This is a genomic window from Edwardsiella piscicida (assembly GCF_001896205.1).
GTDB classification, from domain to species: domain Bacteria; phylum Pseudomonadota; class Gammaproteobacteria; order Enterobacterales; family Enterobacteriaceae; genus Edwardsiella; species Edwardsiella piscicida.
This window is the reverse complement of record NZ_MPNU01000001.1, coordinates 1232942-1274401: the sequence shown is the minus strand read 5'-3', so window position 1 is coordinate 1274401 and position 41460 is coordinate 1232942. Positions and strand designations below refer to the sequence as shown.

Below are 41460 nucleotides of genomic sequence, written 5' to 3'. Positions count from 1 at the left end.
TGGGATTTTTAGACGGCGGGTGCCGCCGTCGAGGTAAGGCGAAGAGGCTGAGGGCGGCGCGCCGCCCTCGCCCGTCAGACGATCAGCTCAGATACTTGCACAGGTAGGCGCTGGGCTCCGCGACCTGCAGGTTAAACTCGCTGTGCTCCGGCACAAAAAAGGTCTCTCCCGGGGTAAACACCTGCCAGTCCGGCGCGCCGGGGATCAGCACGCGCAGCGCGCCGGTCACCACCGTCATCTCCTCCGGCCGATCCGTGGTAAAGGTATACTCGCCCTTTTCCATCACTCCCACGCTGGCGCGGCCGATACTGCCGCTGTCATAGCCAATCGACTTCACTTTCCCTGCAAAATACTCATTAACATTCAGCATAGTGTGGCCTCTTTAACGTGAGTAGTCGTCTCATCTTGGTCAAAAAAACGGGGACTGTCACGCGCCGTTTCTTCAGGGTGCGATCGCCAGCGCGGGCGGACGCGACGATCGGCTAAAAAACGCCGGCGTGCGACGGTTTTCCATTGCGATGCGCACGATTTTCATATTTCCTCCATTTTGCCGCCGCAGCAAACGGCTACAATACACTTACGACCATCCGGGGCTGCGCTCGACGCTCCCGTTCGGCGTCTTTTCATCATGGATTCCGCCCATCGGGCGTCTGCAGGAGAATTACCGTCACATGAGCGTTATATCCGCACTCTCTTCCCGGCGCGCCAAGCTCTGCGGGCTGTTAATTCTGCTGCTCCTGCTGGGCGCGTTCGCCTGGCATCACGTCTCCTCTGCGTCGCCCGCCGACGCCGGCGGAAGCCCGGCGCGCCAGCGCGACGCTAGGCCGGGACGCGGCATGGCGCAGACGGTTCCCGTGCAGGCGGCGGTCGTGCACCGCGCCGCGCAGGACAGCTACCTCAGCGGGCTGGGCACCGTCACCGCCTCCAATACCGTGACCGTGCGCAGCCGGGTCGATGGCCAGCTGATGAAGCTGCACTTCACGGAGGGGCAGCAGGTGAAGGCCGGCGATCTGCTGGCTGAAATCGACCCACGCCCGTTCCAGATCCAGCTGCAGCAGGCCCAGGGAGCGCTGGCGCGCGATACGGCGCTGCTGGACAACGCCCGACGCGATCTGGTGCGCTACCAGCGCCTCGCCAAAGATAATTTGGTCTCGCGTCAGGAGCTGGATACCCAGGCTTCGCTGGTCGCCCAGACGCAGGCCAGCCTGGTCAGCGATCGGGCCAACGTGGATAGCGCCCAGCTGCAGCTGGACTACAGTCGTATCCGGGCGCCGGGCGATGGCCGCGCCGGTCTTCGTCAGGTCGATGAGGGCAACTATATCAGCAGCGCGGATACCAATGGCTTGGTGGTGCTGACCCAAACCCACCCCATCGACGTGCTGTTCACCCTACCTGAGGGGGATATTCCTCGCCTGCAGCAGGCGCTGCAGCGCCAGGGTACGCTGGTTGCCGAAGCCTGGGATCGCAGCGATCGCCAGCGCCTGGCGACCGGCCATCTGCTCAGCCTGGACAACCAGATAGACACCGCGACCGGAACCCTGAAGATCAAGGCCCGCTTCGATAATCAGGACGATCGCCTGTTCCCCAATCAGTTCGTCAACCTGCGCCTGCAGGTCGCCAGCCAGGCGCCGGTGCTGCTGGTTCCCGCGGCGGCGGTACAGACCGGCCGTGAAGGGCGCTTTGTCTGGGTGGTCGACGCCGAGAACAGGGTGCATAAGCGCGGCCTCAGCGTCGGCGCGCGCGACGGCGACGCGCTGGTGGTACAACAGGGGGTCAACGCGGGCGACAAGGTGGTAACCGACGGCATCGATCGGCTGACGGAGGGGGGGCAGGTCGACATCATCACCGCTCAGCGCCCTGACGCCGCCGCGGACCACGGGGATACCCCGCAGCCATGAGCCAGACGCCCTCCTCCCCGGTTCCGCGCGGCGGCGGCCCCTCGCGCCTGTTTATTCTGCGCCCGGTCGCCACCACCCTGCTGATGATCGCCATTCTGCTGGCCGGTCTGGTCGCCTACCGCGCCCTGCCGGTGTCGGCGCTGCCGCAGGTCGACTACCCGACCATTCAGGTGGTCACCCTCTATCCCGGTGCCAGCCCCGACGTGACCGCCTCGGCGATCACCGCCCCGCTGGAGCGCCAGTTCGGCCAGATGTCCGGCCTGCAGCAGATGTCGTCGCAGAGCAGCGGCGGTGCATCGGTGATCACGCTGCAGTTCCAGCTGTCGCTGGCGCTGGACGTCGCGGAGCAGGAGGTGCAGGCGGCGATCAACGCCGCGACCAATCTGCTGCCGAACGATCTCCCCTACCCGCCGATCTACAGCAAGGTCAACCCCGCCGATCCGCCGATCCTGACGCTGGCGGTGGTCTCCGATGCCCTCAGCCTGCCGCAGGTCGAAGATCTGGTGGAGACGCGAATATCCCAGAAGATCGCGCAGGTCGGCGGCGTCGGACTGGTTACCCTGGCCGGCGGCCAGCGCCCGGCCGTGCGCGTGCGCCTGAACGGCGCCGCCGCCGCGGCCTACGGCCTCAGCAGCGAGACGATCCGCAGCGCCATCGCCAACGCCAACGTGAATTCGCCCAAGGGGAGCCTGGACGGCCCTACCCGGGCCATCACCCTGAACGCCAACGATCAGCTGAGATCGGCGCAGGAGTACCAGAACCTGATCGTCGCCTACCGCAGCGGCGCACCGGTCTACCTGCGCGATATCGCCAGCGTCGAGCAAGGGGCAGAAAATACCCAGCTGGCCGCCTGGGCCAATAATCATCCGGCCATCGTCATCAATGTGCAGCGCCAGCCCGGCGCCAACGTTATCGCCACGGCCGATGCCGTGCTGGCCCAGCTGCCGCAGCTGCGCGAAAGCCTGCCCGCCTCGGTCAAAATCAGCGTCCTGAACGACCGCACCCAGACCATTCGCGCCTCCGTCAGCGACGTGCGCCACGAGCTGCTGCTGGCCGTCGCGCTGGTGGTGATGGTGATCTACCTGTTCCTGCGTAACCTGCCCGCGACCCTGATCCCCGGCGTCGCCGTTCCGCTGTCGCTGATCGGCACCTTCGCCGCGATGTATTTTCTGGGGTTTTCGATCAATAACCTGACGCTGATGGCGTTGACCATCGCCACCGGCTTCGTGGTGGACGACGCCATCGTGGTGATCGAAAACATCGAGCGTCATCTGGAGAACGGCGATCCCCCCCTGCGCGCCGCCCTAAAAGGCGCCGGTGAAATCGGCTTCACCATTATCTCGCTGACCTTCTCCCTGATCGCCGTGCTGATCCCGCTGCTGTTTATGGGCGATATTATCGGTCGGCTGTTCCGCGAATTCGCCGTCACGCTGGCGGTCGCCATTCTGATCTCCGCCGTCGTCTCCCTGACCCTGACGCCGATGATGTGCGCCCGTCTGCTGAGCCAGGAGAGCCTGCGGCGTCAAAACCGCTTCTCGCTGGCCTGCGAGCGACAGTTCCAGCGCCTGATCGCAGGCTATGGCCGCGCGCTGCGTCTGGCGCTGCGCCATCCGCGGATCACCCTGGGCGTCGCCGTCGCCACCCTGATGCTGACGGTGCTGCTCTACCTCATCATCCCCAAGGGGTTCTTCCCGCAGCAGGATAACAGCCTGATCCAGGGCACGGTGTACGCCCCGCAGTCGATCTCCTTCAGCGCTATGGCTGAGCGCCAGCGTCAGCTGAGCGAAGCATTGCTGCGCGATCCGGACGTGGCCAGCGTCAGCGCCTTCGTCGGCGTCGACGGCGTCAACCCGGCGCTCAACAGCGGGCGACTGCAGATCGTCTTAAAACCGCTGGCCGACCGCCGCGATCGCATCGATCGCATCATCCCCCGCCTGCAGGCGCTGGCGGCCCGGGTCGGTGGCATCTCGCTGTATCTACAGCCGGTGCAGGATATGACCATCGATACCCTGCCGGGCCGCGCGCGCTATCCCTTCACCCTGCAGGCCATGTCGCTGGATGAGCTACAGACCTGGGTGCCGCGCCTGCAGGCGCGTCTCGCCCAGTCGCCGATGCTGAAAGACGTGAACAGCGACTGGCAGGATCAGGGGCTGGTGGCGTACGTCAACGTCAACCGCGACAGCGCCAGCCGCCTTGGCATCGCGATGCAGGACGTGGACAACGCCCTGTATAACGCCTTTGGCCAGCGCCTGATCTCCACCATCTATACCCAGTCCAACCAGTACCGGGTCGTGCTGGAGCAGGAACGCGCCCATCAGGATGGTCTGACGGCGCTGCAGCGCATCTACCTGACCGCCGCCGACGGCAGCGCCATTCCGCTGGCCAGCATCGCCACCGTAGAGCAGCGCCACGGCGTGCTGGCGATAAACCACCTCGACCAGTTTCCCTCGGCGACCCTCTCCTTCAACGTCCCCGACGGCTACACGCTGGAGCAGGCCATCGCCGAAATCGACGCCGCCCGACGCGCGATCGGAATGCCGGCCGACATGACGCTGCACTTCCAGGGCGCGGCCCTGGCGTTCCAGAGCGCGCTGGACAGCACCCTGTGGCTGATTCTGGCGGCCATCGTGGCGATGTATATCGTGCTGGGGATTCTGTATGAAAGCTTTATTCACCCGATCACCATTCTCTCGACCCTGCCGTCGGCCGGGGTCGGCGCCCTGCTGGCGCTGATGATCAGCGGGCAGGCGTTGGATGTGATCGCCATCATCGGTATCATCCTGCTGATCGGCATCGTGAAGAAGAACGCCATCATGATGATCGACTTCGCCCTGGCGGCGGAGCGCACGCAGGGCATGGCGCCGCACGACGCCATCTATCAGGCCTGCCTGCTGCGCTTTCGCCCGATTCTGATGACCACCATGGCCGCCCTGCTGGGCGCCCTGCCGCTGATGTTCAGCCAGGGGGTCGGGGCGGAGCTGCGTCAGCCCCTGGGGATCTGTATGGTCGGCGGGCTGATCGTCAGCCAGATCCTGACCCTGTTCACCACCCCGGTCATCTACCTGGCCTTCGATCGTCTGGCGCGTAACACCCACCGCCCGACGCGGGGAGTCCCGGCGCGATGAGCGGCTTCTCCCTGTTTATCAACCGCCCGGTGGCCACCAGCCTGCTGGCGCTGGCGATCACCCTGGCGGGACTGCTCGGCCTGCGCCTGCTGCCGGTCGCCCCGCTGCCGCAGGTAGATTTCCCGGTGATCATGGTCAGTGCCTCCCTGCCGGGCGCCTCGGCAGAGACCATGGCCGCCTCGGTCGCTACCCCGCTGGAGCGGGCGCTGGGGCGCATCGCCGGGGTCAATGAGATGACCTCCAGCAGCAGCCTGGGCACGACCCGCATCATTTTACAGTTCAATCTCGACAGGAATATCGACGGCGCGGCGCGCGATGTCCAGGCCGCGCTGAATGCCGCCCAGAGCCTGCTGCCCTCCGGCATGCCGTCGCGCCCCAGCTATCGCAAGGCCAACCCGTCCGATGCGCCCATCGCGATCCTGACGCTGACCTCGACGCAGTATACCCAGGGGGATCTCTACGATCTGGCCTCCACCCGTCTGGCGCAGAAAATCGCCCAAATCGACGGCGTCGGCGATGTCTCGGTCGGCGGCAGCTCCCTGCCCGCGGTGCGCATCGATCTCAGTCCCGATGCCCTGTTCAATCAGGGAACCTCGCTGGATACGGTGCGCCAGGCCATCGCCAACGCCAACGTCCGCCGCCCGCTGGGCGCCGTCGCCGATGACGAGCACCGCTGGCAGGTGCAGAGCAACGATACGCTGATGAAGGCGCAAGACTACCGCCCGCTGATCATCCGCTACCGCGACGGCGCGCCGCTCAGGCTGCAGGACGTCGCCCAGATCAGCGACGGCGTCGAGGATGTCCGCAACGCCGGGATGAGCAACGGTCAGCCGGCGATCCTCATCATGATCCGCCGCAGCGCCGACGCCAACATCATCGAAACCGTCGACCGACTGCGCAGCGACCTTCCGGCGCTGCGGGCGCTGCTGCCCAGCGGGGTCTCCCTGGATATCGCCCAGGAGCGTACCCCGACCATCCGCGCCTCCCTGCGCGAGGTCGAGCAGTCGCTGGCTATCGCCATCGGCCTGGTGATCCTGGTGGTGTTCCTGTTTCTGCGCTCCGCCCGCGCCACGCTGATCCCGGCGGTCACGGTGCCGGTTTCGCTTATCGGCACCTGCGCCGCCATCTATCTGTGCGGCTTTAGTCTGAACAACCTGTCGCTGATGGCCCTGACCATCGCCAGCGGGTTTGTGGTGGACGACGCCATCGTGGTTCTGGAAAACATCGCCCGCCACATCGAGAACGGCCTGAGCCCCCGCCGCGCCGCGCTGGTCGGCGTGCGCGAGGTGGGCTTTACCGTCTTCTCCATCAGTCTGTCGCTGGTCGCCGTCTTTATTCCGCTGCTGTTTATGGGCGGCATTCCCGGGCGCCTGTTTCATGAGTTCGCCATCACGCTGTCGGTCTCCATCGCCATCTCGCTGCTGATCGCGCTGACCCTGACGCCGATGATGTGCGCCCGCCTGCTGCGGCCGCGCCGCAACGACGGCGGGGGACGCCCGACCGCCCTACGCCGCCTATCGGCGCTGCTACAGCAGGGCTATGCCCGCTCCCTGAGCTGGACGCTGGACCACGCCCGCTGGGTCTTGCTGATGCTGCTGGCGGTGATCGGATTAAACATCTGGCTGTATATCAGCATTCCAAAAACCTTTTTCCCCCAGCAGGATACCGGGCGGCTGATGGGCTTTATTCAGGCCGATCAGAGCATCTCGTTTCAGGCCATGCGCGGTAAGCTACAGGACTTTATGCGCATCGTACGCGCCGATCCCGACGTAGAAAACGTCACCGGCTTCACCGGCGGCGCCCGCGTCAACAGCGGAATGATGTTTATCGCCCTTAAGCCGCTGGGCGAGCGGAAACAGGATGCCCAACAGGTCATCGCCCGTCTGCGCGCTAAGCTGGCCCATGAACCGGGCGCGAACCTGTTTCTGATGGCGGTGCAGGATATTCGAGCGGGAGGTCGCCAGGGCAACGCCAGCTATCAGTACACCCTGCTGTCGGACGATCTCGCCGTCCTGCGCCACTGGGAGCCGCAGGTACGCAAGGTGCTCGCCGCCCTGCCCCAGCTGACCGATGTCAGCACCGATCAGCAGGACAAGGGGGCAGAGATGCTGCTGACCTACGATCGCCCGACCATGGCGCGGCTGGGGATCGAGGTCAGCGAGGTCAACTCGCTGCTGAGCAATGCCTTTGGCCAACGCCAAATCTCCACCATCTACCAGCCGCTTAACCAATACCACGTGGTGATGGAGGTCGATCCGCGCTACGCCCAGGATGAGCGGGCGCTGGATAAGATGTTTATCATCAACCAGGCCGGGCAGCCGATCCCGCTGTCCGGGTTCGCCAGTTGGCTGCCGGCCAACGCGCCGCTGTCGGTTAACCATCAGGGGCTGAGCGCCGCGGCCACCATCTCCTTCAACCTGCCGCCGGACGGCTCGCTCTCCGACGCCAGCGACGCCATCGAGCGTGCCATGACCGCCCTGGGCACCCCGCCCTCTCTGCGCGGCACCTTTGCCGGCACCGCCCTGCTGTTTCAGCAGGCGCAGAGCAGCCAGCTGCTCCTGATCCTGGCCGCCATCGCCACGGTCTATATCGTGCTGGGCATGCTGTATGAAAGCTATATTCATCCGCTGACCATCCTGTCGACCCTGCCGTCGGCCGGGGTCGGCGCCCTGCTGGCGCTGATGCTGTTCAACGCGCCCTTCAGCCTGATCGCGCTGATCGGCATCATGCTGCTGATAGGGCTGGTGAAGAAAAACGCCATTCTGCTGGTCGACTTTGCCCTGACGGCGGAGCGAGAGCAGCACCTGAGCGCCCGCGACGCCATCTATCAGGCCTGTCAGCTGCGCTTTCGCCCGATTCTGATGACCACCCTGGCCGCCCTGTTCGGCGCGCTGCCGCTGGCCTTCAGCTACGGCGACGGCGCCGAGCTGCGTCAGCCGCTGGGCATCACCATCGTCGGCGGCCTGCTGGTCAGCCAGATCCTGACGCTGTACACCACCCCGGTGGTCTACCTGTATATGGAGAAGCTGCGTGCCCGCGTCAGTCGACAGAAAGCCCTGCCGCCGCTGGCGCACTGAGCCCCGAGGAGAAATCATGAGACTGGGCATTTCCGCCAAACTCTTTCTGGCCATCCTGTCCACCTGCATTCTGGTGCTGATCATCATGCACTGGGGGGTGCGCGTCAGCTTTGAGCGCGGCTTTATCGACTATATCCGCCACGGCAATGAACAGCGGGTACAGCTGATGGCCAGCGAGCTGGAAACCCTGTACGCCCGCGAAGGCAACTGGGACTTCCTGCGCCACAATGAGCGGATGATCTTTAGGATCATGCGTGATATCGAACAGAGCAGCAATCTGCACGGCAGCCTGCCTCCCCACGGCTGGCGCACCCCATTTTGGGTCATCGATGCCAACGGGCAGCGCCTGGTCGGCCCGCAGGGGAGCCTGCCGAGCGACGGTATCCGCAGCGCGATACGCTATCAGGGGCGCGACGTCGGCTGGGTGCTGACGACCCCGCCCGAGCGCCTAACGCGCAATACCGATATTAACTTTGATCGCCAGCAGCGCCGCACCAGCTGGTTTATCGTCGCCCTGGCGACCCTGCTGGCGGCGGCGGTGACCCTGCTGCTATCGCGCGGCATGCTGGCGCCGGTCAAACGGCTGATCAACGCCATGCACCAGCTGGCCGCCGGTAATTTTGCCACCCGCGTCGACGTCAGCAGCCGCGACGAGCTGGGGCAGCTGGCGCAGGACTTCAATCAGTTGGCCACCACGCTGGAGCGCAACGAACAGATCCGCCGGGCGCTGATGGCCGACGTCTCCCATGAGCTGCGCACGCCGCTGGCGGTGCTGCGCGGAGAGCTAGAGGCGCTGCAGGATGGGGTGCGACGCCTCACCCCCGATTCACTGACCTCGCTGCAGGCGGAGGTCAGCATCCTGACCAAGCTGGTCAACGATCTGCACCAGCTGTCGCTCTCCGACGCCGGCGCCCTGGCCTACCGTAAAAGCCCCATCGAGGCGAGCGCCCTGGTGCAGGCCGCCGCCGGCGCGTTTCGCGATCGGCTGGCCGCCAAGGGGATCCGTCTGACCCTGCGGCTGCCGGACGAGGCCCGGGTGTTCGGCGATCCCGATCGCCTGCTGCAGCTGTTTAACAACCTCCTGGAAAATAGCCTACGCTACACCGATAGCGGCGGCGAGCTGCAGATCGTGGGCCAGAAGCGTAGCGATACGCTGACGCTGTGCTGGCAGGACAGCGCGCCGGGGGTCAGCGAAGAGCAGCTGCAGCATATCTTTGAGCGCTTTTACCGCGCGGAGGGCTCACGCAACCGCGCCAGCGGAGGATCGGGGCTCGGGCTCTCCATCTGCCAGAATATCGTCGCCGCCCACGGCGGCAGCCTGCGCGCCAGCCACTCGCCGCTGGGCGGCGTCGCGATGACCGTCACGCTGCCGCTGGAGGAGCAGACCTGAGCCGCCGTAAACGCCGGGCGCCCCCCGTCTGCGGCGCGATATCCCCGGCCGGTGCGCCAGCGCCGTTCGAGCCTTAACCTGATGATGCCTAACCGGGAGTAGACCGATGAATATGCTTGCCACCACCCCGCTGATGCCCGAACCGCAGGGGGCGCGCGTCCTGATCGTTGAAGATGAGCCCAAGCTGGGCCAACTGCTGATCGACTACCTGATCGCCGCCGGCTATCGTCCCCACTGGCTGAGCCGGGGCGACGAGGTGTTGCCCTATCTGCAGGAGCATCTCTGCGACTTGATTTTGCTGGATCTGATGCTGCCGGGCGTCGACGGCCTGACGCTGTGCCGCGAGATCCGCCGCACCTCCGAGGTGCCGATCGTGATGGTCACCGCCAAGATCGAGGAGATAGATCGCCTGCTGGGGCTGGAGATCGGCGCCGATGACTATATTTGCAAGCCCTATAGCCCGCGCGAGGTGGTCGCCCGAGTGAAGACGATTCTGCGCCGCTGCGGGCTGCAGGATACCCTCTCCGAGCCGGCGCCGCTGCTCATCGACGAAAGCCGTTTTCAGGCCAGCTACCGCCAGCAGCCGCTGGATCTGACCCAGGCGGAGTTCCGTCTGCTGAAGACCCTGGCGACCCAGCCGGGCAGCGTCCTCTCCCGCGAACAGCTGCTCAACCACCTGTATGACGACTACCGGGTGGTCACCGACCGCACCGTCGACAGCCACATCAAAAATCTGCGGCGCAAGCTTGAGCCTGTCGAGGGCGACGAGCCGCTCATCCGCTCGGTGTATGGCGTCGGCTACCGCTGGGAGGGAGCCCCCTGCCGCATCATCGCCTGAGACCTCTCCCGCCGTGGCGATACGTGCGGTTTCGGCGCCCGCGCCGCCGTCCGCGCCGATGAACGCTATACTACTATGGACAGTATCCCGCCATAATCCGCCATTCGCCACGCGGCGATGGCGGATTCGTTATCGTAACACAGGCAAGGAGATACCCATGACAATGGGCTATTACGAGATCAAACGCACCCTGAATGGGCGGTTTCATTTCAACCTCAAGGCCGGTAACGGCGAGGTGATCCTCAGCAGTGAAATGTACGCCTCCCACGCCTCGGTCGAAAACGGCATTCTCTCCGTGCAGACCAACGCCGTCGAGGACGCGCAGTATGAGCTGTGCTGTGAGGGGGAGCAACCCTACTTTTTACTCAAGGCCAAGAACCATCAGGTGATCGGCCACAGCGAGCACTACAGCTCCGAAAGCGCCGCCCGTAAAGGGATCCAGTCCGTTAAAAAGAATGCCCAGACCCGCGATATCCGCGATCTGAGCCGCGGGCAGTGACGGGATCCCACGCCGGCCCGTTTCTGCCGAGCACAGCGCAGCACCGACAAGGCTCCGGGCACCGCGGGGCCTTGATTGTACTGCCCGCGCCAACTCTCTATAATGCCCGCCTTTACTGCAAGCCCCTAGGGCCGCTCCCCTCTCCGCGCGTGGCGTCAGCGCGCACGGATGACGATGAGGCGCGCCCTACGCTGCAGCCTGACCTGTGATCAGAACGAGAGAGTCATCTATGTTTACTCCGGAATTACTGTCCCCGGCCGGTTCGCTGAAAAACATGCGTTACGCCTTTGCCTATGGCGCCGACGCGGTTTACGCTGGCCAGCCGCGCTATAGCCTGCGCGTGCGCAACAACGAGTTCAACCATGAAAACCTGGCGCTGGGTATTCAGGAAGCCCATGCGCTGGGCAAGAAGTTCTACGTGGTGGTCAATATTGCGCCGCACAACGCGAAGCTGAAAACCTTTCTGCGCGATCTCAAGCCGGTCATCGATATGGGGCCGGACGCCCTGATCATGTCCGATCCTGGCCTGATCTCGATGGTGCGTGAAGCGTTTCCGTCGATGGCGATTCATCTGTCGGTACAGGCTAACGCGGTCAACTGGGCAACGGTAAAATTCTGGCAGCAGATGGGGCTGACTCGCGTGATCCTGTCGCGAGAGCTGTCGCTGGAGGAGATTGCCGAAATCCGCGCACAGGTGCCGCAGATGGAGCTGGAGGTGTTTGTCCACGGCGCGCTGTGCATGGCCTATTCCGGGCGCTGCCTGCTGTCAGGCTATATCAATAAGCGCGATCCCAACCAGGGAACCTGTACCAACGCCTGCCGCTGGGAATACAAGGTGCAGGAAGGCAAAGAGGACGAGGTCGGCAATATTGTGCATCAGCACCAGCCGATCCCGGTGCAGCAGGTCGACCCCACCCTGGGCATCGGCGCGCCGACCGACCGGGTCTTCATGCTGGAAGAGAGCATGCGCCCGGGCGAGTATATGAGCGCCTTCGAAGACGAGCACGGCACCTACATTATGAATTCAAAGGATCTGCGCGCCATCCAGCACGTGGGGCGTCTGACGGAGCTGGGAGTGCACTCGCTGAAAATTGAGGGGCGCACCAAGTCGTTTTACTACTGCGCCCGCACGGCGCAGGTGTACCGCAAAGCGATTGATGACGCGGTAGCCGGCAAGCCTTTCGATCCCAGCCTGCTGACCACCCTGGAGTCACTGGCGCACCGCGGCTATACCGAAGGTTTCCTGCGTCGCCACGTCCACGAAGATCAGCAGAACTATGACTACGGCTACTCCGTCTCCGATCGCCAGCAGTTCGTCGGCGAGCTCAGCGGCGAGCGCCGCGATGGCTATGCTGAAGTGCTGGTGAAAAACAAATTTTCCCGCGGCGATAGCCTGGAGCTGATGACGCCGCAGGGCAATATTCAGTTCACCCTGGACGATCTGCGCGACAAGCAGGGCCAGCCGACCGACGTCGCGCCGGGCAACGGACATACGGTCTATATTCTGCTACCGGCGGAGATCGATCTGGCCTATGCCCTGCTCATGCGTAACCTACAGGGCGCGGGCGTCAGCACCCGCAATCCTCACGCTCAATAATGTTCTGCCCCAGCCGGATTAATTCCGGCTTTTTTTATTTTTTTGATAATACCCGATGACGATCACACTAAAGTGACGTCGTCATGGTTATTATTGCCACACAAAAAGCAATAACGAAATAGCAATACTAGGAACCACCTCCTTGCCGGCCCAATCTCCCTTGGGCTGGTTTTCTTTTTTGCAAAGAATAATCTCACTCTAACAATGAAATTATAACTAGCTGATTTTAAACAAAAATCTTAGCATGAATCGCCGATACGCCGAGCTCACTATTATCGTCATACCGTAGCGAAATATATTCATCGATATTTCGCATCTATCAAAATCAAAAGACAATCGTTACTAATTACTTATTTATCCCGCAGCGTAGAAATAATCAGGAATAACTGAATCCGTTCAGCTAAAAATAAGCCGGCGGAGCAGGCACCACATCGCGGCGCGAAGCGGCGCAGCGATAGGCGATCGTATCGGTTCACGCCGTCAGCGGCACCATGCTCCTCAGAGAGGCGGTGTCCGTCAGCACGTCAAGCAGATTACGGAACTCGGGGTTGCGCAGGGAACGCTTGTTATAGGTGAGATAGAGGGGGATCGGCGGGATCGCAAAGGCCGTCTCCACCACCCGCAGATTAAAGGCGGAGCCGTAGCGCAGCGCGACCTCCCGCGGCAAAACCGTCAGCAGATCGCTGTGGCTGACCGCCCCCAGAATCGAGATAAAGGAGTCCGAACGCAGCACCACCCGACCGCCGTGCAGAAATGCAAAGCGATCCCCGTCGCTATGAGCACGCTGCAGGATCACAAACCGTTCTCCGCTCAGCTGCACCTCGCTGCACGCCTCCCCGAGGCGCGGATGCCCATCGCGGCATACGAGCGCCAGCGGTTCGTTCGCAAACGGCAGGCAGTGCACCGCATGCGCCGTCACCGGCGTCGTGCTGAACACCACGTCGGCCTTACGAAAATTCAGCAGCTGCTCTGCAATGGTATGCGGATGATAATCCGCATACCCACTGTAGTGCAGCAGCTCATACCCGGCGCCGAGACGCTCAAGGGCGCTGACGGCGGCGGGCAGCACCTGCAGCGCCACGCAGCAGGGGGCGAAAACGACAAACTTACGGCGCTGCTTGGCGGAGAGCGTCGCGTTGAGGGTATTTTCAATCAGCGACAGCCCCTGAGCGATCTGATCATGCAAGCAGACTCCCAGCGCCGTTGGCGAAATGCCCTTGCCTGCGCGGATAAATAGCGGATCGTCAAAGTGTTGACGCAGCTTTTGCAGCGACTGACTCACCGCCGAGGGCGTGGTGCCCATCGCCGCCGCCGCACGGCTAACGCTATTGTGTAAAAACACCATCTCAAATACGGTCAGCAGATTGAGATCGAATCCCTTTAAATGCAATAAATTACTGTGATTAGAACGCTCCATACAAATACACTATCCTTATGTTTTAAATGGCATTCTTCATATTGACCATTTCAGGACAGCTTATACATTCACACTAATAACTCAATAGGTTCAGCCATAACAGTGAGATAAATCGTACTGTTCCGATAAAATAGCACCGACAAGCATATATATTAAATATGTGTCACCAATTATTTATTTAATAATTGCATACTATAGCGCATGGATTGAGCCTCCCCACGCGATGCGCAATAGCGCGTGATCAATACGTAAGATAACGCCCGCGCGCCGGCGGTTGATAATGACCGAGAGAAATAATCCTCTCGGCATCAGTGCGCCCGGACAGAGATACGCGGTGAGTATATTGATCTCCGCACACGTCGACTAACAGAATTATCTCGTTGTCTATACGGATATATCCTAATAATAATAGGCAGCATGGTAAAAATACAGAGCAGCAGCGTCTACGTGAAGATCGGCTATTTTGATAAAAATAACGCGGCGGCATACCATTAATCCGTTACCGCGGCGCGCTCTCTTTGCCCGCGATAGAAAAGGCATATCCGAATCATCCCATCCAGTGAGCGTAATATACCTGGCTTAGGTTATCAGCTCGACGCGGGGCGAAATAAGCCGCCATGATCATGGCATCCGCAAATGAATATAGCCCGATTAGCGCCGCCGCGGTTGATCCTGAGGCGCTCCCTAACCACCGGCGCGATGCCGCCATCCCCTGTCGCCAGTGACGCGGTGGCGCGCAGATCACCGCCAATGCGGCTCACGAGAGGGACGCTGAAGGCGAAGGCTATGCGACCGGGCATCGACCTGTCGCGCCTCTCCGCTCCGTGGTCCCAGCGCCATTGGCGCACGGGCGTTGCAAGTGCCAAAAAAAACGCCCGGGCGCTAGCCCAGGCGTTTATCGGCAGAGGGGCGCGTTATTTACCCTGAGCCAGCAGGAACTTCACCACGTCCGCATATTCACTGCGATAGCCATCGATACTGGTCGCCTGCATTCCATCATTTTTAATCTGGTACTTACCTGCGACATAGAACGACGGGGTGCCGCGCACGCCGAAGGCCTGCACCGCATTCTCCTGCCGCGCGGTCAGCGATTTCACGACAAAACTGTTCAGCGCCGCATCATACTCTGCCGCCGCAACGCCGGAGTCGATAAATACCTGGCGGATATCCGCCGGAGAGTTAATGCTGCGCTTCACCTGCACCGCATCAAACAGCGGCTTTTCCACTTTATCCGACACGCCGAGGGCCTGCGCGACAGACCACGCCTCCGTCAGCGCCGGTCCCTGCGGCCCCAGGAAGCTCACGTGGTATTTCACCACCTTCTCCCCCTGCGGCAGGACCCCGTTTACCGCCTCACCGATGCGGTAAACGTTGGCAAATTGGTTACAGGGCGGGCAATAGAAAGAGAAAAATTCGACGACCGCAGGCGCGCCGGGGACGGCTTTCGGCATGTCGGTATACTGTTTTCCTTCCTGATACCCAGCGGCCTGAGCGGCAACGGAGCACAGTACCAGCAGGCCAGCGGCGGCCTGGAAGAGTCTCGTTTTCATCATCACTTTACCGTATCAAGTCAACTTGTGCGCAGAGTAGCATTCCGCACGGTGAACGCCGTACGGATTTACGATTAATTACACCGGATTACACGCTGATACAGCGGCAGCGTACGCGTGACGCGCGCTATTTCCAATCCGGCTGCGACGTTACCTGCTGCATCAGCAGCGCTTTCAGGGAGGCGTCCGGATTGCCCAGCCACTGAAAGCGAGCATACTTGGCAGGCTGCAGCATCGCCGCATCGCTGTCCGGCAGCGTTACGCGCAGCGCCCACGCCTGACGTCGATCGGCGCTGAAGGCGATAAACAGCTGCCGGTTGCCGCAGTTGTGCGGCTGGCAGACCATGCCGACCTGATACGCCTTGCCCTGCCAAGTCAGCGTCTGCGGCGGCGCAGAGGTTCCCTGTCCGCTGCGCACCCACGACGGCAGATCCTTCTCTCCCTGCAGCGCCTGTTTCCAGCTCTGCTGATATGACGGCTGAGCCATCAGCTCGGATAACGAGGGCGGAATAGTCTCGTCGGCCATGCCCGGTGCGCCGTAGGCCAACAGAAGGGCGGCCAGCGCCCCGACGATCGTTTTCATGGTAACTCCTTCATTGAGGTCGCGACGCCGATGCGGAACGGCGCCGTCATTTATTTACGCCACTGCGGGCTCATAAATAAAATATTTACTATTTTTATCAGTCATCCTCAATCGGAAAAAGTTGATCTATAGCAGAAAAGTGCCTTGGCGTCGGTCTCGCCGCCGGGCTTTAGGGTAAGCTTGGCCCGCCCACGTTTTTCTGGATACCACCACTATGAGCGATATGATTACCCTTCCCCCGCTGCCCGCCCTCGCGCGCGAGCGCTACGATGCCGCCACCGCCGGCGCGCTTGATGCGCTGGACTGCTCGGCCATCCGCCAGCGGGTCGACGCCTTTGGCCACGCCGATCGCCCGCAGGAGAGCTACCTGACTGGATGGATGGCGTTCAATCCGCTGGTTATCATCCGTAACTATCAGGACAAACGCGGCACCTCCAGCGGCGTAGTCCTCTCCGTCGGCGACGCGTATCGTTTCAGCGTGCAGACCATTACGCCGCGCATTCCCAAGCTGCTGCTGTGGGCCACCCTGCGCAGTAAACCGAAAACCCTGCCGCTGGTCGCCCTACAGGATCTGGCCGCCGGCGATCGGCGACTGGTTCCCTACCGCGCCGTACGCGATACCACGCTGCGTGAGCAGATGACGGGCTGGTGGGCGGAGATCAATGACTATCTGGGTATCGCCTGCTGGCAGCATAGCCATGGCTATCCGCAGTGGCAGGCGCTGGAGAACAGCCTGAGCTGCGACGCGGTCAGCCGCCTGCACCAGTGGCTACAGCGCGATCCGCAGACCTTGGAGCACGACGGTGACTACGCCGGGCGCTGGTACGATGGCCTGTTCATCGCCACTCGGGCCGCCAGCGAATCCAACCCGTGGCCCTCGCTGCTGCTGAGCTGGAAAAGCCCGCAGCGTCAGGCCAGCTATCTGATCGGCTGGCTGGCCGGCGAGGCGGATAAACCGACGCTGGCCCTGGCGCTGCGCCCGGACGCTGAAATGCCGTTTTTCACCCTCAACCGCTTCGACGCCGAGCACCTGCAGCGGCTCGCCGCGCTGAATGCGCTAGCGACGCAGCACGCCGCCGCCTAACTCCAGCCTCTTACCACCAGCGGTAAAAGTGGTGCACCGGGCCAATGCCCTGTCCCACCTGCAGGGAGTCCGCGGCCATCAGCGCCCCCTGCAGATACGCCTTCGCGGCGGCAACGGTAGCGCGCCAGTCCTCATGGCGCGGGCGCAGCGCCGCCAGCGCCGCGGACAGGGTGCAGCCCGTCCCGTGAGTATGGCGCGTCGCCACGCGCACCGCGCTAAAGCGCTCGGCGGCGCCGTCGCGGGTCAGCAGCCAGTCGGGGCTCTCCCCGCCCCGCAGGTGTCCCCCCTTCATCAATACCGCCTGACACCCCAGCGCCAGCAGCGCTTCACCCTGGGCAACCATCGCCGTCTCATCTTCCGCCATCGAACACCCCAGCAGCGCGGCGGCCTCCGGCAGATTGGGGGTGATCAGCGAGACCTGCGGCAGCAGCTGCTCGCGAATCGCGCTGACGGCCTGCGGCGCCAGCAGCGCATCGCCGCTTTTGGCCACCATAACCGTATCCAGAACGACGTACGGCAGCGGGTAGCGCGTCAGCGTCTGAGCGACGCAGGCGACGATATCGGCGCTGGCCAGCATGCCAATTTTCGCGCTGTCGATACGCACATCGCTCAGCACGGAGTCCAGCTGCGCCCGGACAAACCCGGTGTCGATAGGGTAAACCGACTGTACGCCGCGGGTATTCTGGGCCACCAGCGCGGTGATGACGCTGGTGCCATAGGCGCCCAGCGCGGAAAAGGCTTTGAGATCGGCCTGGATCCCGGCGCCGCCGCTGGGATCGGTACCGGCGATGGTCAGGGCATTAATCCGTTCTGCGCGCATACTCATGCCCCCTCCCCCGCGATGACGGCGGGCTGAAGGCCATACAGGGCATCCAGGAAATGGGGCGTGAAGCTGCCGGGACCGCTGGCCTGCGCCGCCGCCCGCTGACCCGCCAGCGCCATCACCCGACAGGCGCTGGCCACCGCCGTCAGACGATCGTCCAATACGCTGAAGGCCGCCGCCACCGCCGACAGCGCGCAGCCGGTACCGACGACCCGGGTCATCAGCGGATCGCCGCCGTCAATCCGGTAGCTGTTATCTCCATCGGTCACGTAATCGCTGGCGCCGGTGATCGCCACCACCGCGCCGCTATCGCGCGCCAGCGCCGCTGCCGCCGGCAGCGCCGCCAGCGCATCATCCTGACTGTCGACGCCGCGTCCGCGCGAGGGGGCGCCGGCCAGCGCCAGGATCTCAGAGGCGTTGCCGCGAATCACCGCCGGGCGCAGGTGCAGCAGACGATGGGCGAAATCACTGCGGTAGCGCAGCGCGCCGACGGCCACCGGATCCAGAACCCAGGGGGTTCCTGCTAGGTTGGCCGCCTCAATCGCCGCCAGCATACTGTCGGCGCGCGCGTCATACAGCGTACCGATATTGATCAGCAGTGCGTCGGCCAGCGCCGCAAACTGGCGGGCCTCCTCGGCCTGCACCACCATCGCCGGGGCTGCGCCCAGCGCCAGCAGCACGTTGGCCGTTAGACTTTGCACCACTTCATTGGTCAGGCAGTGAACCAGCGGCGCGCGCTGGCGTAAGGTCATCAGCGCCTGAGCGCACAGCGCATCAGGCAGGGGGGCGGGTTGTGTCAACATGGCGTCTCTCCCACCGGCGTGAAGAAGGCGGCGCGGTCAGACACCGTGACTTCCCTACGCTGGCATTATCCAGATCAGGTAATACGGGTATTTCTCAGCCTTCACGTAGAAGGGCACCCCGAGTCAGTTGTTCATCAAAATACTGTCATTAACACACGGTTAATCCAGCGGCAGGATAATACTCACGCCGACGATTGTAAATGCGCGGCGGCACACCGCGCGGGCGACGTTAGCTGCCGCGGTACGTAGCGTAGCCATACTGGCTTAGCAGCAGCGGCACATGCAGCTTTTCATTCTGCTGCGTTACCTGGAATAAGACCGGCACCTCCGGGAAAAAGGTCTCCTGCCCCTGACCATGAAAATAGGCGCCCGTTTTAAAGGTCACCCGATAGACGCCGGGGTCCATATCGGCGGCCGCCGGGTACAGCGAGCGGACGCGGCCGTCGTTATCCGTCGCGGCGTGGGCGATCTCACGCCACGCGCTGCCATCCTGCCTCTCCAGCATCACCGCCACCCCGGGGGCCGGTTTTCCCGTCTGCTGATTCAGGATATGCACGCTCAGCGTGCCCACCGGCGCGGCCTGCGCCGCCGCGCCGATTACAGATAACATCGCGGTAAGTAAAAGCATTTTTTTCATCACTGGGCTCCCATGTTATGTCATCCCTTCGGCAGCCTAGCAAAATGCGTCCCCCGCTTTATTAAACTTTTCGTTATCTTTTCAGCGCAATCACCCCATACCCTGCGCGCTACAGCGGCAGCAGGGTAAAGGTCAGCAGCAGATTCATCAGCGCCGCGACCGCCATCGGAATCGCGGTACGCTTAATCACCAGGAAAGGCGATACGCCGGCGATGCCGGCAATCGCCACGATCGCCGGGGTAATCGGCGACACCGTACGGCCGAAGCTGGTCATTATCTGCATCGGCAGCAGCAGCGTCACCACGTCCACCTTGAGGAAGGCGGCGATCTTGGGGATCAGGGCCGCAAAGGAGAAAAAGGCCGCATTGCCGGAGCCCATCAAAAACGCCGATAGTGCCAGCACGGCGCTCATCGCCACGATCATCGCCCCGCTGCCAAACCCTGCGTCTTGAGCCGCAGAGACCAGCGTATCGACGGCGCCGATCTTCAGCAGGCCGCTGGCGAAGTACTCCCCGCAGACGATCAGCGAAACCACCAGCACAAACTGGCGCCCCATTCCCTCAAAAAACAGCATAAAGCTGTCCAGAACCGCCCGCGCGCTGCGCAGCCGCACAAACTCGAAGAGCAGCGCGACAACGGTGCTGATCAGCATGGCGGTGGTCACATCCAGCTTAATCAGCGGATGAAACAGCGGACTAAAGCCGATAATCAATACCAAAGGGATCACCGGCAGGATAGCGTAGATACGCGGCGGCGCATCGCGCGTATCCGCCTCATGGCCTATCGTCTGCTGGGGGTCAAAGACAAAGCCATCGCGGCGATCCCACCAACGCTGGACAACGTAGTGGGTGACCGCCACGGCGCAGATGATCGGCAGGGTAAAGGGGAGCTGATGTGAAACGAAATAGACCGCGGGCTCCAGCTGCGCCGTCTGCGCCGCCAAGACCACGTTACCGGAGCCGGGACCGTGATCGATAAACTGGCAGCAGCCGATCACGCCCAGCGCCGAGGCCGGGCTGATCCCCGACCGGATCAGAATCGGGTACATCGTGACCATCAGCAGCATCCCTAACCCGGCGTGGCTAGGGATAAAGATAACCAGGATCTGCGTTACCAGAAACGACAGCGTCAGCAGGAGATAGGGGGAGCGCACCCGCTTCAGCGGCTGTTCGAAAACCCGAAACAGCGCCATGCTGGCGCCGACGTGCTCCATGTAGCGAGAAAATCCGGCGATAGCCATCAGCGTCAGCCCCAGACCGGCCAGGCGCGAGCTGAGAATATCGCTGAATACCTTGAAGATATCAAAGTATTTGGCGCCGGTGCCGCTCTTTGCAGGCAGCAGCGGCCCCAGATCGAACAGCGCCGTCAGCAGCAGCAGTAAAAAACCCGCCAGGAACAGCACCGGCTGCGTTTTATATCCTTTGGCGAACAGCGCGATCAGGAGTGCCGTCACCAAAGCGGCACAGAGTAGACCCGTCATCATAGTATCCCGTAGTGCAAGACGCAGAAAATAAGGACCCAGCGCACAGGCGGCGCTGAGCTCAGCCGCTACAGCGCCGAAAACGCCTGCTGCAGATCGGCGATCAGGTCGTCGACAGACTCCAGCCCGATATGCAGGCGGACATAGGGCCCGCGCCCGCTGTGCCAGTCCACGACCGAGCGGGCACTCTGAACGTTGGCCGGCAGGACCAGACTCTCAAAGCCGCCCCAGGAGGCGCCGATGCCGAACAGCGTCAGCGCATCGATAAAGGCATCGGCCTGACGCTGGCTATAGCGCGCGGCGAACTCCAGGGTCAGCAGCCCGTTACTGCCGCTGCAGTCGCGCTGCCACAGCGCATGGCCGGGGTGATCCGGCAGCGCCGGGCTGTGCACCCGCGCCACCTCGGGACGTCCCTGCAGCCAGCGGGCCACCCGCAGCGCGGCGGTGCCATGCGCCGTCATACGCAGCGCCAGCGTGCGCATTCCGCGCAGCACCAGCGCAGCGTCATCGGGACTGGCGCTCTGCCCCAGCGCCTCCGGCAGCGCACCGATGCGCGACCAGGCCCGTTCGCTGGCCACCATCATGCCCATCATGACGTCCGAGTGACCGCCGAGGTATTTGGTAGCGGCGATCACCGAGACGTCCGCCCCCAGGCGCAGCGGGTGGTAGAGAAAGGCCGATCCCCAGGTGTTATCGACCGCCACCGGAATATCACGCGCGTGGGCCAGGCGACACAGCGCCGGTAAATCCACCATTTCATACAGCAGGGAGCCGGGAGACTCGGCGAAGATCAGCTGGGTATTGGCCCGGATCTTCTGCTCGACATCGGCGCCGTCGGCGCGGAAGAAGTCATAGTCGATCCCGTTGGGGCGCAGCAGACAGGCGGCAATCTTGCGCACCGGCTCATATACCGCGTCAGAAAACAGCACATGGCCGCCGGTGCGCGCATAGCCCATGATGGTGAACCCAATCGCCGCCAAGCCGGTGGGAAACAGCTGGCAGCGGTGTCCGCCCTCCAGCGTCGTCACCATTCGCTCCAGCGCAAAGCCGGTTTCGGTACCGCGGGCGCCATAGCTCAGCACGCGCTCCCGCTGGCGGCGGCTGCGCGTCTCGCGCCAGGTCTGTAAAGAGTCAAAGAGAATGGTGCTGGCGCGCATCAGCGGCGGATTGACCGGCGTCACTGGCCCCGCTGGGCGCTCGCCGTGGATCAGGTAGGTTATGGGGTCCATCATGCTTCTCCCGCAGAAAAAAGACGAACGTAGACAGCACGCTGGCTACGCCGCACGACAGGCGTTCCCTGCAATACGGCACAGCGCGGCGTGAATGACCAGAAGAGATCGTTTTATGACCATCACAGGAAAGGCGAAATAAAGCTACCAATAACGGGTTAATTATATTTATCGTGCGTTGCATGCCGCTAATTGTTTTCTGTCGACGGCGTTATTCGCGCGCCACGCTCAACGCCGTAGAATTCAATAAATACATTAGCGAAAAGCAATAACGTATTAGAACAACTCAATGAAAAAAGGACGCCGCCATATTGCAGCGCTACGCGGTTTTTTTCACACTATATTGATGCAGCGCGCGGCAACATGATCCGGTGGCGATATTTCCCTGTTTCCATCGCGAATTAAAATAAAACTCATCTAACGCATATAAGGTATTTATATGGGCTCAAGTGTGTTTGATTCCGTGTTATTAAATAATGCCTGGTCGACCGAGGAGATGCGCCTGATTTTCTCCGATGAGACCCGGATCCAGAAATGGCTGGACTATGAAGCCGCGCTGGCCCTGGAGCAGGGCGAGCTGGGCATCATTCCCGCCGACGCTGCCCGCGCCATCGCCGACAGCGCCCGGCTGGAAAAACTGGACTTCGCTTATCTGCTGGAGCAGCTGCGCCTGACCCGTCATCCGCTGGTGCCGGCGATCCGGGCGCTGGAGCGGGCTTGCCCGGCCGGGGCGGGCGAGTATGTCCACTTTGGCCCCACCACCCAGGATGTCATCGACACCGGGCTGATCCTGCAGCTACAGCAGGCACACGGCGTATTTCTGCGCGACGTAAAGGCCATTGGCCGCAGCCTGTATCAGCTGAGCGCGCGCCATCGCGATACCCCGATGAGCGGACGCACCCTGGCCCTGCAGGCGCTGCCGATCACCTTTGGCCACAAAAGCGCGATCTGGCTGGCGGAAATGGGGCGCCACTATCAGCGCCTGCGCGCGCTGGAGCCACGCCTGTTTGTCGGCAGTATGGTCGGCGCCGTCGGAACCCAGGCCTCCTTTGGCGAACGGGCCTCGCAGCTGGAGCAGCGGGTGCTGGCCCGGCTTGGGCTGGAAACGCCGGAGATCTCCTGGCAGCCGGCGCGCGATCGCCTGAGCGAATATGGTATGACGATCGGGCTTATCGCGGCGACGCTCGGCAAGATAGCCAACGAGATCCTGCTGCTGGCCCATAACGAAGTCGACGAGCTGACCGAGTTCTTTGCCCCGGGGCAGGTCGGATCGTCCACCATGCCGCATAAGCGCAACCCCGCCGTGGCGGAGAATGCCGCCTGCGTCAGTAACGCCCTCAAGGCCAACCTGAGCGTGCTGAGCGACATGATGAAACACCAGCACGAGCGCGATGGCGCAGTATGGAAGACCGAGTGGAAGATTATGCCGGAGCTGTGTCTGATGCTCTCGGTGATCCTGGACAACATGCGCTCCGTGTTCAGCGGGTTGACGGTCAACGGTACGCGGATGCGCGCCAATATGGATCTGCTCGGCGGCTTCATGCTGGCGGAGCGCGTCATGTTTGCGCTGGCGGAGAAGGCGGGAAAGCAGAGCGCCCATGAGCTGGTGTACGCGGCGGCGATGCGCGGGCAGGAGCAGGGGCTCCCCTTCAGCCAGGTTCTGTATGACGACAGCCGCATCAGCGCCCATCTCACCCGCCCAGAGCTGGAGGCGTTGCTCGATCCGACCACCTATGTCGGTCACGCCCCGCGGCAGGTCGATCGCCTGCTGGCCGCGGTCGACAGCGCAGGCTGGCTGCAGTAACCGGCGTCCGCCGCCTCGCTGGCGGTCCCCCTCTTCCCCAGTTTAGGAGCCTCCCATGACGCTCAGCCACACCCTCAGCCGCTTTATCGTCGCACAGGGGCAGTTGGCGCTGCCGGCGGCGGTCAGCGACCGCGCTCGCCTACACCTGCTCGATACCTTTGGCGTGGCGCTGGCGGGCGCCGAACAAAACGCCGCGCGCCGCGCCCAAACGACGCTAGCGGACGTACCCGACGGCGAGGCCACCCTGCCGGTATGGGGAACCCCTCAGCGGGCGCCCCTCTCTCAGGCGGTGCTGCTCAACGGTATCGCCGCACACGCGCTGGACTTTGACGATACCCATACCGGCGCCATCCTGCACGGCAGCGCGCTGCTGACCCCGGTCGCGCTGGCGCTGGGCCAGCTCTGTAACAGCAGCGCCGAGCAGACGCTGAGCGCCTGGGCTATCGGCTGGGAGATCGCCGCCCGCGTCGGTCTGGCGGCCAACGGCGGCTTTCACCGGCGCGGCTTTCACGCCACCGCCGTCGCCGGGATCTTTGGCGCCTGCGCCTGCGCCGCGGTGCTGCTGCGCCTAACGCCGCAGCAAACCTGTCACGCCCTGGGACTGGCCGGCAGCCAGGCCGCCGGCGTGACCGAATTTTTAACCCACAGCGATGACGCCAAGTGTTTTCATGCGGGCTGGGCTGCCCTGAGCGGTATCTGGGCCGCGCGGCTGGGTCAAGCGGGGGTCAGCGGCCCGCAGACCATATTTGAAGGGCGCTTCGGCCTGTATAAAACCCATGGACAGCCGGAGGAGGCGACCCTGGAGAGCCTGACCCAGGGGCTGGGCGAGTCGTGGCAGCTGATGCAGGTCTCCATTAAGCCTTATCCCTGCTGCCACTTTGCCCACGCGACGCTCGACTGCGCCCGTCAGCTGCGCCGCCGCGGCATTACCCCCGCGCAGATAGCCCGGATCGAGTGCGTCATCGATCCGGTCGCCGCCGCGCTGATCTGCGAGCCGCCCGCGGCCAAGTACCGTCCAGAGAGCAGCTATGCCGCAAAATTCAGCCTGCCCTGGCTGGTCGCCGCCGTCATCATGGACGACGATCTGACCCTGGCCTCGCTGGCGCCGGCGAGTCTGGCGCGCCCGGCGCTTCTGCAGCTGGCGCAGAGGATCGGCTACCGCTATCCCCACCCCGGTGAGATCGACTTTCCGCGCTATTTCCCCGGCCTGATCTCGGTATGGCTCCACGACGGGCGCCAGCTGCAGCAGGCCCTGCCGATCAACTACGGCAACCCGGACAATCCGCTGCCGCCGTCGGCCGTCCGCGCCAAGTTTCTGGCCAACGCCGGGCGATGCCTGCCCGATAAGCAGGCGCTGGCGCTGGCCGACGCGCTGCTGCACGGCGCCCCCTGCGCCCCGGCAACGCTGGCGGCGCTGCTGACGCCCCCCGCCGCTGACTCGCTATACGCTCCCCGCTGCGCCGTCCGCGCGCGCCAGCTCCGCCTGTAGGGTATTGAACAGAATGTGGGCGGCCCGGGCGGGGCTGACGGTGTTCAGATACAGGTTATAGCGGATGGCGGGCAGCGGCGGCAGGCCGTGCCGCTCATCCAGCACCCCGAGATCTTCGCCGAGCAGTTCCAGAGAGCGCGCCATAATGCCGAGCCCGGCGCGCACCGCCGCCCGGGCCCCGGACAGGGTGGTGGCCATGTAGGCAATGCGCCAACGGATCCCGTGTCGCTCAAGATGGCTTATCATCATGCTGCGATAGGTGCTGGGTTCGTCCAGCACCACCAGCGGCAGAGGGCGGGAAAAATCCGGCTGATAGCGACGCCCGGCAAACCACAGGGAGGGGGAGGCTCGCAGGGTAATCCGCGGATAACCGACGCACTCCTCGGTGGAGATCGCCAAATCCAGCGCATTGTCGGCGAGCATCCGCATCAAAAAGGGGCTGCGCTGCACCACGATATCCATGGTCAGGCGCGGGTAGGCCGTGGAAAAGCGCGCCAGCAGATCGGGCAAAATGGTATTGGCCGTATCGTCCGGCGACCCTATTTTCAGCACGCCGTCAATATCCTCCCGCCGCAGGAAAAGGCAGGCCTCATCATTCAGCCGTAAAATACGTCGGGCATAATTCAATAGCCATCCGCCCTCCTCCGTCAGCGTCTTATTGCGCCCCTGCAGAATAAACAGCGGCCGCCCCGCGATCTGCTCCAGACGCTGCATCTGTTGGCTGACCGCTGGCTGGGTACGACATACCGTCTCTGCCGCGGCGGCAAAGCTGTGGCTATCCGCCACCGCGACATAGGTGCGTAATAAATCCAGATCCAGATTAATAATGGGCTGTCTGCGTGTAGGCATGGCTTATCTCGCTCCGGCGGCGCAAGGGAATAACGCAGAATAATAAGTCATGAAGATCGGCGCCAGCCTAAAAGGAGAATACAGTGATTGCGGCTAGATTAAATCCATGGATAGATCGATAAATAAAACTTAACCTGAACGCGCAGGGTTTATTTTTGAGAGTAAATACATTAATTAGAAAAATACTCTTTTTACTTCGCCCTGCGCGGATGCGAAGTCGGGATGGTCCACCGGACGGACCATCCCGATGCGCCGCGCTATGCCTGCGCCGCCAACGTCCGTGCAAAGGTGATATAGCCCCCGCTCAGATTACGCGCGCGCAAGCCGTGCTGAACCAGCATGCGATAGGCCACGTGGCCACGTAGGCCCGACTGGCAGCCGATCAGGATCTCCTTATCCCGCGGTAGCTCATTCAGACGTTCACGCAGCTCATCCAGCGGGATGTGCAGCGCCTGCGGATAGGTCCCATGCGCCTTCAGCTCCTGCGGCGTGCGGATATCCAGCAGACACTGGCGCGCCGGATCGCGCTGCAGTACGTCGGCAACATGGCAAATCGCGGTATCGCCGCAGCGTACGTTGGCCGCCAGCATCCCCGCCTGATTGACCAGATCTCGGGCGCTGTTATAGGGCGGCGCATAGCACAGCTCCAGGTGCTCCAGATCCTCCACCTTCAGCCCGGCGCGCTGGGCGACGGAGATCACATCAATCCGCTTGTCGACCCCCTCTTGGCCTATCGCCTGCGCCCCCAGAATGGCGCCGTCGGCCGGATCGAAAAGCAGCTTCAGGCTGATGGGCGTCGCGTGGGGATAGTAGCCGGCGTGGTTAGGCCCATGCACATACACCTTCTCATAGCCCCTCTGCTGGCGCTGCAGCAGCTTCTCACTCAGCCCGACGCTGGCGACGGTCATATCAAAAACCTTACACACCGCCGCCGCCTGGCTACCGCGGTAGCGACGGTCACGCCCCAGCATAGTATCGGCCGCAATCCGCCCCTGGCGGTTGGCCGGTCCGGCCAGCGGAACCAGCGGCGGCATGGCGTCGTCAAAGGGCGGCGCCTCAACGGCGTCGCCTACTGCATAGATATCCGCCGCGGAGGTGCGCATCCCGCTGTCCACCCGAATACCTCCGCTGGCGCCCAGCGCCAGGCCGGCGTCCTGCGCCAGGCGACTTTCCGGCCTCACCCCGATAGCCATGATCACCAGCCCGCTCTGCAGCACGCTGCCGTCGCTCAAGGTCAGGACCATGCCCTCCCCGTCGGCGGCGATCGCCTGCAGCGCCGTCCGCAGGCGCAGATCCACCCCATGGCGGCGCAGCGTCTGGTGCAGCGGCACCGCCATCTCGCCATCGACCGGCATCATCACCTGCGGCCCCATCTCCAGCAGGGTTACCGCCAGCCCGCGCTGACGCAGCGCCTCGGCCACCTCCAGACCAATAAAGCCCCCGCCGACCACGGTGGCATGCTGCGGCGACCGCGCCGCAAGGTACGCCAGAATGGCATCCATATCGTTGATGCTGCGCAGGGTAAATACCCCCGGGCTCGCTATCCCCGGCAGCGGCGGCACCAGCGGCGCGGCGCCGCAGCTCAGCAGCAGGCGATCGTAGGATTCACGGTAGGTTTTCCCGCTGGCGCTATCGCGCACCTCCACGGTTTTCCCCTGGGGATCAATAGACAGTACGTCGTGGCGCACCCGCACCTCAACGTTGAAACGCTGGCGAAAATCCTGCGGCGTCTTCAACAGCAGGCTATCGCGCTGCGGGATTTCCCCGCCGATATGATAGGGCAGGCCACAGTTGGCGAACGACGCGTACTCCCCGCGATCCAGCACGATGATCTGCGCCGTCTCAGACAGCCTCCTGGCCCTGACCGCGGCGGAGGCGCCACCGGCAACCCCGCCGACAATTACGATTTTCATCTGCTCACCTCATCGAATCCGATTATCAGACCGGCAGCGACCCGGCTCGGCGTTGCCAGCTTCCCCTCAACATTATATAATAATATATAATATAAAATAAGAAAGCGTTAGTGAGGAGGCGCACGATGACGACATCTCAAATGCACCGGCAGATGCAGCGGGCGGCGGCGGACACATCGCGGATCCTGCGCGCGCTGGCCAATCCGGATCGCCTGCTGCTGCTGTGCCGCCTCAGTCAGGGCGAGGCGGCCGTCGGTGAGCTGGAGGCGGCGACGGGGATCGGGCAGCCGACCCTCTCCCAGCAGCTTGGGGTGCTGCGCCGCCTGGCGCTGGTCACCACCCGACGCGAAGGCAAACAGATCGTCTATCGCATTGACGATCCGCGCACGCTGGCCCTGCTGGAAACCCTGCACCGCCTGTACTGCCCGCCGGCGGAACCGGCGGATGAAACGCCGGCCTAGTGCCCGCCGTCGCAGCCCCAGTCGCGGCACTTGCTGGTCTTACCGATGCCGGGATTAAGGGTATTGGTGGGATCCTGATGGCGATAAAAGGCCTCCAGCTGCGGCTTGGCGCGGTAGAGATGGCCCACGTTGTGCTCCGCCGGGTACTCCGCGCCGCGCGCATCCAGCAGCGCCAGCATCTTCGCCTTAATCGCCGCCGCATCGGCCCCCTTGCGCACGATATAGTCCTGATGGAATACGTGACACATAAAGTGGCCATAGTACAGACAGTGCGACAGATCCTGCGTCAGCTCCGGCGGCAGCTGTTCAAACCACTGCGCGTCGTTGCGCCGCAGCGCGATATCCAGCGCCAGAATGTCTTCGACCTGCTGGTCATGCACCGCCTGATAGCGTATCGCCGCCCCGGCGGCGGCGAAGCGGTGTAAAAACGCCTTGCTCCCCTCCTCCGGCGTGCAGGTAAAAAAGTCGCCGTCGGCCTGGGAGAAATAGTCGCTCAGCCACCGCTGCGCCTCCTCAATCCCGTCGCCGGCCATCTTCAGCAGCAGGTGGTGGGAATAGCGATCGCGGTACTGCTTGATGCGCGGCGGCAGATGCCCCGGCCACAGACGGCTCAGCGCCTGCATCGCGCGATCGACCGGGTGGGACGGCAGCAGCGGCACACGCTCCGCCCATGCGTCGATCCGCCCCTTCAGGTTGAAGAAGAACGGCATCCGATCCGTCCCCAGCTTTTCGATCATCAAAAAGGTATCTTTGCCGTAGCGCTCGGCGATATCAAACGTATCGCGATGCATATACTCCGCGGCCACCGGCAGGTGGGTAAAGTGGCCCAATATATGCCGCCGCAGCTCGGTCAGCACCTGGGGCCGATCGGTGCCGATATAAAACACCTGCTGGCGCGGCTCGGCGGGAAAGGTGTCCAGACGTACGGCGAACACCGCCAGCTTTCCGGCACAGCCGGAGGCTTCAAACAGACGCCGCTCATCGGCGTTAAAGCGGGCCGGCGTGGCGGCATCCACCGCCCTGACGCGCTGCGCATACTGGTGGTCGGAGGCCCGGCGCGCATCATGCTGGACATCCGCATCGCCGTAGTGCCGCTGGGCCAGATTCGTCAATATGGCCTCCGGTGTCTCGCCCAGCGCAATGCCCAGATGGTTGACCAGCTCTGCCTCTCCCCGTTCATTGACCCGTCCATACAGCGCCATTTCGGTATAGGCCGGACCGCGCTGCACCAGCGCGCCGCCGGAGTTGTTACAGATGCCACCGATCACCGAGGCGCCGATACAGGAGGAGCCGATCACCGAATGGGGCTCCCGCCCCAGCGGTTTCAGCAGCCGCTCAAGCTGCCACAGGGTGGTGCCGGGCAGCGCCACCACCTGGCGTCCCTCATCCAGCAGCTGGGCGCCACCCAGGCGCAGGGTATTGATGATCACCAGCTCGCGATCGTAGTCGTCGCCGCTGGGGGTCGACCCTTCGGTGAGGCCGGTATTGGCCGCCTGCATCAGAATAATGCGATCGGCCTCGACGCAGGCCTTGAAGATCTGCCACATCGCCAGCAGCGTATCGGGAAACACCACGGCCAGCGCGCGGCCCTGGCCGGAGCGAAAGCCTTTACAGTAACGCGCCATTTTGCGCGTATCGCTTAATACTCGGGCGGGACCTGCGATGGCGCGCAGCTGGGACAGCAGCGTCTCGGCCGGCGGGACGGGGCGGGAAAAGGGCATGGCATCACTCCTGTGACGGCGGAATAGGGTGCCGTCCAGCATAGTGTCGATCGCCTCAAGTTAACAAATAAAAAACATAACAATGCAGACTAAATAACACAATCGGGGGCGATCTGCGGCGCAAACTACCCCCCCGCGCCGCTTTGCGCTACCATGCGCTTCTTTTGGTTATGAGGCGTCACCATGACAACCACCCTGTTTAAAGAGTTTCAGTTTGAAGCGGCCCACCGTTTGCCGCACGTACCGCAGGGACACAAGTGTGGCCGTTTGCACGGCCACTCGTTTCTGGTGCGCATAGAGATCACCGGTGAGGTCGACCCCTACACCGGTTGGGTAATGGACTTTGCCGATCTGAAAGCGCGCTTCCAGCCGATCTATGATCATCTGGATCACCACTATCTCAATGAGATCGCCGGGCTGGAAAACCCGACCAGTGAGGTGCTGGCCCGCTGGATTTGGGATCAGCTCAAGCCGTGCCTGCCGCTGCTGAGCGCAGTGCGAGTCAAAGAGACCTGCACCGCCGGCTGCACCTATCGCGGCCAGTGATCAGCGGACGCCGGGGCGCAGGAACAGCACCGGCGTCACCAGCAGCGCCATCAGATAAAACATGCCGCTGGGGCTGTACTGATAGACCACGCCAGCCAGTACGGTCATCACTGCGACGCTACCCCCCATCCCCAGCGCGGAATAGACCGCCTGCAGGCGGATCACATCGCCGCCCTGACGCGCCGAGATAAAGCGCATCGCCGCCAGATGGCATACGGTGAAGGTGCCGGCGTGCAGGATCTGTATCACCACCAGCCACGGCAGCGCCGTCGTCGCCCCCATCATCACCCAGCGCAGCAGCGCGCAGAGGCAGGATAGCAGCAGCAGGCCAGACACCGTCCAGCGGCGAAACAGACGATTGCTCAGGGCAAAGATAATCACCTCGGCCACCACCCCCAGCGACCACAGGTATCCCACCAGCGACGCAGAGTAACCGGCCTGGCTCCAAAAAAGGGTGCTGAAGGCGTAATAGCCGGCGTGGGCCCCCTGCAACAGCGCGCAGCACAGCAAAAAACGCCACACCGAACGCTCCCGCAGCAACACGGACCAGGGTGTAACCTGCGCCGTCTGATGGGCGGGGCCATCCTGAGGCGGCTGCGCGGGGCGCGGCAGCATACCCAGCAGCATCGCCAGCAGTCCCCCCAGCAGGCTATACAGAATAGCCTGATGGCCAAAGGCGTTGACCAGCTCACCGGTCGCCGCCGACCCCACGATAAAGGCCAGGGATCCCCACAGGCGCACCTTGCCGTAGTCCAGCCCAATCTGGCGCTGCCAGGTCGCCGCCAGCGCGTCGGTCAACGGCACCAGCGGGCCATAGAACAGGCTGAACCCCACCATCACCGCCATCAGCCAGGCCCAGGCGCTGCCCAGCATAAAGGCGACGCCGCAGAACAGGGCGATCAGCGTCACCAGACGCAGCGCCACCAGCAGCTGAGAGGTTCTTTTGACCGCCGGGGTGATGAACAGGCTGCCGACGAAGCGGGCGCCCATCCCGGCGCCCAGCAGAATGCCGATGGACTCCGGCGAGATCCCCTGCCCCTGCAGCCACAGGCTCCAGAACGGAAGAAAGACGCCGAATGAGAAAAAATAGGTAAAGTAACTGAGCCCTAACCAGCCCGCTGATGGCAGCATATCCTCTCCTTGCCAGCGCGTATTACCTCGCTGACTTCCCGCCCACAGTGAAAATAGCCGCCTACTTTAGCTATCCACCGTGCCCCAGGCAAACGATTATTCGACGTTATCGCCGCGCCCGGCAACGCAGAAAAGGACAAGAAATGAGAACGCATACGGTTTTCAGACATTACCTGCTTTCTCTCTGGCGCCGACGCGCTATGATGCGCCGGCAAATAATCCATCAGGAGCGTATACCGTGACGCAAAGCCCTCACTCAGACTATCGTCAGATCGATGCCCGCAAGGAGGAGATCAATGAGCAGCTATGGATGATTGAGATGGATCTCAGGCCGGAGCGCCAACCGACGTCGCCGACCCAGCCGGTCGGTCTCCACATGCCGCGGCGCTCGGCGCCCGCGGCTCGGCGCTAGTGCCAACGTGCCCCGCCGTGACTCGGCGGGGCACGCTACTCAGACGATATTCAGGTATTTGTGGGTCTGCATGGAAAGGCGCCAGTTGCGCGCCAGGCACGTTTCAATACACAGGCGAGTCGCCTCTTCCTTACAGGAGATCGGCTGTAGCGCCACCACCGGCGGCAGCTCACTGTCCAAACGCGCCAGCAGCGCATCCAGCGCCTCGATATCGCGCGCCCGCGCAACCGGATGTTTTATCTCGTTGGCGCGGCGCAGCGCATCGGTAAGCACCGTCATTCCCCCGCGCATCCCCACCTTGGGGGAGACGGTCACCCAGGTTTGGGCACTGCAGCGTACCGGATGGGTTCCGCTGGTCTCTATCTGGCAGCGATAGCCGCCCTGCTCCAGCGCCGTGGTCAGCGGCAGCAGATCGTGCATACAGGGCTCGCCGCCGGTGATCACCACGTGGCGCGCCTGATAGCCACGCTGCCGTAACAGCGCAACCAGCGCCGCCGCATCGGCGCTGGCCCAGGCCTCGCTCTCCGCCGTCTTTTCAACGATCTGCGCCAGATCGGCTTGGCACTCCGGGCGCTGATGCCAGGTGTGCTGACTATCGCACCAGCTGCAGCCGACCGGGCACCCCTGCAGACGGATAAAAACCGCCGGAACGCCGGTATAAAAACCTTCGCCCTGTAAACTCTGAAATATTTCATTGATCGGATACTGCATCGTGTTCTGCCTTGTTTGAGGACGCCTCGGACGGTCGGCCATTGTGGCAGATTTCCCCGCGCACGCCAAACCGTCGCCCCCTCATCGGCCGCGATAAACGCAGCTATCGGACACAACTATTTGACCTGTCGCGTGCCATTACCCACAAAATAGCTATACATTATAGATAGGAATGGAAGGGCGCCGAAGGTGCCCCACAGACTACAGATTATGCCGCCGTGCGGCCCGTTTACAGGACAGACAGCGATGACCCCGTGGCAGATTCACCGGTTAAGCGACTACCAAAGCATGCCCTGGCACAACGGTCAGGGCACCACGCGTGAAATCATGCGGGAGGACAACGCCAGCGGCTCCCGCTTTCGCTGGCGGCTCTCGATGGCCGACGTCACCCGCGACGCCCCCTTCTCAGCCTATGGCGGCTATCAGCGGATCCTTTCGCTGCTCGAGGGGGCAGGGCTGACGCTGACCATTGACGGTTCAGCCCAGCCGCCGCTGCGCGGCAATGACATCGTGCGCTTCTCCGGCGATAGCCGGGTCAGCGGCCATCTGAGCGATGGCCCGGTGCGCGATCTCAACCTGATTTACGACCCGCGCCACTACGGCGCGCGGCTGCAGTGGCTAGATATTCGCCCCACCATGCCCCCGCTGCGCTGCCACGCCAGCACGATCCTACTGTTTTGCCGCCAGGGCGAGCTGTCGCTGACGCCGCTCGGTGCCGCGACATCGCTGCAGCTGACGCGCTATGACAGCGCCATCCTGCAAACGCCCTGTCCGCAGACCCACAGCGTGGATATCCGCGGTCACGGCCAACTGGGCGTGTTTGAACTGACGGCGTTCCCGGACTAAGCCGCGCGGCCCCCGCGCCGCGCCTTCAGCCCGCCAACTCAAGGAGAAACCCATGCTCACTGTCTTTCCGGTACTGGTGATCGTCGCCCTGGTGATCGTCTGGTCGGCGATAAAGATCGTCCCTCAGGGCTATCAGTGGACCGTCGAACGCTTTGGCCGCTACACCCGCACCCTGATGCCGGGGCTGAATCTGGTGATCCCGTTCATGGATCGCATTGGCCGTAAAATCAACATGATGGAGCAGGTCCTGGATATCCCGTCCCAAGAGGTGATCTCCAAAGACAACGCCAACGTCACCATCGACGCCGTCTGCTTCATTCAGGTGATCGATCCGGCGCGCGCCGCCTATGAGGTGAGCAACCTCAATCTGGCGATCATCAACCTGACGATGACCAACATCCGTACCGTGCTCGGCTCCATGGAACTGGATGAGATGCTCTCCCAGCGCGATCTGATCAACAGCCGCCTGCTGCAGATCGTCGATGAGGCCACCAACCCCTGGGGGATCAAAGTGACCCGTATTGAAATCCGCGACGTGCGCCCACCGGCGGAGCTGATCGCCTCCATGAACGCCCAGATGAAGGCCGAGCGTACCAAGCGCGCCGATATTCTGGAGGCCGAAGGGGTGCGTCAAGCCGCGATTCTGCGTGCGGAGGGGGAGAAACAGTCGCAGATCCTCAAGGCGGAGGGGGAGCGCCAGTCCGCCTTCCTGCAGGCCGAGGCGCGCGAGCGCGCCGCCCAGGCGGAAGCCCAGGCCACCGCCATGGTGTCGGAGGCCATTGCCGCCGGTAATATGCAGGCCATCAACTATTTTGTCGCGCAGAGGTATACCGAAGCGCTGCAGCGTATCGGGGAGTCGAATAACAGCAAGGTGATCATGATGCCGCTGGAGGCCAGCAGCCTGCTGAGCGCCGTCGGCGGGATCAGCGAGCTGCTGCGTGCAGACAGCCGCAAGGATCGCCAGCCATGATGGCCTATCTGCTGCAGAACCCTCACGGTCTGTGGCTCACGCTGGGGGGACTGCTGCTGGCCGCCGAGCTGCTCGGCGCCGGGGGCTATGCCCTGTGGAGCGGCTGCGCCGCCCTGCTGGTCGGGCTGCTGCACTGGCTGTGGCCGTTTGGCTGGGAGGCGCAGCTCACCCTGTTCGCCCTGCTGACGGTGATCAGCGCCCTGCTGTGGTGGCGCTGGCAGCGCCGCGGCGCCGCGGAAGAGGCCGCGGATAGCGCCCTCAACCAGCGCGGCCGCCAGCTGATCGGCCAACGGGCGATCCTGGAGCAGCCCCTGGTCAACGGCCATGGACGTCTGCGCCTCGGCGACAGCAGCTGGCGCGTCACCAGTACTCAGGATCTGCCCGCCGGACAGTGCGTCCAGGTGCGCGCCGTCAGCGGCATCACGCTGGAGGTTATCCCCTGTGCCCCGCCCCGCGACAGCAGCCGGCCAGATCGTTAATGATCGGGCAATCGGCGCTGTCGTCGCCGGGACAGGCCTGCGCCAGCGCCGCCAGCCGGTCACGCATCGCCTGCAGATCGCGGATGTGCGCCTCGATCTCCGCCACCTTTTGCAGGGTGCGCTGTTTTACCTCGGCGCTGTGGCGATGCTCGTCGTGGAACAGCGCCACCAGCTCTCGGCACTCCTCCAGCGTAAAGCCGACCTGGCGCGCCTGACGCAGCAGCGTCAGCTCCTCCAGCTGGGTCGCCGCATAGTGGCGGTAGCCGTTATCCCCGCGCAGCGGCGGCGTCACCAGCCCTTTTTCCTCATAAAAACGAATGGCCTTGCTGCTCAGGCCGGTTTTTTTCGCCACTTCACTAATATTCACCCGTCCCCCTTGACCTTAACCTTGCGGGAAGGTTTAAGCTTAAACGTAATTGAATACGACGCCAATCGGCAGGCTATCGCGCCGCACCCTGGGCGTAACCATTTGCGAGAGAGGTTTCACCATGTCACAGACCCAGCTGTTCGCCCTGCAGGGGCTTTCCTGCATGAACTGCGCTAAAAAAGTAAAAAATGCGCTGGAGGCCCGTCCCGACGTCGAGCAGGCCATCGTCAATACGCCGCGCTATGCCCGGGTGATCGGCAGCGCCAGCGCCGCTGATATTATTCAGAGCGTCGAGCAGGCGGGTTACCAGGCCGCGCCGGCCGGCAATGCCGATGTCCGCCTGAGCCTCAGCGACCTGAGCTGTGGCCACTGCATCGCCAGCGTCACCCAGGCGCTGGAGGCCGTGCCCGGCGTGGACGCCGCCATGGTGACCCTCACCCAGGCCGATATCTATGGCCAGGCTGACAGCGCAGCGCTGATCGCCGCCGTACAGCAGGCCGGCTACCAGGCGCAGGCCATGGAGGGCGCACACCCAAAATCTGAGCCGCTGCCCAGCACTGATGTTGCAATGCCGGAAACCCAGGCAGCGGCTCTCGACTCTACTCCGGCAGCCACCGCGTCCGTCGCCCCCGCACCGCGCGCCGACGATGACGACAGTGTACAGCTGCTGCTCGAAGGCATGAGCTGCGCCAGCTGCGTGCTGAAAGTGCAAAACGCCCTGCAGGCGGTGCCCGGCGTAGCGCATGCCCGGGTCAACCTGGCCGAACGCAGCGCGCTGGTCAGCGGCCACGGCGATCCGCAGGCACTGGTCAGCGCCGTGCAGAACGCCGGCTACGGCGCGGAGATAATCCAAGATGAGGCGCTGCGCCGCGCCCGTCAGCATGAAAGCGCGCAGAAAGCCGTGCGCGCCTTCCGCTGGCAGGCCGCCGTGGCGCTGGGGCTCGGTCTGCCGCTGATGGCCTGGGGGCTGTTTGGCGGCTCGATGACCTTGACCGAGCACAGCCAGATACCCTGGCTTATCGTCGGGATCGCCACCCTGGCGGTGATGATCGGCGCCGGCGGCCACTTCTATCGCAACGCCTGGCGTAGCCTGCTCAACGGCAGCGCCACCATGGATACGCTGGTGGCGCTGGGCACCGGCGCCGCCTGGCTGTACTCCATCAGCGTCAACCTGTGGCCACAGATTTTCCCGCCGGAGGCGCGCCACCTCTACTATGAGGCCAGCGCGATGATCATCGGCCTGATCAACCTGGGACACGCGATGGAGGCGCGGGCGCGTCAACGCTCCTCCAGCGCCCTGGAACGCCTGCTGGATCTAACGCCGCCAACCGCTCGCCTGGTGACGGAAGAGGGCGAGAAGAGCGTACCGTTAGCCGAGGTGCAGCTGGGAATGACCCTGCGTCTGGTCACCGGCGATCGGGTGCCCGTCGACGGCGAGATCCTCTCCGGCGAGGCCTGGCTGGATGAGGCCATGCTGACCGGCGAGCCCATCGCACAGCAAAAGGGCGCCGGCGATCGGGTGCACGCCGGCACCGTCGTCACCGATGGCAGCGTGCTGTTCCGCGCCGCCGCCATCGGCAGCCAGACCACGCTGGCGCGCATCATTAAGCTGGTCCGCCAGGCCCAAAGCAGTAAGCCGGCCATCGGCCAGCTGGCGGATCGCATCTCCGCCGTCTTTGTGCCGACGGTGGTCGCCATCGCCGTCATCAGCGGGCTGATCTGGTTCTTCTTCGGCCCGCAGCCGCACCTGGTCTATACCCTGGTGGTCGCCACGACGGTGCTGATCATCGCCTGTCCCTGCGCGCTGGGGCTGGCGACGCCGATGTCCATCATCTCCGGGGTCGGCCGCGCCGCCGAGCTGGGGGTGCTGGTGCGCGACGCCGATGCGCTGCAGCACGCCAGCGAGCTGGATACGCTGGTCTTTGATAAAACCGGCACCCTGACCGAAGGGATGCCCAAGGTGATCGCCGTCCATACGCAGGAGGGGATCGATGAAGCGCAGGCCCTACGCTGGGCCGCCGCGCTGGAAAGTGGCTCCAACCACCCGCTGGCGCGCGCCATTAGCGCCCGGGCCGAGGGGCAAGCGCTGCCGCCGGTCACTCAGTTCCGCACCCTGCGCGGGCTGGGGGTCAGCGGTGAAGCCGAGGGCCATACCCTGCTGCTGGGCAACGCGGCGCTGATGGCGGCGCAGGGGGTTGATACGCACGCCCTGGACGCGCTGCTGGCGCAGCAGGCCAGCCAGGGCGCCACGCCGGTGCTGCTGGCGGTCGACGGTCGCGCCGCGGCGCTGCTGTCGATTCGCGATCCGCTGCGCGGCGACAGCGTCGCCGCCCTGCAGCGCCTGCACGGTATGGGCTATCGGCTGGTGATGCTGACGGGAGACAACCCGCTCACCGCCCAGGCGATCGCGCAGGAAGCGGGGATAGATCAGGTGATCGCCGGCGTGCTGCCGGAAGGTAAGGCGGAGGCCATCAGATCGCTACAGCAGGCGGGGCATAAGGTCGCCATGGTCGGAGACGGTATTAACGATGCCCCGGCCCTGGCGCAGGCCGATGTCGGCATCGCCATGGGCGGCGGCAGCGATATCGCCATTGAGACGGCGGCCATCACCCTGATGCGCCATAGCCTGAGCGGCGTAGCCGATGCGGTGGCGCTGTCGCGGGCCACGCTGCGCAACATGAAGCAGAACCTGCTGGGCGCGTTTGTCTATAACTCGCTGGGTATCCCGATCGCCGCCGGGGTACTCTACCCGCTGACCGGCACCCTGCTCAGCCCGGTGGTCGCCGGCGCGGCCATGGCGCTCTCCTCCATCACGGTGGTCAGCAACGCCAACCGCCTGCTGCGTTTTACCCCGAAGGACTAAGCGGCCTCTGAAGACAAAAAGCACCGGAAACCGGTGCTTTTTTTTCGTCCTCAGGTAGCATGAAGAGATTACCGCACACTGTAATGGCGGCTGCCTGAATGCGGCGGCGCGCCCTGCCGGAGGCATCATGTTCAACCGACTACGGCACCTGGCCGCCCGTCTCGGGCTGCTCCCGCCGCCACGCTACCCCTATCCGGCCCTTGACGTACACCTGCGCAGCGGCGTCCGCCTGCATCTGGTCGCCAGCATTCACATGGGCAATGCCGCGATGTCGCCGCTGCCGGAGCCCCTGCTTCAGCGCGTGCGCCGGGCGCAGGCGCTGATCGTCGAGGCCGATATCACCCGCCCCGATAGCGATATCAGCAGCCCGCCCCAGGCGCAGCCGCTCTCGGCGCGCCTGGACGCCGCGCGCTACGACGCACTCTGTCAACGCTGTCGCGAAACCGGTCTGGCCGTTGCGCGCCTGGATGACTTTCCCCTGTGGCGCTGCGCACTGCTGCTGCAGGCGCAGCAGGCGCAGCAGCTGGGGCTGTGCAGCGAGTTCGGCATCGACTGTCAGCTGCTGAACTGCGCCCATGAGGCGCAGCGGCCAATCGTGGAGCTGGAGGGCACCCAGACTCAGCTGGACATGCTGTACCGGCTCCCCGATCAGGGGCGTGATCTGCTGGATGATACCCTAGAGCACTGGCACAACAATGCCCGCCTGCTGCAGACGCTGATCGGCTGGTGGCTGGCCCCCCCGGCGGTTCTGCAGACGCCGCTGCCGATGACCTTTTGCCCGGCGCTGGCCGACGTGCTGATGGCGCAGCGCAACCGCGCCTGGTGCCAGCGTCTTAACGCCCTGCCACCGGGATCGTATGTGGTGGCCGTGGGCGCGCTGCACCTGTTTGGCGAACAGGGGCTGCCGGATCTGCTGGCGCCCCATGCGCTGACGGCCTGAGCCCGCCCCTCAGGGAGTCAGTCTGTCCAGCGGCCAAGAGTCGAACAGGTAGCCGTCAAAGTCGATATCATCGACGTTAGAAAAGGCCAGCAGGCGCCGCTTCACGTTTTCCAGGTGCTGCCACATGGCCAGCTTGGCGGCCCGGGCATCCTTCTTGATCAGCGCGGCCAGGATCTGGCGGTGGTCGGCCAGCCAGGCCGTACGGTAGTGCGTATCCGCCAGATGACGATGCAGCTGGATCCACATCGGATTGTGCTCCCGCCACTGCCACGACTGGCGGAACAGATCCACCAACATGCTGTTATGGGTCGCTTCGGCGATGGCCAGGTGAAACTGCATGTCGCCGCACTCCGGTCCATCGGGCGCGGTCGAGGCCAGCTCTTGCTCCTCAAGCTGCAGCGCATGGCGCATCTTGATAATATCCTCACGCGTCGCCTGCAGCGCGGCAAACTCGGCGATATTGCTCTCCAGCAGCTGACGAGCCTGCAGCAGCTCAAAGGGGCCGGCGTCATTACACAGGACGCTCTCCGCCTGCGCCGGCGCTTCCAGCACAAAGATCCCGGCGCCGCGCCGCACCTCAACCAGTCCATTGATCTCTAACATGATCAGCGCCTCGCGCACCACGGTACGCGTGACGCCCAGCCTCTCGGCAATATCTCGCTCCGGCGGCAGGCGCTCGCCGGGGCGATAGGGCGTCTGGGCGATCAGATCGCGGATCATCGCCCCGATCTCCTGATAGGGCCGCCGTTGCACCCTGTGATCTTTCATCATATAACACCCGCCAGCTCCAATGATTTAACGCCGAACTATACCACCGCCCGCCGACGTCGTGGCCACCGGCGCACGGAAAAACGAAGCGGATCAAATAACATCGGTTCAGCCACCCGCATCCCGCCTCCGCGCATCGTCGCCCCGCAAAAATCTCACGGCGATCGCGGGGCTCTCGCGTCAAATGAAACCCCCGCCGTAAAAATCAATCGATTGAATAAAAAAGAAAAAATCACCGTCTCACGGCATCGCCAAAAGATATAGCAAGCTATTAGTCACTTAAATAATAAATAAAGTGGTGTGATAACCGTCGCATTATTGGTCAACCAAAAACATATAACATGTCGGCCGAATTTAAATTGGTTGACCAAATGACAGGGATTTTATGCATATTCTCAATATACTCTGGGTCGTATTCGGCATCGGACTGATGCTGGTGCTGAACCTCAAGTTTCGTATCAACTCGATGGTGGCGCTGCTGCTGGCGGCGCTCTCCGTCGGCATGCTCGCCGGAATGGATCTCATGGCGCTGCTGCATACCATGAAGTCCGGCTTCGGCAGTACCCTGGGTGAGCTGGCTATCATCGTGGTGTTTGGCGCCGTGATCGGCAAACTGATGGTCGACTCCGGCGCGGCGCATCAGATAGCCCATACGCTGCTGGCGCGTCTGGGGCTGCGCTATGTTCAGCTCTCCGTGATCATCATTGGCCTGATCTTCGGCCTGGCGATGTTCTATGAGGTGGCCTTCATCATGCTGGCGCCGCTGGTGATCGTCATCGCCGCCGAGGCCAAAATCCCCTTCCTGAAGCTGGCAATCCCAGCCGTCGCCGCCGCCACAACGGCGCACTCACTGTTTCCACCGCAGCCGGGGCCGGTCGCTCTGGTTAACGCCTACGGCGCGGATATGGGCATGGTCTATATCTACGGTATTCTGGTCACCATTCCGAGCGTCATCTGCGCCGGTCTGATCCTGCCCAGGTTTCTCGGTAACCTTGAACGCCCGACGCCGGCGTTTCTGACGCCGGATGTCCCGGTCGATCGCGATAACCTGCCTTCGTTCGGCATCTCGATTCTGGTGCCCCTGATCCCGGCGATCATTATGATCTCAACGACCATTGCCAACGTCTGGCTGGTCAAAGGGACGCCGCTCTGGGAGGTCT

35 protein-coding genes and 1 riboswitch are annotated in these 41460 nt (G+C 63.4%); of the genes, 19 read left to right on the top strand and 16 right to left on the bottom strand.

Going from position 1 to position 41460, the window contains the following annotated elements:
- Positions 1–82: 82 nt before the first annotated feature.
- The gene (gene ppnP / locus BRD58_RS05735; protein WP_012847936.1) at positions 83–370 is read right to left on the bottom strand and encodes a pyrimidine/purine nucleoside phosphorylase; all 288 of its coding nucleotides are present in this window, start codon (positions 368–370) and stop codon (positions 83–85) included.
- A 301-nt stretch (positions 371–671) separates the two neighbouring features.
- On the opposite strand from ppnP, the gene BRD58_RS05730 reads away from it, so the two are divergent.
- The 7 genes from BRD58_RS05730 (at position 672) to trhP (ending at position 12424) form a co-directional block, all read left to right on the top strand.
- Positions 672–1898: an MdtA/MuxA family multidrug efflux RND transporter periplasmic adaptor subunit gene (locus BRD58_RS05730; RefSeq protein ID WP_139263884.1), complete on the top strand. Its 1227-nt coding sequence runs from the start codon at positions 672–674 to the stop codon at positions 1896–1898.
- Positions 1895–5023, top strand: coding sequence for an MdtB/MuxB family multidrug efflux RND transporter permease subunit (locus tag BRD58_RS05725; RefSeq protein WP_012847934.1), 3129 nt, complete (start codon positions 1895–1897; stop codon positions 5021–5023). Before BRD58_RS05730 ends, BRD58_RS05725 begins: the two co-directional genes overlap by 4 nt.
- Positions 5020–8100 carry a multidrug efflux RND transporter permease subunit MdtC gene (mdtC, locus tag BRD58_RS05720; RefSeq protein ID WP_073381956.1) on the top strand — a complete coding sequence of 1027 codons (3081 nt, stop codon included), beginning with the start codon at positions 5020–5022 and terminating at the stop codon, positions 8098–8100. The genes BRD58_RS05725 and mdtC overlap by 4 nt, the downstream gene beginning before the upstream one ends.
- 16 nt (positions 8101–8116) lie before the next feature.
- Entirely contained in the window at positions 8117–9490 is a 1374-nt protein-coding gene (gene baeS / locus BRD58_RS05715) for an envelope stress sensor histidine kinase BaeS (RefSeq protein ID WP_012847932.1), read from the top strand.
- 133 nt (positions 9491–9623) lie between these two features.
- On the top strand, positions 9624–10328 hold the full coding sequence (baeR, locus tag BRD58_RS05710) for an envelope stress response regulator BaeR (RefSeq protein ID WP_172454868.1): 705 nt from the start codon (positions 9624–9626) through the stop codon (positions 10326–10328).
- A gap of 157 nt (positions 10329–10485) precedes the next feature.
- Positions 10486–10827 carry a YegP family protein gene (locus BRD58_RS05705; protein ID WP_012847930.1) on the top strand — a complete coding sequence of 114 codons (342 nt, stop codon included), beginning with the start codon at positions 10486–10488 and terminating at the stop codon, positions 10825–10827.
- A 229-nt stretch (positions 10828–11056) separates the two neighbouring features.
- A complete protein-coding gene (gene trhP, locus BRD58_RS05700; protein ID WP_069578348.1) occupies positions 11057–12424 on the top strand; it encodes a prephenate-dependent tRNA uridine(34) hydroxylase TrhP in 1368 nt (455 codons plus the stop codon).
- 472 nt (positions 12425–12896) lie between these two features.
- Here the strand turns inward: trhP and BRD58_RS05695 are convergent, their stop codons facing one another.
- From BRD58_RS05695 to BRD58_RS05685, 3 genes are all read right to left on the bottom strand, one after another.
- A complete protein-coding gene (locus tag BRD58_RS05695; RefSeq protein WP_012847928.1) occupies positions 12897–13841 on the bottom strand; it encodes a LysR substrate-binding domain-containing protein in 945 nt (314 codons plus the stop codon).
- Positions 13842–14755: 914 nt separating this feature from the next.
- On the bottom strand, positions 14756–15394 hold the full coding sequence (locus BRD58_RS05690) for a DsbA family protein (RefSeq protein ID WP_015461148.1): 639 nt from the start codon (positions 15392–15394) through the stop codon (positions 14756–14758).
- Between the two features lie 124 nt (positions 15395–15518).
- Positions 15519–15974, bottom strand: a complete 456-nt coding sequence (locus BRD58_RS05685) for an inhibitor of vertebrate lysozyme family protein (protein ID WP_012847925.1) — start codon at positions 15972–15974, stop codon at positions 15519–15521.
- A 214-nt stretch (positions 15975–16188) separates the two neighbouring features.
- On the opposite strand from BRD58_RS05685, the gene BRD58_RS05680 reads away from it, so the two are divergent.
- A complete protein-coding gene (locus tag BRD58_RS05680; protein ID WP_012847924.1) occupies positions 16189–17058 on the top strand; it encodes a hypothetical protein in 870 nt (289 codons plus the stop codon).
- A gap of 10 nt (positions 17059–17068) precedes the next feature.
- Here BRD58_RS05680 and thiD read toward each other — a convergent pair whose 3' ends face one another.
- From thiD to metC, 5 genes are all read right to left on the bottom strand, one after another.
- A complete protein-coding gene (thiD, locus tag BRD58_RS05675; protein ID WP_012847923.1) occupies positions 17069–17884 on the bottom strand; it encodes a bifunctional hydroxymethylpyrimidine kinase/phosphomethylpyrimidine kinase in 816 nt (271 codons plus the stop codon).
- Entirely contained in the window at positions 17881–18684 is an 804-nt protein-coding gene (thiM, locus tag BRD58_RS05670) for a hydroxyethylthiazole kinase (RefSeq protein WP_012847922.1), read from the bottom strand. Before thiM ends, thiD begins: the two co-directional genes overlap by 4 nt.
- Before the next feature lie 34 nt (positions 18685–18718).
- Positions 18719–18815, bottom strand: a riboswitch (TPP riboswitch).
- A gap of 98 nt (positions 18816–18913) precedes the next feature.
- Complete coding sequence (uraH, locus tag BRD58_RS05665; RefSeq protein ID WP_015683286.1) at positions 18914–19321, bottom strand: hydroxyisourate hydrolase; 408 nt, start codon at positions 19319–19321, stop codon at positions 18914–18916.
- 109 nt (positions 19322–19430) lie between these two features.
- Positions 19431–20801 (bottom strand): C4-dicarboxylate transporter DcuC, encoded by a 1371-nt coding sequence (gene dcuC, locus BRD58_RS05660; RefSeq protein WP_015461145.1) that lies wholly within the window; start codon positions 20799–20801, stop codon positions 19431–19433.
- 68 nt (positions 20802–20869) lie between these two features.
- Positions 20870–22033: a cystathionine beta-lyase gene (gene metC / locus BRD58_RS05655; protein WP_073381952.1), complete on the bottom strand. Its 1164-nt coding sequence runs from the start codon at positions 22031–22033 to the stop codon at positions 20870–20872.
- Positions 22034–22469: 436 nt separating this feature from the next.
- On the opposite strand from metC, the gene purB reads away from it, so the two are divergent.
- Together purB and BRD58_RS05645 are read left to right on the top strand one after the other, a co-directional pair.
- Positions 22470–23834: an adenylosuccinate lyase gene (gene purB, locus BRD58_RS05650; RefSeq protein WP_073381948.1), complete on the top strand. Its 1365-nt coding sequence runs from the start codon at positions 22470–22472 to the stop codon at positions 23832–23834.
- A 55-nt stretch (positions 23835–23889) separates the two neighbouring features.
- Positions 23890–25323: an MmgE/PrpD family protein gene (locus tag BRD58_RS05645; protein WP_073381943.1), complete on the top strand. Its 1434-nt coding sequence runs from the start codon at positions 23890–23892 to the stop codon at positions 25321–25323.
- Here the strand turns inward: BRD58_RS05645 and BRD58_RS05640 are convergent.
- The gene (locus BRD58_RS05640; RefSeq protein ID WP_073381939.1) at positions 25276–26172 is read right to left on the bottom strand and encodes a LysR family transcriptional regulator; all 897 of its coding nucleotides are present in this window, start codon (positions 26170–26172) and stop codon (positions 25276–25278) included. The genes BRD58_RS05645 and BRD58_RS05640 overlap by 48 nt on opposite strands.
- A gap of 257 nt (positions 26173–26429) precedes the next feature.
- Entirely contained in the window at positions 26430–28085 is a 1656-nt protein-coding gene (locus BRD58_RS05635) for an FAD-dependent oxidoreductase (protein WP_073381934.1), read from the bottom strand.
- Positions 28086–28210: 125 nt separating this feature from the next.
- Between BRD58_RS05635 and BRD58_RS05630 the strand changes: the two genes are divergently transcribed.
- On the top strand, positions 28211–28546 hold the full coding sequence (locus tag BRD58_RS05630) for an ArsR/SmtB family transcription factor (RefSeq protein ID WP_225857595.1): 336 nt from the start codon (positions 28211–28213) through the stop codon (positions 28544–28546).
- Here BRD58_RS05630 and dld read toward each other — a convergent pair.
- Complete coding sequence (gene dld, locus BRD58_RS05625) at positions 28543–30267, bottom strand: D-lactate dehydrogenase (RefSeq protein ID WP_015461138.1); 1725 nt, start codon at positions 30265–30267, stop codon at positions 28543–28545. The genes BRD58_RS05630 and dld overlap by 4 nt on opposite strands.
- Positions 30268–30450: 183 nt before the next feature.
- Here dld and queD point away from each other — a divergent pair, with 183 nt between their 5' ends.
- On the top strand, positions 30451–30813 hold the full coding sequence (queD, locus tag BRD58_RS05620) for a 6-carboxytetrahydropterin synthase QueD (protein WP_073381931.1): 363 nt from the start codon (positions 30451–30453) through the stop codon (positions 30811–30813).
- On the opposite strand, the gene BRD58_RS05615 is transcribed toward queD, so the two are convergent.
- On the bottom strand, positions 30814–31944 hold the full coding sequence (locus BRD58_RS05615; RefSeq protein WP_012847910.1) for a 3-phenylpropionate MFS transporter: 1131 nt from the start codon (positions 31942–31944) through the stop codon (positions 30814–30816).
- A gap of 238 nt (positions 31945–32182) precedes the next feature.
- Between BRD58_RS05615 and BRD58_RS18075 the strand changes: the two genes are divergently transcribed.
- Complete coding sequence (locus BRD58_RS18075) at positions 32183–32356, top strand: hypothetical protein (protein ID WP_012847909.1); 174 nt, start codon at positions 32183–32185, stop codon at positions 32354–32356.
- 39 nt (positions 32357–32395) lie between these two features.
- Here BRD58_RS18075 and queE read toward each other — a convergent pair whose 3' ends face one another.
- Positions 32396–33067 carry a 7-carboxy-7-deazaguanine synthase QueE gene (gene queE / locus BRD58_RS05610; protein ID WP_069578339.1) on the bottom strand — a complete coding sequence of 224 codons (672 nt, stop codon included), beginning with the start codon at positions 33065–33067 and terminating at the stop codon, positions 32396–32398.
- A 246-nt stretch (positions 33068–33313) separates the two neighbouring features.
- Here queE and BRD58_RS05605 point away from each other — a divergent pair, with 246 nt between their 5' ends.
- Genes BRD58_RS05605 through BRD58_RS05595 form a run of 3 tightly spaced genes read left to right on the top strand, consistent with a single transcriptional unit; the run spans position 33314 to position 35362 of the window.
- Positions 33314–33913: a HutD/Ves family protein gene (locus BRD58_RS05605; RefSeq protein WP_012847907.1), complete on the top strand. Its 600-nt coding sequence runs from the start codon at positions 33314–33316 to the stop codon at positions 33911–33913.
- A gap of 52 nt (positions 33914–33965) precedes the next feature.
- Positions 33966–34883, top strand: a complete 918-nt coding sequence (locus BRD58_RS05600) for an SPFH domain-containing protein (protein WP_012847906.1) — start codon at positions 33966–33968, stop codon at positions 34881–34883.
- A complete protein-coding gene (locus tag BRD58_RS05595) occupies positions 34880–35362 on the top strand; it encodes an NfeD family protein (protein WP_012847905.1) in 483 nt (160 codons plus the stop codon). Before BRD58_RS05600 ends, BRD58_RS05595 begins: the two co-directional genes overlap by 4 nt.
- Here BRD58_RS05595 and cueR read toward each other — a convergent pair.
- On the bottom strand, positions 35316–35729 hold the full coding sequence (gene cueR / locus BRD58_RS05590) for a Cu(I)-responsive transcriptional regulator (protein WP_012847904.1): 414 nt from the start codon (positions 35727–35729) through the stop codon (positions 35316–35318). The genes BRD58_RS05595 and cueR overlap by 47 nt on opposite strands.
- 121 nt (positions 35730–35850) lie before the next feature.
- On the opposite strand from cueR, the gene copA reads away from it, so the two are divergent.
- Positions 35851–38592, top strand: a complete 2742-nt coding sequence (copA, locus tag BRD58_RS05585; RefSeq protein ID WP_073381929.1) for a copper-exporting P-type ATPase CopA — start codon at positions 35851–35853, stop codon at positions 38590–38592.
- Between the two features lie 127 nt (positions 38593–38719).
- The gene (locus BRD58_RS05580) at positions 38720–39532 is read left to right on the top strand and encodes a TraB/GumN family protein (RefSeq protein ID WP_012847902.1); all 813 of its coding nucleotides are present in this window, start codon (positions 38720–38722) and stop codon (positions 39530–39532) included.
- A gap of 9 nt (positions 39533–39541) precedes the next feature.
- Here the strand turns inward: BRD58_RS05580 and uxuR are convergent, their stop codons facing one another.
- Positions 39542–40300 (bottom strand): Uxu operon transcriptional regulator, encoded by a 759-nt coding sequence (gene uxuR, locus BRD58_RS05575; RefSeq protein ID WP_015461135.1) that lies wholly within the window; start codon positions 40298–40300, stop codon positions 39542–39544.
- 385 nt (positions 40301–40685) lie between these two features.
- Between uxuR and BRD58_RS18205 the strand changes: the two genes are divergently transcribed.
- The coding region (locus BRD58_RS18205; RefSeq protein ID WP_236721575.1) for a gluconate:H+ symporter at positions 40686–41460 on the top strand (775 nt) is incomplete at its 3' end.

Coding starts and splice junctions, on each gene's coding strand:
- ppnP (WP_012847936.1), bottom strand. CDS start 370: ATGCTGAATGTTAATGAGTATTTTGCAGGGAAAGTGAAGTCGATTGGC.
- BRD58_RS05730 (WP_139263884.1), top strand. CDS start 672: ATGAGCGTTATATCCGCACTCTCTTCCCGGCGCGCCAAGCTCTGCGGG.
- BRD58_RS05725 (WP_012847934.1), top strand. CDS start 1,895: ATGAGCCAGACGCCCTCCTCCCCGGTTCCGCGCGGCGGCGGCCCCTCG.
- mdtC (WP_073381956.1), top strand. CDS start 5,020: ATGAGCGGCTTCTCCCTGTTTATCAACCGCCCGGTGGCCACCAGCCTG.
- baeS (WP_012847932.1), top strand. CDS start 8,117: ATGAGACTGGGCATTTCCGCCAAACTCTTTCTGGCCATCCTGTCCACC.
- baeR (WP_172454868.1), top strand. CDS start 9,624: ATGCCCGAACCGCAGGGGGCGCGCGTCCTGATCGTTGAAGATGAGCCC.
- BRD58_RS05705 (WP_012847930.1), top strand. CDS start 10,486: ATGACAATGGGCTATTACGAGATCAAACGCACCCTGAATGGGCGGTTT.
- trhP (WP_069578348.1), top strand. CDS start 11,057: ATGTTTACTCCGGAATTACTGTCCCCGGCCGGTTCGCTGAAAAACATG.
- BRD58_RS05695 (WP_012847928.1), bottom strand. CDS start 13,841: ATGGAGCGTTCTAATCACAGTAATTTATTGCATTTAAAGGGATTCGAT.
- BRD58_RS05690 (WP_015461148.1), bottom strand. CDS start 15,394: ATGATGAAAACGAGACTCTTCCAGGCCGCCGCTGGCCTGCTGGTACTG.
- BRD58_RS05685 (WP_012847925.1), bottom strand. CDS start 15,974: ATGAAAACGATCGTCGGGGCGCTGGCCGCCCTTCTGTTGGCCTACGGC.
- BRD58_RS05680 (WP_012847924.1), top strand. CDS start 16,189: ATGAGCGATATGATTACCCTTCCCCCGCTGCCCGCCCTCGCGCGCGAG.
- thiD (WP_012847923.1), bottom strand. CDS start 17,884: ATGAGTATGCGCGCAGAACGGATTAATGCCCTGACCATCGCCGGTACC.
- thiM (WP_012847922.1), bottom strand. CDS start 18,684: ATGTTGACACAACCCGCCCCCCTGCCTGATGCGCTGTGCGCTCAGGCG.
- uraH (WP_015683286.1), bottom strand. CDS start 19,321: ATGAAAAAAATGCTTTTACTTACCGCGATGTTATCTGTAATCGGCGCG.
- dcuC (WP_015461145.1), bottom strand. CDS start 20,801: ATGACGGGTCTACTCTGTGCCGCTTTGGTGACGGCACTCCTGATCGCG.
- metC (WP_073381952.1), bottom strand. CDS start 22,033: ATGATGGACCCCATAACCTACCTGATCCACGGCGAGCGCCCAGCGGGG.
- purB (WP_073381948.1), top strand. CDS start 22,470: ATGGGCTCAAGTGTGTTTGATTCCGTGTTATTAAATAATGCCTGGTCG.
- BRD58_RS05645 (WP_073381943.1), top strand. CDS start 23,890: ATGACGCTCAGCCACACCCTCAGCCGCTTTATCGTCGCACAGGGGCAG.
- BRD58_RS05640 (WP_073381939.1), bottom strand. CDS start 26,172: ATGCCTACACGCAGACAGCCCATTATTAATCTGGATCTGGATTTATTA.
- BRD58_RS05635 (WP_073381934.1), bottom strand. CDS start 28,085: ATGAAAATCGTAATTGTCGGCGGGGTTGCCGGTGGCGCCTCCGCCGCG.
- BRD58_RS05630 (WP_225857595.1), top strand. CDS start 28,211: ATGACGACATCTCAAATGCACCGGCAGATGCAGCGGGCGGCGGCGGAC.
- dld (WP_015461138.1), bottom strand. CDS start 30,267: ATGCCCTTTTCCCGCCCCGTCCCGCCGGCCGAGACGCTGCTGTCCCAG.
- queD (WP_073381931.1), top strand. CDS start 30,451: ATGACAACCACCCTGTTTAAAGAGTTTCAGTTTGAAGCGGCCCACCGT.
- BRD58_RS05615 (WP_012847910.1), bottom strand. CDS start 31,944: ATGCTGCCATCAGCGGGCTGGTTAGGGCTCAGTTACTTTACCTATTTT.
- queE (WP_069578339.1), bottom strand. CDS start 33,067: ATGCAGTATCCGATCAATGAAATATTTCAGAGTTTACAGGGCGAAGGT.
- BRD58_RS05605 (WP_012847907.1), top strand. CDS start 33,314: ATGACCCCGTGGCAGATTCACCGGTTAAGCGACTACCAAAGCATGCCC.
- BRD58_RS05600 (WP_012847906.1), top strand. CDS start 33,966: ATGCTCACTGTCTTTCCGGTACTGGTGATCGTCGCCCTGGTGATCGTC.
- BRD58_RS05595 (WP_012847905.1), top strand. CDS start 34,880: ATGATGGCCTATCTGCTGCAGAACCCTCACGGTCTGTGGCTCACGCTG.
- copA (WP_073381929.1), top strand. CDS start 35,851: ATGTCACAGACCCAGCTGTTCGCCCTGCAGGGGCTTTCCTGCATGAAC.
- BRD58_RS05580 (WP_012847902.1), top strand. CDS start 38,720: ATGTTCAACCGACTACGGCACCTGGCCGCCCGTCTCGGGCTGCTCCCG.
- uxuR (WP_015461135.1), bottom strand. CDS start 40,300: ATGAAAGATCACAGGGTGCAACGGCGGCCCTATCAGGAGATCGGGGCG.